General features: G+C 63.0%; 41 protein-coding genes (2 of these 41 only partly in view). 16 read left to right on the forward strand and 25 right to left on the reverse strand.

The window, feature by feature from the left end:
* The 5 genes from HRU71_14840 to HRU71_14860 form a co-directional block, all read left to right on the forward strand.
* Positions 1-1,598, forward strand: the 3' portion of a protein-coding gene (locus HRU71_14840; protein QOJ05034.1) for an FG-GAP repeat protein. Its footprint begins 472 nt before the window's first position; only the last 1,598 of its 2,070 coding nucleotides appear in the window; its start codon lies off the left edge, out of view; the stop codon is at positions 1,596-1,598.
* Positions 1,599-1,764: 166 nt separating this feature from the next.
* The gene (hflX, locus tag HRU71_14845; protein ID QOJ05035.1) at positions 1,765-3,129 is read left to right on the forward strand and encodes a GTPase HflX; all 1,365 of its coding nucleotides are present in this window, start codon (positions 1,765-1,767) and stop codon (positions 3,127-3,129) included.
* A gap of 177 nt (positions 3,130-3,306) precedes the next feature.
* Positions 3,307-4,023, forward strand: a complete 717-nt coding sequence (locus tag HRU71_14850) for a PilZ domain-containing protein (GenBank protein QOJ04685.1) — start codon at positions 3,307-3,309, stop codon at positions 4,021-4,023.
* Entirely contained in the window at positions 4,020-4,847 is an 828-nt protein-coding gene (locus HRU71_14855; protein QOJ04686.1) for a PilZ domain-containing protein, read from the forward strand. The genes HRU71_14850 and HRU71_14855 overlap by 4 nt, the downstream gene beginning before the upstream one ends.
* A 475-nt stretch (positions 4,848-5,322) precedes the next feature.
* Positions 5,323-5,781 (forward strand): hypothetical protein, encoded by a 459-nt coding sequence (locus HRU71_14860; protein ID QOJ04687.1) that lies wholly within the window; start codon positions 5,323-5,325, stop codon positions 5,779-5,781.
* Between the two features lie 6 nt (positions 5,782-5,787).
* On the opposite strand, the gene HRU71_14865 is transcribed toward HRU71_14860, so the two are convergent.
* Both HRU71_14865 and HRU71_14870 read right to left on the reverse strand, forming a co-directional pair.
* The gene (locus HRU71_14865) at positions 5,788-6,447 is read right to left on the reverse strand and encodes a cyclase family protein (protein ID QOJ04688.1); all 660 of its coding nucleotides are present in this window, start codon (positions 6,445-6,447) and stop codon (positions 5,788-5,790) included.
* 139 nt (positions 6,448-6,586) lie between these two features.
* The gene (locus HRU71_14870; protein ID QOJ04689.1) at positions 6,587-8,767 is read right to left on the reverse strand and encodes a fused MFS/spermidine synthase; all 2,181 of its coding nucleotides are present in this window, start codon (positions 8,765-8,767) and stop codon (positions 6,587-6,589) included.
* A 163-nt stretch (positions 8,768-8,930) separates the two neighbouring features.
* Here HRU71_14870 and HRU71_14875 point away from each other — a divergent pair, with 163 nt between their 5' ends.
* Complete coding sequence (locus tag HRU71_14875; protein ID QOJ04690.1) at positions 8,931-10,157, forward strand: HEAT repeat domain-containing protein; 1,227 nt, start codon at positions 8,931-8,933, stop codon at positions 10,155-10,157.
* A 3-nt stretch (positions 10,158-10,160) separates the two neighbouring features.
* Here HRU71_14875 and HRU71_14880 read toward each other — a convergent pair whose 3' ends face one another.
* Positions 10,161-10,847, reverse strand: coding sequence for a zinc metallopeptidase (locus tag HRU71_14880; protein QOJ04691.1), 687 nt, complete (start codon positions 10,845-10,847; stop codon positions 10,161-10,163).
* 297 nt (positions 10,848-11,144) lie between these two features.
* Between HRU71_14880 and HRU71_14885 the strand changes: the two genes are divergently transcribed.
* Positions 11,145-12,776 carry a DUF1573 domain-containing protein gene (locus tag HRU71_14885; GenBank protein QOJ04692.1) on the forward strand — a complete coding sequence of 544 codons (1,632 nt, stop codon included), beginning with the start codon at positions 11,145-11,147 and terminating at the stop codon, positions 12,774-12,776.
* 43 nt (positions 12,777-12,819) lie between these two features.
* Here the strand turns inward: HRU71_14885 and HRU71_14890 are convergent, their stop codons facing one another.
* The gene (locus HRU71_14890) at positions 12,820-13,533 is read right to left on the reverse strand and encodes a radical SAM protein (GenBank protein QOJ04693.1); all 714 of its coding nucleotides are present in this window, start codon (positions 13,531-13,533) and stop codon (positions 12,820-12,822) included.
* A 155-nt stretch (positions 13,534-13,688) separates the two neighbouring features.
* On the opposite strand from HRU71_14890, the gene HRU71_14895 reads away from it, so the two are divergent.
* A complete protein-coding gene (locus HRU71_14895) occupies positions 13,689-15,332 on the forward strand; it encodes a SpoIIE family protein phosphatase (GenBank protein ID QOJ04694.1) in 1,644 nt (547 codons plus the stop codon).
* Between the two features lie 19 nt (positions 15,333-15,351).
* Here the strand turns inward: HRU71_14895 and HRU71_14900 are convergent, their stop codons facing one another.
* The 3 genes from HRU71_14900 to HRU71_14910 all read right to left on the reverse strand — a co-directional run bounded on the left by HRU71_14900 (position 15,352) and on the right by HRU71_14910 (position 20,099).
* Positions 15,352-16,974 (reverse strand): SPASM domain-containing protein, encoded by a 1,623-nt coding sequence (locus tag HRU71_14900; GenBank protein ID QOJ04695.1) that lies wholly within the window; start codon positions 16,972-16,974, stop codon positions 15,352-15,354.
* Entirely contained in the window at positions 16,971-18,938 is a 1,968-nt protein-coding gene (locus HRU71_14905; GenBank protein QOJ04696.1) for a motility associated factor glycosyltransferase family protein, read from the reverse strand. Before HRU71_14905 ends, HRU71_14900 begins: the two co-directional genes overlap by 4 nt.
* 420 nt (positions 18,939-19,358) lie before the next feature.
* Positions 19,359-20,099, reverse strand: coding sequence for a sulfite exporter TauE/SafE family protein (locus HRU71_14910; GenBank protein QOJ04697.1), 741 nt, complete (start codon positions 20,097-20,099; stop codon positions 19,359-19,361).
* Positions 20,100-20,212: 113 nt separating this feature from the next.
* On the opposite strand from HRU71_14910, the gene HRU71_14915 reads away from it, so the two are divergent.
* A complete protein-coding gene (locus HRU71_14915; protein QOJ04698.1) occupies positions 20,213-21,583 on the forward strand; it encodes a 2-oxo acid dehydrogenase subunit E2 in 1,371 nt (456 codons plus the stop codon).
* A 100-nt stretch (positions 21,584-21,683) separates the two neighbouring features.
* On the opposite strand, the gene HRU71_14920 is transcribed toward HRU71_14915, so the two are convergent.
* The 3 genes from HRU71_14920 to HRU71_14930 all read right to left on the reverse strand — a co-directional run bounded on the left by HRU71_14920 (position 21,684) and on the right by HRU71_14930 (position 25,435).
* Positions 21,684-23,240, reverse strand: a complete 1,557-nt coding sequence (locus tag HRU71_14920) for an enterochelin esterase (protein QOJ04699.1) — start codon at positions 23,238-23,240, stop codon at positions 21,684-21,686.
* Positions 23,241-23,586: 346 nt separating this feature from the next.
* Positions 23,587-24,327, reverse strand: coding sequence for an outer membrane lipoprotein-sorting protein (locus HRU71_14925; GenBank protein ID QOJ04700.1), 741 nt, complete (start codon positions 24,325-24,327; stop codon positions 23,587-23,589).
* Between the two features lie 145 nt (positions 24,328-24,472).
* A complete protein-coding gene (locus HRU71_14930) occupies positions 24,473-25,435 on the reverse strand; it encodes a thrombospondin type 3 repeat-containing protein (GenBank protein QOJ04701.1) in 963 nt (320 codons plus the stop codon).
* 798 nt (positions 25,436-26,233) lie between these two features.
* On the opposite strand from HRU71_14930, the gene HRU71_14935 reads away from it, so the two are divergent.
* Both HRU71_14935 and HRU71_14940 read left to right on the forward strand, forming a co-directional pair.
* The gene (locus HRU71_14935; GenBank protein QOJ04702.1) at positions 26,234-31,804 is read left to right on the forward strand and encodes a thrombospondin type 3 repeat-containing protein; all 5,571 of its coding nucleotides are present in this window, start codon (positions 26,234-26,236) and stop codon (positions 31,802-31,804) included.
* A gap of 153 nt (positions 31,805-31,957) precedes the next feature.
* Positions 31,958-32,740, forward strand: a complete 783-nt coding sequence (locus HRU71_14940; protein QOJ04703.1) for a hypothetical protein — start codon at positions 31,958-31,960, stop codon at positions 32,738-32,740.
* A gap of 96 nt (positions 32,741-32,836) precedes the next feature.
* Here the strand turns inward: HRU71_14940 and HRU71_14945 are convergent, their stop codons facing one another.
* The 3 genes from HRU71_14945 to HRU71_14955 all read right to left on the reverse strand — a co-directional run bounded on the left by HRU71_14945 (position 32,837) and on the right by HRU71_14955 (position 37,633).
* Positions 32,837-35,683 carry a hypothetical protein gene (locus HRU71_14945; GenBank protein QOJ04704.1) on the reverse strand — a complete coding sequence of 949 codons (2,847 nt, stop codon included), beginning with the start codon at positions 35,681-35,683 and terminating at the stop codon, positions 32,837-32,839.
* 334 nt (positions 35,684-36,017) lie between these two features.
* Positions 36,018-37,043, reverse strand: coding sequence for an HD domain-containing protein (locus HRU71_14950; GenBank protein QOJ04705.1), 1,026 nt, complete (start codon positions 37,041-37,043; stop codon positions 36,018-36,020).
* Positions 37,044-37,171: 128 nt separating this feature from the next.
* Positions 37,172-37,633 (reverse strand): PilZ domain-containing protein, encoded by a 462-nt coding sequence (locus HRU71_14955; GenBank protein QOJ04706.1) that lies wholly within the window; start codon positions 37,631-37,633, stop codon positions 37,172-37,174.
* A 273-nt stretch (positions 37,634-37,906) separates the two neighbouring features.
* Here HRU71_14955 and HRU71_14960 point away from each other — a divergent pair, with 273 nt between their 5' ends.
* Positions 37,907-39,760 (forward strand): proline--tRNA ligase, encoded by a 1,854-nt coding sequence (locus HRU71_14960; GenBank protein QOJ04707.1) that lies wholly within the window; start codon positions 37,907-37,909, stop codon positions 39,758-39,760.
* Positions 39,761-40,389: 629 nt separating this feature from the next.
* Here HRU71_14960 and HRU71_14965 read toward each other — a convergent pair.
* Positions 40,390-40,956: an elongation factor P gene (locus HRU71_14965; protein ID QOJ04708.1), complete on the reverse strand. Its 567-nt coding sequence runs from the start codon at positions 40,954-40,956 to the stop codon at positions 40,390-40,392.
* Positions 40,957-41,084: 128 nt separating this feature from the next.
* On the opposite strand from HRU71_14965, the gene alr reads away from it, so the two are divergent.
* On the forward strand, positions 41,085-42,239 hold the full coding sequence (alr, locus tag HRU71_14970) for an alanine racemase (protein ID QOJ04709.1): 1,155 nt from the start codon (positions 41,085-41,087) through the stop codon (positions 42,237-42,239).
* A gap of 54 nt (positions 42,240-42,293) precedes the next feature.
* On the opposite strand, the gene HRU71_14975 is transcribed toward alr, so the two are convergent.
* Positions 42,294-43,574: an AAA family ATPase gene (locus HRU71_14975; protein QOJ05036.1), complete on the reverse strand. Its 1,281-nt coding sequence runs from the start codon at positions 43,572-43,574 to the stop codon at positions 42,294-42,296.
* 255 nt (positions 43,575-43,829) lie between these two features.
* Here HRU71_14975 and aroC point away from each other — a divergent pair, with 255 nt between their 5' ends.
* The 3 genes from aroC to HRU71_14990 all read left to right on the forward strand — a co-directional run bounded on the left by aroC (position 43,830) and on the right by HRU71_14990 (position 47,026).
* Entirely contained in the window at positions 43,830-45,005 is a 1,176-nt protein-coding gene (aroC, locus tag HRU71_14980; protein ID QOJ04710.1) for a chorismate synthase, read from the forward strand.
* 39 nt (positions 45,006-45,044) lie between these two features.
* Entirely contained in the window at positions 45,045-46,586 is a 1,542-nt protein-coding gene (locus HRU71_14985; GenBank protein QOJ04711.1) for a hypothetical protein, read from the forward strand.
* Positions 46,587-46,840: 254 nt separating this feature from the next.
* Positions 46,841-47,026 carry an HTH domain-containing protein gene (locus HRU71_14990; protein ID QOJ04712.1) on the forward strand — a complete coding sequence of 62 codons (186 nt, stop codon included), beginning with the start codon at positions 46,841-46,843 and terminating at the stop codon, positions 47,024-47,026.
* A 242-nt stretch (positions 47,027-47,268) separates the two neighbouring features.
* Here the strand turns inward: HRU71_14990 and HRU71_14995 are convergent, their stop codons facing one another.
* The 10 genes from HRU71_14995 to HRU71_15040 form a co-directional block, all read right to left on the reverse strand.
* The gene (locus HRU71_14995; protein QOJ04713.1) at positions 47,269-48,141 is read right to left on the reverse strand and encodes a hypothetical protein; all 873 of its coding nucleotides are present in this window, start codon (positions 48,139-48,141) and stop codon (positions 47,269-47,271) included.
* Positions 48,138-49,133: a serine/threonine protein kinase gene (locus HRU71_15000; GenBank protein ID QOJ04714.1), complete on the reverse strand. Its 996-nt coding sequence runs from the start codon at positions 49,131-49,133 to the stop codon at positions 48,138-48,140. The genes HRU71_14995 and HRU71_15000 overlap by 4 nt, the downstream gene beginning before the upstream one ends.
* A gap of 187 nt (positions 49,134-49,320) precedes the next feature.
* Entirely contained in the window at positions 49,321-50,022 is a 702-nt protein-coding gene (locus HRU71_15005; GenBank protein QOJ04715.1) for a PTS sugar transporter subunit IIA, read from the reverse strand.
* Positions 50,023-50,134: 112 nt separating this feature from the next.
* Positions 50,135-51,310, reverse strand: coding sequence for an HRDC domain-containing protein (locus HRU71_15010; GenBank protein ID QOJ04716.1), 1,176 nt, complete (start codon positions 51,308-51,310; stop codon positions 50,135-50,137).
* A gap of 105 nt (positions 51,311-51,415) precedes the next feature.
* A complete protein-coding gene (locus HRU71_15015; GenBank protein QOJ04717.1) occupies positions 51,416-52,099 on the reverse strand; it encodes a PEP-CTERM sorting domain-containing protein in 684 nt (227 codons plus the stop codon).
* Between the two features lie 391 nt (positions 52,100-52,490).
* Positions 52,491-53,276: a hypothetical protein gene (locus HRU71_15020; protein QOJ04718.1), complete on the reverse strand. Its 786-nt coding sequence runs from the start codon at positions 53,274-53,276 to the stop codon at positions 52,491-52,493.
* Positions 53,277-53,454: 178 nt separating this feature from the next.
* Positions 53,455-54,111 carry an RNA polymerase sigma factor gene (locus tag HRU71_15025; protein ID QOJ04719.1) on the reverse strand — a complete coding sequence of 219 codons (657 nt, stop codon included), beginning with the start codon at positions 54,109-54,111 and terminating at the stop codon, positions 53,455-53,457.
* 230 nt (positions 54,112-54,341) lie between these two features.
* On the reverse strand, positions 54,342-55,265 hold the full coding sequence (locus tag HRU71_15030) for a class I SAM-dependent methyltransferase (GenBank protein QOJ04720.1): 924 nt from the start codon (positions 55,263-55,265) through the stop codon (positions 54,342-54,344).
* A 169-nt stretch (positions 55,266-55,434) separates the two neighbouring features.
* Positions 55,435-56,355, reverse strand: coding sequence for a DUF4198 domain-containing protein (locus HRU71_15035; GenBank protein QOJ04721.1), 921 nt, complete (start codon positions 56,353-56,355; stop codon positions 55,435-55,437).
* A gap of 189 nt (positions 56,356-56,544) precedes the next feature.
* Positions 56,545-57,671, reverse strand: the end of a protein-coding gene (locus HRU71_15040; GenBank protein QOJ04722.1) for a hypothetical protein. Its footprint extends 5,485 nt past the window's final position; the window shows 1,127 of its 6,612 coding nt (coding positions 5,486-6,612); its start codon lies beyond the right edge, outside the window; the stop codon is at positions 56,545-56,547.

The raw sequence follows: 57,671 nt of genomic DNA on the forward strand, positions 1-57,671 counted from the left end.
ACTCCGGCGCGGCCTACGTCTTCGTCCGCGACGGCAACGGCGTCTGGAGCCAGCAGGCCTATCTGAAGGCCTCCAATACCGGGGCGAACGACTGGTTCGGCCTCTCGGTGGCCGTCGACGGCGACACGGTGGTAGTCGGGGCGCTATTCGAGGCCAGCAGCGCAACCGGCGTGAACGGCAACGGAGCCGACAACAGCGCCACCGCTGCCGGCGCGGCCTACGTCTTCGTCCGCGACGGCAACGGCGTCTGGAGCCAGCAGGCCTATCTGAAGGCCTCCAACACCGGGGGTGACGGGTTCGGCAACTCGGTGGCTGTCAGCGGCGGCACCGTGGTGGTCGGGGCGCCTTTCGAGGACAGCAGCGCCACCGGCGTGAACGGCAACGGAGCCGACAACAGCGCGATCGACTCCGGCGCGGCCTACGTCTTCGTCCGCGACGGCAACGGCGTCTGGAGCCAGCAGGCCTATCTGAAGGCCTCCAACACCGGGGCGAACGACCAGTTCGGCTGGTCGGTGGCGGTCAGCGGCGACAACGTGGTAGTCGGGGCACCGGGCGAGGACAGCAGCGCTACGGGCGTGAACGGCAACGGAGCCGACAACAGCGCCGCGGATTCCGGCGCGGCCTACGTCTTCGTGCGCGACGGCAACGGCGTCTGGAGCCAGCAGGCGTATCTGAAGGCCTCCAACACCGAAGTGGGCGACGGGTTCGGGTTCTCGGTGGCGGTCAGCGGCGGCACCGTGGTGGTCGGGGCACAGGGCGACGACAGCAGCGCTACGGGCGTGAACGGCAACGGAGCCGACAACAGCGCCGCCGACTCCGGCGCGGCCTACGTCTTCGTGCGCGACGGCAACGGCGTCTGGAGCCAGCAGGCCTATCTGAAGGCCTCCAACACTGGGGCGAGCGACAGGTTCGGCTGGTCCGTGGCCGTCAGCGGGGACACGGTGGTGGTCGGGGCGCGGCTCGAGGACAGCAGCGCCACGGGCGTGAACGGCAGCGAGGTCGACAACAGCGCCGCGGATTCGGGGGCGGCCTACGTCTTCACCGGCTTGGGGCCGGACAGCGACGGCGACGGCACGCCCGACTTGCTCGACGACTGCCCGAATGATCCTGCCAAGATTGCCCCGGGCCAGTGCGGCTGCGGCAATCCCGATACCGACAGCGACGGCGATGGCACGGCGGATTGCGACGACCTCTGTCCGAACGATCCCGACAAGACCAACCCCGGTGCCTGTGGTTGCGGCATTCCTGACACCGACGCCAACAACGACGGTGTCCCCGACTGCTTCAGCATCGATCTCTGTCCGAACGATCCCGACAAGATCGCGCCGGGCACTTGCGGCTGCGGTACGCCCGACACCGACACGGACGGCGATGGCACGCCGGATTGTCTGGACGATGATGACGGCAACACCAACGGGAACGAGAATCAGAACAACAACGGCAATTCGAACTGCAACGACAACGAGCCGGCACTCGCTTCCAGTCCAGAGGCCTGTGGCGTGACCTGCGGCCCGGGAATGGGCACGATGATGCCGCTCGTGGGCTTGTTTCTGGTCGGCATGCGTCGTCGTCGGCGCGCTCGTCCATTACCGCGATGATACGCTGATCGCCTGTCCCGCTCTGTTACGCCCTGCTCGGCCTGACTGCTGATAGTCTGGTGAATTGACACGCCGCCAGAGGAGAACCACCTGGGGCGGCGTGCTCTTTTTGAGCGAGGGCTGTCCAATCGTATAATGAAGGCTGACTCGCAAACAGAGGTGCCACCTGAAGGAACGAAAAAGAATCGATCTGGGCGTCGTCGCGGAACGGGCCGTGCTTGTCGGCCTGATCCTTCCGGGCGACGCGCCGCGCGGAACGCGTTACGACCCGTTGGCCGAGCTTGCCTCTCTGGCAGAAGCGGCCGGGGCACAGGTCGTCGGCCGGACGATTCAGAAGCGCGGCCGAATCGACCCGGCGACGTACATCGGCAGCGGCAAGGTAGAAGAATTGGCGGCCTACGCCGATGAGAAGGGCGCGGACGTCATTATCTTTGACAATGAGCTGACGCCGTCGCAGATTCGCGAATTGGACAAGGCTTGCAAGCGGCGGGTGATCGATCGCACCGAGTTGATTCTCGACATCTTCGCCAGCCGGGCGCGCACCGCCACGGCCCGGTTGCAGGTGGAACTGGCGCAGCTCGAGTACACGTCTCCGCGTCTGCGTGGCATGTGGACGCACCTGGAACGCATCGCCGGCGCGGGCGGCGGCACGACGGCCGGGGCGGTCGGGGCGATCGGCACGCGCGGGCCTGGCGAGCGCCAGATCGAGATCGACCGGCGCATCGTACAGAAACGCGTCACGTTTCTGCGCAACCAGCTGGCCCACATAGACCAGCGCCGGGTGCGCGAGGTCAGGGCTCGCGGGGATTATTTCACTGTCAGCCTCGTCGGCTACACCAATGCGGGCAAAAGCACGCTGATGAACGCCCTCACCGGCGCCGAGACGTATGTTGCTGACAAACTTTTCGCCACGCTCGATACGCGCACGCGGCGATGGAACCTCGGCGGCGGGCAACTCGCGCTTCTTTCGGACACGGTCGGTTTTGTTCGCGATCTGCCTCACCAGCTCGTCGCGTCCTTCCGCGCGACGCTCGAAGAGACGATCCACTCCGATCTCCTGCTCCACGTCGTCGACGCGTCGGCCCATGACGCAATCCAGCAATACGAGGCGGTTCGATCGGTCCTTGGCGAGCTGGAATGTGACACGATTCCGGCGATCATCGTGTTGAACAAGATCGACGCCCTGGATGATGCCGGTGAACTGGCACTTTTGCGAGCGCAACTGCCTGATGCCGCGGAGATTTCGGCTCGATCCGGTGCGGGACTGCCCGAGTTGTCTGGCCGCGTCCTGGCCGTGATGCGAGACCGATTCGTTCGATTGTGGCTCGAAAGCAGCAGCGCCAACGGTCGGCTCATCTCTTACCTAAGCCAGCACGGCCACGTTCTCGGACGCGAGTACGTCGACGGCCGCGTCCGCCTGGACGTCCGATTGCCGCGCGGGGAGGTGGCTCGCGTTGTCAAAATGGGGGCGTCAGTGGTTGATTCTTCCTCGGCCGGCCCCGCTGGAACCGATTCGGCGGTCGACGCCTAATCTGCTGCGAGTAACGTGGCATCATTCTGAAAACGATTCGTTATTTCCGGTACCACGCACGCCTTAAACATGGAGTCTCCATCCAGATCGACCGATCTGGAAGCGTATTGGCGCGCGACCCGTCGGGCGGGCGGCCCGGTGGGGCCGGCACTCGCGGCTGGCGGATGGAGACTCGTCATGATGAAGCAGACTATTCGACTGGACGCCCAGGCCAGTCAGCATGCACTGGAGCAAGCCGTTCTCTATCACGCCCAGGCGGTGATCAACGTCCCCGAGCGGTCTGATGTCACGGTGAATGGCTTTTTGCTGACTGCGGATGCGTCAACGGTGCTGATGGAAATCACCGGCAAGCCGGCGATCAAGTCGGCGGAGCTGATCGGCAAGTCAATCCACGTCGAGCTGTTCAGCGACCAGCGCTATCACTTCACGACGACGGTGCAATCGGCCCCGATCTGGGGGGCGAGCCAGGCGCTGGCACTCGTGCGGCCGGCGGAATTGACCGTGATCGACCGGCGGCGCTTCTGGCGCGCGAAGCTGGCGCCATCGGCGCGGGTGGCCTTGGAGTGGACGCACTGCGGATCACGCGAGCGGCACAGCGCGGCGCTGTTGAACATTTCGGTGGATGGATTGGCCTGTCGCGTGGACAAACTGGCGGCGTCCGCGATCGAAGTTCAAGGCGCTGTGAAGGCTCGCTTTCGAATGCGAGACAGCACACGGGAATTCGAACTCGACTCCATTGTGATGAACAAAACGCCCGCCAGTGACGGGGGATTCATCCTCGGTCTGCAATTCGCGCGGGTGTTCGACTCCGTGGCTCAACTGGCGGATTTGCGAAAAATCCTCAACCCGGGGCCAGCGGTCCGGGCTTCAAGCGAGGCAGAGGCACTGACATGAATCACGCTCCGCAAACAATCCCGGACGCCGCGCAAACCGGTCCTTCGGATGGCTCTCCGATCGAGTCGGTTCTGGTCTGGGCTGCGTCGAAGCGCGTTCCGGTCACGGTCTCGCTCGAGCAGGACGGCTGCTGGCAGAATATCCGGACGCATCTGGTGGAGTTTGATGCGAACGAAAAGCTGCTGAAGCTCGAACTGACGCCGGCGACCGGCGACGGCCGCGACGCGATCGTGGTGGCCCCCCCGGGTTTGCAGGTCTCGGCCGGCCAGCTCGTGGGCATGACGTTCCGCCGCGGCCATAAGAAGTGCGTGTTTGTGACACGTGTCGTCGTGCTTCAGGAGACCGAGGGAAGTGAGGATGGCCGCGCGGCGAAGATGCTCGTGCTCCGAGCGCCGCGGGATGTGAAGGAACTGCAACGCCGTTCGTATCAGCGCATCACGCTGCCGCCGGATCAGTTCGTGGCGGTGCGATTGTGGCAGGGCGGGTTGCCGTCGAAAGAGCATTCGGTGGGGCCGAGCTGCTCCGGTCGCGTGGGGAACATTTCGCTCGGCGGAATCCTGATTGATATTCGCAAGGAACACAACCCGCGTTTGACGGTCGGTGAGAACGTCGGGGTCGAAATCACGCCAAGGCCCGGTAGCGCCCCGTTGCTGATCGAAGGGCAATATCGACATTGCGTGATCACCGGCGACGACCGGCTGGGTCTCGGCGTTCAGTTTCTCGGGCTGGAGCGGGAGCGGCCCGGCTGCTCGACGCTCGCGGACGTCAACGCGTTTATAGGAGACATTCGTCGGTTTGCGACGCGGGGCAACTGGTTCGCCTGATCCGCGCGGCGCGCAAAACGTCGGCGCGCAAAAAAAGAGGATCCGAGCTCGCCGTTACTCGGATCCTCCAAGCCAGGCTGTCCCGCCTAACAGCGGAAGACCCACAGCCTCGCGATATATATCGGCACCGGATTCGTCGAATTCCATGCAAGCTTTCAGTGCGTCTGCATCGCGCAACATTTGCGTCGGCGCGAGCAATCGCTGCGCCGAACGAGCGCAGTTATCGCTCCCGCCTCGTCACTCAAGTTGCGCAGAGTTGCGTTGTTCAAGGTTCGTGCCGGGTGGCTGCAACGCCGTTGACTTGCGATGGACAGAAATATGAACCGCGGTTCGAGCTGCTCGCGCCGGCCGTTGTAACGTGTTCATTTTCATGGGGTTATCGGCAACCAGGCACGCGCCAGGCGTCTTTGGCCTGGACGAATTGCTGCAAATACAATCTCTCCGGGCGATCCGATCGGGATCGGGGAGGCAAACCTTGAATCGAACCAACCAGTGCCGAGCGTTGTACGTGCTCGCGGCAAGTGTCATATTGGCCGCACCATTCGGCTGCGATCCCGCGACGCGCGAGGACGCGAAAAAGAAGGCCGACGCCGCGCGGGCCGCGGCGACGCAGAAGGCCGAGGCGGCGCGCATCGCTGCCACGCAGGCGGCACACGATGCGGCCCGGCGCGTGGAGCCGCTGATCGAGACCGGCCGCGAGAAGATGCAGGAAGCCGCGCAGTCGGTTCGCGATGAAGCAGCCGAGCTGCGCGACGAGGCCCGGCCCTATGTTGAGCAAGCGAAAGTCGCGGCGACCCAGGCCGCCGAGCGTGTCCGGACGGCCACCACGCAGGCGGCGGAGAAGGTCAAGGCGGCCGCCACGCAAGCCATTGAAAAGGTCAAAACCGCGACGACGCAGGCGGTCGAGCGCGTGACGGGCTCATCGGGCAATTAGTTCGCTTCAATCCAGCGTTCGCAGAATGGCCCGCACCGGGCTGGCGTCGAATCCCATCAGCGGCAGAGGCAGCGCGATCAGTTCATAATCGCCCTCCGGGACCGCATGCAGGTCCAGTCCTTCCAGAATCGCCATGTCGTTTCGATGGAACGCCTGGTGCGCGGGAAGGTCTTTCGATTCAAACAGATCGACGCTCGGAGTGTCGATGCCGATCGTGATGACGCCGCGCGCGGCCAGCGCGTCGACGAGATCGGGGTCCAGCCCGGCAAAATCCTCACAGAAGTGAATCGGATCCGGCGAGGTGCCGGTCGCGATCAGCACGCGCGGTGGCAACGGCCGACGATCACCGGCACCGGATTCATCCGTCGGATCAAGTTGCGAGGCGATGTCAGCCAGTTCCACGCGTGAACGCTTCGCCGCCAGCGTTCGCACGACCCGGCAAGGCCCCAGATAAAATCCGAGAGAACGCGACGCGATGTCCGATCCATTGACGGCGTAATGGTTGGGGCCGTCGGCGTGTGCGCCCAGATGCACCGTGGCGTGCAGTGTGGAGAGCGTCACGCTGTCGCCCCGCGCCAAGTCCAGCAGCACTTCTCGCCGCGGCGGCGTATCGCCCGGCCAGACAGCCAATTGAGCCGAGATCGGCGGCGTGAGGTCGTAGAGCATGAGGGTTCCTACAAGCTGTTTCAAAACCCCCTCTCCCGTTCAGGGAGAGGGTCGGGGTGAGGGTGAATCCTTTCGGTTGAACTACTTTTTCCCCGCACCCGACCTCTCCCCCTAGGGGGAGAGGATTTTTGAAACCAGTCTAATCACCGGCCGGCCTTGTCGCCGGGGCATGCCCATCCGAGGGTGACGCCATCGCGGCATCGAGCTGCGCGAGATTGCGTACGGCAGCGGGATAATCCGGTTTCAGCTCGATCGCGCGTTGAATCGCCGTGCGTGCCTCGTGCAGTCGTCCAAGATTCGCCAGCGCCATGCCCAGGCCGTTGTACGCCGCGGCGAATTGCGGATCAAGTTGTATCGCTTTTTCGTATGCTCTGCGGGCGGCCTCGTACTCGTGGAGCAGCATGTAGATGCCCGCGAGGTTCATGGCGGGGCCGGGCAGATCGGGCCGCGCCGCCGCGGCGGCCAGAAACGCTTCCACCGCCTTGTCCAGCCGACCGCTGTCCTTGTAAGCAAGGCCGAGATTCAAGTGAGCAATATGCATGGCGGGTTCAAGTTCGATGGCCCGTCGGTAACTTTCAATGGCGCGATCATAACGCTTCAACGCGTATTCTGTATTGCCGCGATTGTAGAAACGCATCGCCGCTTCGTTCCATGCGGCGCGGCCGGTCCGTTCCACGACGTGCATCAGGAGGAACTCCACCGGGGCGTGGTCGTCGGTCAGGACGGTCGTGAGCGGAGCCTTCATGACCGCCTCGATCTGCTCACGGGTCAACTGCTGTTGCGCGATGGCACGATGGCGCGGGTCCGCCTCCAGATCCCCAAGCTTCAGATCACGCTGCGAGGCCACAACGATGAACGTGTAGCGCTCGCCGGGCTGAAAGGCCTCGCTCTCGTACCCGGCGTAGAAACACGTCACATGGGAGAACGAGTTCTTCATCGTGCGCAGCGTGGACCCAAGAAACCCGCCGACCTCGTAAATATCAATCAACGTCATGAGGAAGACGCCTTCGTCCCCCAGCAGCTTCGCCACCGAGGACTGGAACTCCGCGGTCGTCAGGTGGAACGGCACGTTGAAATCGTTGACTGCATCGAGAAACACAAAATCAAATGGCGCGAGCGCCTCGCCAGCCGTTTGCCGTCGAACCAGATCCGCCACGTGCTGACGGGCATCAAGATGGACGATCGTCAACCCGGGTTGCGGCGACAGGTCGAATGCCGCCATCGCCGCACGAGTGACAACCGGGTCGATCTCCACGACTTCGACGGTGCTCCGCGGCCGCACGCGGAGAATGTGCCGGGGATGCGTGTAGCCGCCGCCGCCCAGGACGAGCGCGCGAATCGCGTCGCGCCCGGCGGCGACGTGATCGGTCACCGCTGCATACACGTTTTCGTAGCCGTACTGAAGCACGTCGGGCCGCGCCGTGTCGAGGTAGCTGTGTTCCAGTTTGTCGAGAACCATGATGCGACGCGTCGGATGATCCGGGTTGACCTCGACGCGTACATGGCCGTATTCACTGTCGGCATCGAACATGACAAACGGCGTGATGCGCTCGCGCAATCCGAGGTCGGACCCGATTTCCTTCGCCCAGGCCCAGGGTCCTGCGCCGACCAGCACGAGGACGGCCGCCGCGGCGGTCCAGACGTGCGTCGCCCAATACGTGCGAGCGCAAACAATGGCCATGACGGAAAGCCCCGCGCCGACCGCCTGAATGACGGCGTAATTCCCGAAGTATGGGATCAGATAGAATCCGCAAGCAAAAGTGCCGATGATGCTGCCCAGCGCCCCGCACGCATAGACCGCGCCGACCGTTCGACCGACCCGGTCGCTCCGGAGCAGCGCCATCCGCGCCACGACCGGGCCGATGGTTCCGAGCAGGATCGCGGGCAGCGAGAATACCAATGTCACGTGCGTGGCGATCCGCCGCGGCCAGCTCAAGAACCACAGCGCCGACCAATCGCCCACCAGTTTGTTCAGCACCGGCACGGCGAAGCAACCGGCCGACGACAACACGAACAGCAGCGCGAGCATGCGCCCGTCGCGAAAGCGGTCGGCCAGGCCACCGCCGATGAAATTGCCGATGGCCAAGCCTCCCAACACGACCCCGATGATGGCCGTGGTCGTGTAGTTGGAACTGCCGAGGTAGCGCGCGATGAGTCGAAAGGCGAGCAATTCGACGATCATGACGGCGGCGCTGGCGATGAAGGCGATGGCGCAGGGGCCGATGATGGAGCCGGACGGCACGCCGGCATCGGTTTGCAGCGCATTCGGCTGCGAATTCGGCGTCGTGCCGGGCGAAGGCTGCGAAGCGGGGGCGTTCATGGTTTCAGGTCTGCTCCGGCGGGATGACAAAGGGGGCGCGCGACTTGGCGCCACGGCCCTATTAGACCTTCCCCGTGGCGTTCGGGCAATTGCTTGGGTTCCGACGGGCGGCGGTGATCGCGGGTGTATAATTCCGTGGCGAGGCCGGGTCGGGAGCAGGATCGTGATTCCCTTAAAGAAAATGGCATGGGTGATTGCGGCGTATCTCGGTGCCGCCGCGGCGGCGCGGGGGGACGTGTTCCATTTGCGCGAGGGCGGCAAGCTGGACGGAACCGTGGTCGAAGACCTCGGCGAGACGCTGCGCATTCGCACCGTGAGCGGCGTCAGCGACATTGAGAAGGACCGCGTCGTTCGAATCGAGAAGGGCGACCCGCCCTGGGTGCGGTACGAAAAGCGCGCAAAAAAATGCGAGGAAACCGTCAAAGACCAGCTTGCGCTGGCCAATTGGTGCCGCGAGATCGGCCTTCGAGCGGAAGAGCGGCGCCATTTGGAGCGCGTGATCGCGCTCGAGGTCAATCATGCCGACGCGCGACGGCGACTGGGGTTTGTTCAGGAAGGCGGCAACTGGATCAAACCGAAATCAAGCGGAGCCCGGTCGGAAGCGGAACGAACTGAACGACGCCGGGCGCAATCCGATGAGCGACGCATTCAGGAGAAAGTCACCGAATACACCGTAAAGGTGAAGGCGATTTATCGCGGGCGGCTCTCGGAAAAGGCCGGCGGCGAACGGAGCAAGGCGTTTGCTGACGGGCGGCGTCAGATTCTGGAGATCCGCGACCCGCTGGCGATTCCGGGGATCACGTCGGTGTTAAGCGGCGGGCACCTCGCGGCCCGGCGGCTCCTGGTTGAGGCCCTGGCGCAGTTCGACGTGGATGAGGCGACGATGAATCTCGTCGCGATCGCGCTGCTGGACCCGTCGAAAGAGGTGCGCGGCGCAGCGGCTCGCGCGCTGAAACCGCGGAAGGATGATCGCATTGTCGTGGAACTTCGATCTGCGCTGCGCAGCGATGAAGAGGCGATTCTCCGTAACGCCGCCAGCGCCCTGGGCATCTTGAAAGCGAAATCAGCGGTGCGTGATCTCACCCCGGTGTTGTCGACGGAGACGGTCGGGCTGGTGCGCGTATCACGCTGGGTCTCGCTGGACAGCCTCTACGGAGCGTACTCGAACTGGCAGCGCTATCGCCTCGGCGGTTTCCCGGTTTTGTATAAACCATCGTGCATTTGGGCAATGGGTCCGGGGTCGATCATCGGCACCGTTTCGGAATACGAGTACCAGGTGATCTCGATTCACCGCACCGAAGTGCAGGAAGCGCTCATCGAGATCACCGGGCAGAACCTGGGCTTCGACGCGGCGGCGTGGTTGAAATGGGCCGATGATCATGGCGCGTAAGGATCAGTTACGGCGGCCGAACACGATCAGTGCCCAGTACGCCAGTTGCAGCAGGGCGCCGATGGCTGCGGCGACGTACGTCAGCGCGGCGGCGTTCAGCACCTTCCCGACCACGCGATCTTCATCCGTAGTGACCATGCCGTTGTTCAGGAGAATCGCGCGGGCGCGCTTGGATGCGTCGTACTCCACCGGCAGCGTGATGATCGAAAACAGCACGCCGGCCGCGAACAGCGCCAGGCCGACAATCGCCAGTGCCCGGAACGGTGCCAGCGCCAGACCCGCGATGATGAAAATCCACGCGAGATTCGTCCCGACGGCCGCGACCGGAACGAGGCTGTTCCGCACGGCAAGCGGCCCGTAGGAATGGGCATGCTGGATCGCATGGCCTACTTCGTGCGCGGCGATGCCCAGGGCGGACAACGTGCGACCGTTGTAAACATCCGGGCTTAGCCGCAGCACCTTGTTTCGCGGGTCGTAATGATCGCCGAGAAAGGAGTTCACCGGCTCGATCGTGACATCGTGAAGCTGATACGTATCGAGGATGCGCTGGGCCGTCTCGGCGCCGGACAGGCCGCTTCGTGGCTGATACTGGTTGCCGTGATGAAAGGCGGACTTGACGCGGACCTGCGCCCAGAGGGCCAGCAGGATGGCCGGGGCCATGAAGATCAGGTACATCGGGTCAAAGAACATGGTCAATACCTCGCAAACACCAAATCCGGGTCACATCAATTAATCTCAATTCGGCGGATTCTAGCGTGGATACGCCAGGGCGGGAGTTGAAGTTTCAGGCGATTTTATAATCCCGTTACGAAGCGAATGTTGCGAGAAGCGAGCTGGATTCGGACAATGCGGGATGGGCAAGGGACCGGGGCGAGTATGGGTGAGGTAACGATGATCGGCTTCTACCGGGCGAACGTGTTGCGCCGTATTCCATTCAATCGTCGGAATCTCTCTTGGCCCGGTTCCTGCATCCGGATAGCAGGTCTTGTGGTCGGGCTTGCATCGCCCGTTTATTCGCAATCGAATGAGCCGGTCAAGGCCGGCCCGGAGATTCCACCGGCGACCGCCGGGAAAGGGTCTCCACAGGTTCGTGTGATTGCGGCGCGCCACGATTTCGGAGAAATCTGGGCCGGGGCCACGCTGGAGCACGCTTTCGACATCGCCAATGACGGCAATGCGGACCTGGAGATTCTCCAGGTATCGCCCACCTGCGGCTGCACGACGGCTGGGGATTACCCGCGGCGCATCGCGCCGGGCAAGACGGGTTCAATCCCGTTTCGCCTGGACTCGAACAAGGTCCACGGGCAATTCGCCAAGTCGATCCACGTCACGACGAATGATCCCGCTTCGCCCTCGATCACGCTGACCCTTGCGGGCAACTGCCGCCGCAAGGTGGAAGCCAAGCCACCCAACGCGGGCTTTGGGCGCATCCTCGACCAGCAGCCGCACGAGCGCGTGATCGTGCTGACCAATTCGATGCCGTCGCCGATCAAACCGGAGTTGATTCGTGGATCGGGACCGGAGAAGTTCAAGTGCAAACTGGACGAAGTGAAACCCGGACGGGAGTACCGGCTCACCGTGCGCGTGGAACCGCCCTATGCCCCCGGCACGATCTCCGAGACGTTGAAGATTCGCACTGGCGATGCGGCCACGGACGTTCTGACGATCTCGGCGTATGCGGTGATCCCGAGTCGCGTGGAGGTGTTCCCGTCGGTGGTGTTGCTGCCAACTGCCACCGCAATGGCACAAACGTCCGCGCCGATTGCCCGCCAACTGCAATTGCTGAATCATGGCAACGCGCCCGTGAAGCTGGTCAGCGCGACCGCGACGGACGCCGCCGTGAAGGTTTCGAATGAGACGGTCACGGCGGGCAAGGAATACCGCCTGACGGTGACCGTGCCCAAGACCTTCCAGCCCGCGAAGGACGGCACGTTTGTCACGGTAAGGACCGACGACAAGGACTACGGCGAGTTCCGAATTCCAATCCGAATCACCGGTCAGGCCTCGACGCCGGGAGCGATGGCCGGCGCGAATGCCGCCAGAGCGGGGTCCGGCGCGGTCCAGAGTTCGGCGGACGGTGCGAGCCGGATTGACGAGAAGATCACACCGAAAGCGACGGGCACACGACCGGCCCTGACGATGCTGAATCAGCCGTCACCGCGGTTCGAGTTGGAGACGCTCGGCGGGCAGCCCGTTTCGCCCGTGGCCTACGCGGCGCATCCGGCGACGGTCTTGAATTTCGTCGCGCCCAATTGCGGGTTCTGCAAGCGGCAGTTGCCGGAGGTGGAGCGCGTGCGCGAGGCGTTTGAATCGCGCGGCGTGCGCTTCGTCAACGTCATGCAGACAATGAAGCAGACGTTCACGACCGAGCAGATCATGGAAGCGCTGGCGAACGTCGGATCGCGCAGCGAAGTCGCCCTGGACAGCGGCAACAAAGTAGGGGCGATGTTCAAAGCCACGAGCTTCCCGTCGCTCTACGTCGTCGATGCAAAGGGCCAGATACGAGAAGTCGTATCGGGCGCCAAAGCGAACCTTCGCGAGACCCTCACGCGACGGCTGGAAGATCTGCTCGACCAGGAATTGCCCGATCCGACGGCGGCGAAATCGCCGGGCGGTTGAATTAGCCGCGATGCTTGGCGACCGGACGAAAGCCGGCGCCCAATTATCCCACACCGAAATCCGTGTTCTGCCACAACACATTCACGCCCGCGTGCGTCGCCAGCCACGCGAACTCCTCGCGGAACCACTGTTTGATCTCGTCGTCCATCAGCCCGGCGGACAGCCGATTCTCCGTGAACACGTTCACGATCCCATAGCGGAACTTGCTAAGCAGCAAGTCGATATCTCGGCGAACGATGTCCCGCGTCTGGCCGCGGAATCCGATCAGGAGGCAGATCGAGTCCGTCGCGGCGGCCACGTCTTCGGGCGAGTCCCATCGCATGGATTTTTTCAGGACGCCGTTACGAAGTTCGTCGTCAAATGTTTCAACGCCGAGGAACAAATGTGTGGGAACCCGAAAAAATCGGCGGTCTTCATCGTAGCGCTTGCGATACGCCCAGTAGGATTCCGTCCAGAATTCGGTGATGCCTTTGGCCGTCATCAAATCGCGAATCTGCTCGCGCACGCGCAACGGCAGCTCCTGGATCGAACCGCTGTTGATGACTTGCAAGCGGCCGAATTCTCCGGTCACGCGGGCGAGGGTGTCGTCGGCCACCTGCTGAATCAGCGCCTCGTCGGTCGTGTTGTCGTCGATGTAATCACAGAAGCTGCACCGACTCCATACGCAGGGCAGCCCCTTGAGAAGCACAACTTCGCGCGGAAGCGGCCCGGTCCAGCGGCCATAGCGTTTCAGCGACTTGACGACGGGCAATTCCATGTTTGGAAGGATACCGTCACGGGCGAAACCGGTCATCCGGCCACGGCGGAAATGAAGGGTGAAAGCCGCCTACAATGGCAATCCCGGCTCGGGGTGTCCCAGTCGTTCGAGTCGGATCGGCTGCGGTGTGCGTCGCGTCGGGATATGAGATGGGAATGTCGGATCAGAACCAGCCAACGCTGACGGAGTTTGTGGATCGCGCGACGCTGGAAGCGCTGGCGGAGTCGTTCCGCGCCCTGACCGGTTGCGAGGCGCGGTTCTGCGATTCGGAAGGCCGCTGCATCACCGGCTCGGCGGCGCACCGAGGGTCTTCCTCCACACGGAGCGGGGCCGGCCGGCAGCGATCGAATTCTGCGACCGTCGCCATCGCCGAAATCCCGGAAGCGAAGGCGCTCGACGTCGCGCCGTTCGAGGCGGGCATCGAGGTGCACGGCGTGTGCGTGGGCAAGGTGCAGGTATTGGGGGTGTCCGAATCGAGCGACGCGGCGCGCTTTGTGCGTGATCTGGCCGCGACGATTGCACAGCTCTGTCATCACGCGCAGCAATTGCGCCGTCGCGTCGACGAGCTGGCGGCGTTGTACGAAGTATCGGCGATGTTGTCGGGCAACGCGGCGCTTCAGGACGTGCTGGACATGGCGACGCGCCAACTGGTCGATGCGATGGAGCTGAAGGCGTGCAGTCTGCGCCTGCTTGATCCGGACACGGGCGAGTTGAAGGTGGCGTCCGTCGCGAACCTGTCGGAGCGATACCTGTCCAAGGGGCCGGTTCGGGTGCGCGGCAGTTCGATCGATCAGGCGGCGCTGTCGGGCGAGACGGTGTACGTCGAGGACATGCGCACCGATCCGCGCACGGTGTACAAGAAGAATGCAAAAGAAGAAGGGTTGATCAGCGCGCTGGTGACGCGCGTGGCAAGCCGCGGCAAGGCGATCGGTGTTTTGCGGGCGTACAAGGGGGAACGGCATCGCTTCAGCCCGTTCGAGGTGTCCCTGCTGGAGGCCATCGCGGCGCAGGTGGGGGCGGTGATCGCCAATGCGCGGCTGATGCTGGACGCGCGAAAGAAAGAGCACCTCGCGCGACAGGTGAAGCTTGCGGCGGAAGTGCAGCGGCGCATGATCCCGGCGCGCCCGCCGCAGTCCGAGCACTATCAATTCGGCTGCGACTACCAGCCGAGTCAGGAGCTGGGCGGGGATTTCTACGATTTCATTCGATTCGACAACGGCGATATCGGCGCGGTCGTGGCCGATGTGGTCGGCAAGGGCGTGCCGGCGTCGCTGATGATGGCCAGCGCGCGATCGACGCTGCGCAGCAACGCGCGGCGCGTCACCGACATGGGTGAGATCATTCAATCGGTGAATCGCCGGCTGTACCACGACACGCTGCCAGGCGAGTTCGCAACGGCGTTCTATGTGGAGTTGGCGGCCGACGGGCGACTGCTCAAGTATTGCAACGCGGGCCACGAGCCGATGCTGCTGCTGCGCCGCGGTCGAATTCGTGAACTGGACGCGGGCGGGCTGGCGCTGGGCATCGATCCGAATGAGACCTACGCGACGGCCGAAGAAGCGCTGGAGCCGGGCGACTTGATGCTGATGTTCACCGACGGATTGCTGGAGGCGCGCAACTTTGACGGCGAAGCGTACGGTCGGGCGCGCATTCACGAGTCCTTTCTGCGACAGGCGTCTGCGGGCGACGCCCCGCCGGTCGATGTCATCGCCAAGCAGATCTTCTGGGACATGCGGCGATTCGTCGGGTTCGCGCCGGTCGAGGACGACGTGACGCTGGTTGTCGTACGCGTGATTTAGCCGGCGAGCCTGCTCGCCGCTACGGCCGATGCCATTCGGTGCAGGCCGGGCACAACGGCAGGTCGGCGATGCATTTCGATCGCGCCGCACTCAATGCCGCGGCGCTTCGCCACAATTCCAGGAGAGGCGTTTCGAGCACGCTTCCGAGAACCTGCCTGCCAGCGAAATCCTGATCGCAGGTCGTTACGCGGCCGTCGGCGAGGATCATCGCGCGGGTTCGCGTGCGTCGACAGGGTCGGCGCGGCGATGGCGCGGTTTGGGTGACGCTTCGATCCGGGCGTTGCCCCGCGCAGGATGAGTAGCCGGTGATCAGCGCGCAGCCCAATCGCCGCTGCCAGTGATCGAAGAACGCTTCCATCTCGTCGAGGTTTTCGGTGCTCTTCACGAAAGAGGGGACAATGAGGGGCCGCACACGGCGCTCGTGTTCGCGGCGCGCGATCCATGCATCCACGCGCGCGATGACCGCCTCGAATGCATCGGCGCCGTGCATCCGCGCGTACGTTTGCGGCGTCGCGGCGTCCAGCATGACCTCCACGACATCGATCGGCGCGGCGAAGAGCGATTCTTCCGCCTCGCGCGGCAGATCGCGACCGGTTGTACGAACGGCGACGGCCGCTGCGCCGGATTCACGAACGAGGCGGCAAATCGCCGGGAACTCGGGATGAAGGCAGGGATCGCCGAATCCGGCAAGTACGACCCGCACGTCGTCGAAGTCGCCCAATGAGTGCAAGGTGCTACGAAGGGCGTCCACCGAGATCGGCCCGCGCGGCGCGAACTCCGGCGGGCGCGGCCGAAGAACACTCGCCTCAAGGTCGGGCATCTTCGTGGTCAGCTCGATCTCGATTTCCTCGGGCGCGTCCTCGATCCGCTGCGCGGCGTCCCTGCTCAACCATGCGCCGATCCGGCGCGCGGGCCAATCTGCTGCGCCGGCGGCCAGTAATTCTTCCACGCGCCGCCAGGACCGATGCGTATCAGCGAGCAGGCGGCCGCGCGCTTCGACCAACTCCACCGGCGCGCGCCAGCAGGATTCCTTGGCGGTCAGGTCCGCGAAGGGGCGATCGGGCTGGTAGGTGAGCGCCGCGCCGGGCGGCTGGCCGGTTGGGGCGAGTTCTTCGAGCATGTCGCGCGCGATGATCAGGCCGGCAATCCCCGGCGGCGCGCAGGCGAAGGTTAACCGCAAGGCCTGGGCCTCCCCGATGTAATGCTCGATCATGGCGTCAAGAATCGATGCATCCAACAACGGTGCAGCAGCGGGGATGGATGCGACGAGCGCGGCTCCGTGTTGCCGAGCCACCTGCGCGGCACTGATCACGTCAAGGTCTTCGTCGAAGCAGCACAGGCTGCCGATGCCTCCGCGCCAGCCATCCAGTCCCCAGATGCGCCCGGCGCGAACGAGCGCGTGATAGGGTGGCGGTGCCGCTTGCGCGCAGTAGCTCACGTCAAGCCCGGCGAGCAAGTCGCCCAGCGCCGCGTGCTGATCGGCCGGCGCGATGAGACACACCCCGTCGATGCGCTGGGAATGCAGGACGCGCTCGACGGTTCGGCGAATCAGCGGAACGCCGTCCAGCGCATCGGCCAATCGGCTGCGCATGCCCAGTGGCGACGTGCGAAGGTCTGCAACAATGGTGGCGAGGCATTTCACGATGCATCGCCCCCTTGAGAATTGGCCGTCGTGGCGGTGCTGGTGCGAGCCAGCTCGGCCTCAAAGCGCGCCAATGCCTGATCGAAGATCGACGCGAGCGTGTCGCAGCCCTCCAGCAGCGACGCGATGAACTGCCCGTCGCGGCGGAGTTGTTGCATGGCCCGATCCCGGCCGCGATCGTCGGACTCGGCCAGCCGGCGATCCGCCGCGAAGCGTTGCAACTCGCCAAGCTGGGAGACCTCGCGGACCATCGCAAAGATTAATTCATGCTCCTGCACCAGCGTGCGAAGTTCGTCGACCTCGGCGATCCGGCGGTTGAATGCGGTCGGATTCGTCGTCAGCGTTTCCAATGTGCCCAGCAGGTCGCGCGTTTGCTGGCAAAGGGAGCGAAACTCTCGTAACTCCTCCCGCCGGCGAGCGAGCGCTTCCTGCGCAGCCGAGAGGCGCGAGGGATCCTGCCAGCGGACATCGGCAAAATCGAACCGATCGGGGTGGATCACGGCCGTCAGAAACTTCGAAGCGGCTTCAGCAAGCGACATCGCCTGCGCGCCCTGCTTTTTCGCGCCGCCTTCGGTCGCATCGATCACGCGCGCCGGGCAACGCGCGAAATCGCGCTCGAATTGCTCCAGGTACGTGAACATCTGTTCGTCGGTGTAGATCGCGTGCCCGTCCTGCCCCGGCACCTTTCGCAGAATCGGCCGATGGCGCACGATCCGCTCCCATTCTTTCATCTCGAGCGTGCAGAATCGGCCCAGTTCGCTGTCCCACGCGCGGTGAATGGCCACGCCCGGTGCGTAATAGACCTGCCCGCCAAAGGCGAGATCCTGCCCGATGAAGACAATCGGGTCGCATCCGAGCCATTGCGCGAGATAGAAAGCCAGGTGCATGACCGTCGCGCCGGCGTCCATCGGCGATCGCGGCGGGAGCACCTCGCCGACGCACCGCTGGGCGAACGGATTGTGCAGGAGAATGACGCGCTTGGCGTTGGCTGGCGATTCGCCGCGAAACGCATCGACCACATGCCACGACGCTTTCGGTTCGGCCACGAGAATGACCTCGCCAGGGATCGCGACGCCTTCGAAGAACTGGCGCGAGAGGTCGCTCCAGTCGAGCGATGTGACGAAGTGCGGAGTGATTCCGCGTTCCAGCAGCGGCTTGAGCGTCGTCTGCGCCGCGATGATGACCGCGCGGTCGCGCAGCGCCTTGAGTTGATCAATGTTTTTCGCGAGCGACGGGCCGGCCGCGACGAGGATCGCCGGGCAGCCGGCGAATCGGCCGCGGAGAACATCGGGCGGTGGCGTTGACGCATACACCGGAAGGTTGTTGGCGACATTTCTCGCCGTGATGCCGGCGTTTTTCACAAGCGTCACCAGCGACATCTTGGCGAAGGCCGCGAAATCCAGCACGGCCTGACGGATGATCGCGTGCGCCGGCGCCTGGTGATCGCGCGCGACCGGCGGCACGGCGATGACCGCGCCGAGCATGAGCATGGTGGAGTGGCGAACGAGTCGCTCGTGCAGCGCGGCCTTGGCCGGCGACGTGAGAAACTCGATGCGCCCCGCGGCGATTCCGGCGGACAGATCGGTGTGCTCCAGCGCGGTTTTGATCGTCACGAGGTCCGGCTCGGAAACGAGGACCACCAGCTCCTCGCCGAGAATATCGAAAATTGCCTGAATGTGATACCCCAGTCCGAGGCCGCACAGGATCACGCACCGCGCCTCGGAGCGATCCAGCCCCTTGATGAAATCGACGGCTTCGCGGATCGGGTCGTAGCGGCTGTGCAGAAAGAGCGTTCGGCCGTCGGCCGTCGTCACGGCGGCGGTGGGGTACTCCGTGCGCGTGGGATGCAGGGTCAGCGACGCGTCGATCGGCAGTTCATCGATGCGCTGGGCCAGGCGCGGGTCGGTGCGCCAGAGGGCGCGCATGTTGGCGAGAAACGTCGGATTGACGGTCGCATCGATCACGGCGGCATTCTATCGCGTGATGCCGAATCAGCTATCAGCGCGAGGAGTTTTTCGCCTGCTATTGCGCGACGCCGTTGGGCGACAAAACGCTGTACACCAGGGCGGCCAGCGCCGCGACGTTGAGCAGAAACGCTGCCCACGTGCTGACGGGGTGCGAAGCGCGGTTGGGGCCGCTCAATGAGGCGGGGACGGAGAAGACGATTCCTGAAAGAAAGGCGATCGAACCGATCGTCGCGCGGGGATCGCCTCAACAGTAGAACAATCGCAGGCTGGCCCCTCCGCAGGCAACCGCTGCAAGCACCAGTGCGATCGGACCGGAAAGCGTTTTCATGGCGTACCTTTCCTGTCAAGGTAGGCGGCGAATGCCGCACGGAAGATCATAGGTCGCGTTGAACGCAATGCCAATCGCCCTTGTTCAGGTCACGTCAGCATTAGTTTCGCGCCGGCGATGATGAGCACGACCGCCAGAAATCGCCGTAGTGTCGGTATGGGAAGTCGACGACTGCCCCAATAAGAGCCAAGGACTCCGCCAAGCAGCGCGGCCGGGAGCCAGAAAATGATTTCTCCTGGAACGCGCCAGACCTTGCTGCCCAAACCCAGTAGTCCCGCAGCCGAGTTCATGAAAATAAACACCGCTGCCACGCCCGAGGCGGTTTGAATTGAAGCCCATCCGGCAAGGATCAACAAGGGGCTAAGGAAAATGCCTCCGCCAACACCGGTCAGGCCCGACAGCAATCCGATGAGGGCGCCGACGGGCAGAGCGACCAGCACAGGAGGTGGGCGCGGGTCGTGTCGAGGTGCGCCGCCGGGTATTGCCAGCATCCTCATTGCGGTGAAGAACAATACGGCGCCGACAATGAGGCGATAGGCTGCCGGGGGCGCCGTGATCGCGCCGCCAAGGTACGCACACGGAATCGACGCGATTGCAAGGGGCCAGAAGTGCCGCCAGGAGAAATGACCCGCGCGGGCGAAGTTGTACGACGCGATGATGGCGACCAGAAGGTTCATCGTCAGGGCCGTCGGCTTCATCACCGCCGGCTCCATGGAAGCCAGCGCCATCACGGCGAGATAGGCCGATGCACCGGCGTGGCCAACCGACGAATAGAGCAGGGCGGCGACGAAGAAAGCGGAAGGCAACAGGATGGCGGTGGTCGTATTCAAATGCCCTCGACCGGCTCAAAATCACGGGAATCGCGGGGCGTTTTGAATTGTCCCGCGTCGGGTGTTACCATCCTACTACCACAAAACGCAATCCATCAACAGGTGTGAGGGACATGGCCAAAGATTTCAAGCTGCCGGACTTGGGCGAAGGCATTCACGAGGCGCAAATCATCAAGGTGATGGTCAAGGAGGGCGACACGGTTCAGCCCGATCAGGCCATCATGGAAGTCGAAACGGACAAGGCCGCCGTGGAGCTGCCGGTCCCATTCGGCGGCACGATCAGCAAGTTGAATGTGAAAGTCGGCGACACGGTCAAGGTCGGTTCGGTGCTCTTGAGCGTCGGCGAGGCCGGCGAGGCGGCCGGTTCCGCGCCCGCCAAGGCGGAAGCGTCCAAGGCCGCGCCCGCGAAGTCGGTCGCCATGGCGGCTGCTCCAGCCATGCCTGCACGAACATCGGAGCCGACGGCCGTGGTTTCCGAAGCGCCACGTCGCGGTGAAGGACCGATTCCGGCAGCGCCGGCGGTTCGGCGCTATGCGCGCGAGCAGGGCGTTGACTTGGCGGTGGTTCACGGCACCGGTCCGGGCGGGCGGATCGTCCGCGAGGATGTGGAGCGCTATCTCGTGTCTGGTGGATCGCCGACCAGCGCGGCGCAACCGAGCAGCGGGTCGCGCGGGACCTCCGTCGCGGAACCGAGTCGCGCCGCGGCGGCTCCGATGAGCTACGGCGGAGACGGCGCCGCGCCGCGATCGATGCCGGCCGAGCCGATGCCGGACTTCTCGCAGTGGGGCCCCGTGCGCCGCGAGGCGCTGCCGCAGATTCGCAAGACGATATCACGCCAAATGGTGAGATCGTATCTGACAATCCCGCATGTGATGCACGCCGACGAAGTGGACGTGACGGACCTGGAAGATTTCCGCAAGCGCCAGGGCGAAGCGCTGGCGAGCACCGGTGCGAAGCTGACGCTGACGGCGTTCGTTGTGAAGGCCGTGGCGGGCGCGCTGCGACAGTTCCCGACGTTCAATGCGTCGTACGACGAGGCGGCCTCGGAGATGGTGTTCAAGGATTACGTACACATCGGCGTGGCGGTGGATTCACCGAAGGGCCTGATGGTCCCCGTGGTGCGCGATGCGGATCGCAAGGGGTTGGTGAGCATCTCGAAGGAGATGAAGGAACTGGCCGACAAGGCGCGGGAGTTCAAGCTGGATGTGGCGGCGATGCGCGGCGGCACGTTTACCGTGACGAATGTCGGCGCGCTGGGCGGCACGATGGCCACGCCGATCATCAACTACCCCGAAGTGGCGATCCTCGGCATGGGCAAGCTGGAATGGAAGCCGGTCGTGCGCGACATGCAGATCGTCCCGCGAAAGATCCTGCCGCTGTTTCTGTCGTTCGACCATCGCGTGATCGACGGGGCCGACGGCGCGCGGTTCATCCGTGCGGTGATCGGGTACCTTGAGAACCCGCTGAATTTGCTGCTGGTCTGACCCGCGGGGCAAGCAAGTGCTTCGGCGCGCCGGTTTTCGGTCCGCAAGGAGCCGGTCGCGTGCGCCGTGTGTTCCTTCGATTGTTCGCGCAATCGTCACTTTAAGGATGGTCGTCGTTCTCGCTCGCCTGCGGATGGGCCGCAAGGAACTTCTCGCACATTTCTGACATGATCGCCTGGAACGGCTTGGTCATCATGATCGATCCGTGGTCCTTGCCCGGCTCGATGATGACGCGGGCGTCGCTGCCCAGTTCAGCGAGCGCATCCTTGAGCCGATGCGCCGCGCCGGCGAGGTAGAAATTATCCTCCTCGCCCATGATGACCGTGATTTTCCCCTTCAACTTCGGCCCCAGCGTCGGCCACTCGCGCCGTAGCTTCTCGACAATGTCATATTTTTTCCGCCACGCCTGCACCGTCTCGGCATCAATCGCGCCGGTCTGGCGGTCAAACAGCGGCCTGGGGCGGCCGTTCGGACCACGCGGGCTGAACACGGCTTCGAACGAATGCATCTGCCCGCCGGGGCCGATGGCGTCTTCCATCCGCACAAAGTCGCGAAGCAGCAGGATGACGCGGCCGTTCTGCCGCATGATCGGGCGCGGCTCGCCTTCGGCATCGGTGTAGAAGTTGGTGTTGGGGTCATACAGATTGACACCGGTGAAATCGGCAAAGGTGACCGGGTCGGGCGAGGTGGACCAGGTGCCGCCGAAGGTGTCAGGGTAACTGATCTGCAACCAGAGCGTGGACCAGCCGCCGGAGGAATGGCCGGTGAGCAGCCGGGCCGATGCCTCGGAGATAAGACGGTATTCTTTTTCCAACCAGGGGATCAGTTCTTCCACCAGCGCGGTCCCATACGGCCCGTTGTTGGCGGAATCCGCGAAGGTGTGATGCCCCAGCGGGCAGGTCGCATCGAGGCTCACGCGGACAAACGGCGTCTTCGGATTGCGAAGCATCATGCCGGCTAACACGGCGGTCTGCAAATGGTCACCGCCGAACCCGGGAATGACATAGACAGCCGGGAAACGCCGTTCCGCCTGCTCTGCATACTCCTTTGGCAACTCGACGACCGCGCGGAGAAAAATATCACGCCCGTGAAACGTCGAGAGCAGGGGGCTGCGATACTTGATTGACTTCATCGTCGGCGTGTCGAGTGATTTCTCCTCCTTCTTGACACGCCGGCGGATCTTCAGCGCGACGGTTGTCGGCTCCGCTGCATCGGTATCGGCCAACTCGAACTCGACCGGTTTGGAATACAAGTTTCCCGGCGCATCGCCGCTGTGAGGCACGTCCGGATTGGTATGCATGACGGCCTGTGCGACGTATCGTCCGGGCGGCAGATCGGCCAAGTCATGCGGGTAACCGGTTGCCGGTTGGATTGTGATCGGTTCGCCGGGCTTCCAGTTCGTCACGTCGTGTCCGAAGACGGGGCGGCGCGTCGTCCACGAGTAACCAAGCCGCGGTTCGGATTTCAGATCGGTGTCGAGATAGACGATGACGCGACCGGTGAACGGGTCCGGATGGAGTTTGCGATCGAACGTCAGCGCGAACTGCACGCGGGCTGACTTCGCGCGTTGCGATGCGGGAGGCGGCTCGCCGCGCACACCACTGACGATCGCCAGGGACAGCAGCATCAGGGCGGTCGCCCCGGCGCCGCGCTTCAAGCGTGCGTTTAAGGGATGAGGCAGCGTCATCCTGTGCGGGGTTTGTGTACAGAGCGTGGATGTCATATGCGTGTCCGAGGCTCGTCGGGGTGACAAACGGCTCGCGGCTTGCGCGCCAGAGGATAGTGGAGGACGGCCGATCGGGCGAGTTGATGGCAATGGTTGCCGGGGCTGAAGGGTCGCGCCACCGCGGTCATCGCGGATTTGGGGTCGTTGAACCGGCCGGCGCAGAATGTACGCGTGAACTGGCGGAGGGTGGCTCCCACACGCGAGACGGCGCAACATGAAATGAGCATGTCGACCACGTACTGCGATTCAAGTTTGGGCGGTTCGCATGACGGCAGGATCAGCCGCCCGAGGAGTTGAACCCGGCGTTCTGGGTCATGTCCATGACCGGGACACCAGCCGGCGGCGTGAACGTGAAGCGGCCCTTGTCGAGCTTGGGATTGATTTTGATGTCCGAATACGTCGTCGTGGAGACGGGCTTGCGGTCCGCGCCGTAGCTGACGGCCTTGACGACGACGCCCGTGTCTTTCTGATAGTACTGCACCGTTCGGTATTCGGCCGCGGCGGCGGGAGCTTTCTTCGGTGTCATCTCGATGACGTAACACGGCTTGCCGTCGACGGTTTCGTCGGGGAGCAGCTTCAGATTGTACCACTCCTTCATGTCCTCGCGCCAGTTGGTCATCTGCTTTTCGTCCGCCTTCATCTTCGAGACCATTTTCTGGCCGCTCTGCTCGGATAGCATCCACATGACCTCGCCGTCGCTGATGGTGAGGGACTTGGCGTCGATGTTCTGCCGGGTCCCACCCAGTTCCATTTGAGTCTTGGTTGACACGTCGATGCGCGTCAGCGTCTTCTTGCCGTCCGTCATGTACTCATACGTCCCGTCGATGGTGGTTATCGACTTGAAGCCCTCGCCGCTGACATCGGAAACGGTCTTCATTTTCATGGACAGGGAGGTCGTCTTGCGGGACTGCTCCGCGAGCTTCTTCTCGACGGCTTCGAGCGTGTCGGCATGAACCGGCGCGGCAAGTAATAATCCGAGGATTGCAAGAGCCGGGACACTTCGCAGGCGATTCGACATGGGGATGACTCCGATCAAAGGAAAGTGAATCGAGACCGCAGCGCCGGCTTCGGCGTGCGGCCCCGATGTACGATGGTTTGCCGACTGCTGGGCGAGGTCCTGCTGCACTCGCAGACTGAAACCGCGCCGCTTATTTCGCTTCCGATCAGGAAACCGTGCGCCGAGGACGTCCACGGCGTCGCATGCCGATCAGGAAGATGCCCACGAGCGGCATCATCGTGCCCATGCCGGGGCCGCAGGTCACACCGCAGGCCTCTGGACTGGGATTGGGCGTCGGCACGTTGTCGTTGCCATTCGAATTGCCGTTGTTGTTTTGGTTCTGGTTCTCGTTCCCGTTGGTGTTGCCGTTGTCATCGTCCAGACAATCAGGCGTGCCATTGCCGTCGGCGTCGGCATCCGAATTGCCGCACCCGCACGCGCCGGCCGCCGTCTTGTTGTCGTCATCGGGGCAGCCGTCGTTGCAGTCGGCCGTGCCGTCGCCGTCCGTGTCGGTATCGGGATTGCCGCAACCGCACTGGCCGGGGGCTATTTTGGCGGCATCGTTGGGGCAGCCGTCGTTGCAGTCCGGTGTACCGTCGCTGTCGCTGTCGGTATCAGCCACGCCACAACCGCAAGCGCCGGGCACGGTTTTGTTCGGATCAGTAGGGCATCCGTCGCAATCATCGCCGAGGCCGTCACCGTCCGCATCGGCCTGGGGAGCGGGGTTGGACGTACCGGGGCAATTGTCGCAGGCGTCGCCGACGCCGTCGGTGTCGAGATCCTCCTGGCCGGGATCGAATTCCACGGGGCAGAGATCGCAGGCGTCGCCGACGCCGTCGGTGTCGAGATCCTCCTGGCCGGGATTGGGATCAAATAGACAATTATCACAATCATCGCCGAGGTTGTCGCCGTCCGCGTCAAATTGATCGGGATTGGCGACGTCTGGGCAATTGTCGACGACATCGTCGATGCCGTCTCCGTCCATATCGCCCCCGAAGAAGGCGCGCGACTCGGTGGTCGCGCCCAGCAGCAGGAACATCGCGATGACCGCCGCGGCTCCGAACTTTCTAAACCGTTCCACGATGCCGAACTGGAAGAATGAACAATTGTTGACGATGCCGTTCTTCATGATCCGTGTGCTCCCAAACGACGTTAGCGATCCTGACGAGCCGGGAACCCGGTCTGCCGCACCGACTTGTTGGGCGGCAGGCGATCACCGGGTGCGCGTGCACGTCTGTTTTTCAGCGAGGTTGTTGTGACAAGCTCCGGAAGATTACCCACATCCTGCAATCGGGGGCCCAATCTTCGACAGACTCGGGCGATTATGTTAAGGCAACGACACCCCTGCACGCAAGTCGTTAACCGTCAATGATTTTGGTCGAGTTTCCCGGCAAGGACCAGGCCAGTCGGAATAGGGGTGCGTGATTTTCCGTTGGTCTCCGGTTGGGATTTCATAGCCCGGCCAAACCATACGGGCAAAACGCGCGCCGAACGCAACGGACCGCTCCGATTTCCACACCCCCTGGAAGGGAACGAATTTCGACGCTGAAACGAACGAACCGCTGCAATTTTAGAAGACGAAATTCTTGATGTGATGCCCGGTTTGGGGGTTGACATTTCATCGGGGTTGTGACATATTCGCTCCCCCGGCGGGGAGTACGTTTGGTAAGGATGCCATGGGGAGGAAGCGCGATTTCAACATCTTGGCTTCAATCCGCGCGCTGCCATTCAGGGGTGGGGTGGCGGTCCGCGCCCTTCGAACTTCGGATTATGTCACCGATCAAAATCTCCGACTCCGCACAAGAGGTTTGGATGACCTCGGACCGATGCGGGTCGTACGAGTTGGTTATTTCTGAAACATTGAGAAAGAAAAGAGTGGTGACTCGGCAGGGGATCCGAGCATCGGCATCATCAGGAGAGGACTGAAATGTTGAGTTTTTCGACGTCACGACGTGCGGCGATTTTCGGCCTGATCTGTGCTTGTTGTTCGCTGGCGGCCGGCCAGAGCACGGAGGCGGCTTCACCCTGCGTGGTGATCAGCCAGGTCTATGGCGGCGGCGGCAATGCCGGCGCGTCCAGGCAGAATGACTTCATCGAGCTGTTTAATCGCGGCTCGGCCACAGTCAACATCACCGGCTGGTCGGTTCAGTACACCTCCGCCACCGGTTCCACCTGGATCAAGACCGATCTGTCAGGAAGCATTCCGCCCGGCGGGTACTACCTGATTCAGCAAGGTTCAAGCGGCGCGAACGGTGCTCCGCTGCCAACCCCCGATGCCACGGGAACGATCGGCATGTCCACCACGACCGGCAAGGTTGCGCTGGTGAACAACACGACGCTGTTGTCGGGTACATGCCCCAGCGGTTCGCAGATTATCGACTTTGTGGGTTATGGTTCGTCGGCCAATTGTTTCGAAGGCGCTGCGGCCACCGCGACGTTGAGCGTGACGACGGCCGCCATTCGCGGCTCCAGCGGATGCACCGAGACCGATCAGAACGGCACTGACTTTGCCGCAGGCACTCCCAATCCTCGAAACAGCGCGAGCCCGGCGCACTCGTGCGGCTTGCCCGCCGACGGTGATTGCGACGGCGTTCCCGATTCCAGCGACAACTGCCCCAGCATCGCGAATCCCGGTCAGGCGAATGCCGACGGCGATTCAGCCGGCGACGCGTGCGATGGCTGTCCGGCGGATCCAAACAAGATTGCTCCGGGGATCTGCGGCTGCGGCGTGGCGGATACCGACACGGACATGGACGGCGTTCCCGATTGCGCCGACGGCTGCCCCAATGACCCCGCGAAGATTACGCCCGGCGTATGCGGCTGTGGCGTTGCGGACACCGATACGGATATGGACGGCACGCCGGACTGCAACGACGGCTGTCCGGAGGATCCCGACAAGGTCGCCCCGGGTGTTTGCGGCTGCGGCGTGGCGGATACCGACACGGACATGGACGGCACGGCGGACTGCAACGACGGCTGTCCGGAGGATCCCGACAAGATTGCTCCCGGCATCTGCGGTTGCGGCGTTGCGGACACCGATACGGACATGGACGGCACGGCGGACTGCAACGACGGCTGTCCGGAGGATCCCGACAAGATTGCTCCCGGCATCTGCGGTTGCGGCGTTGCGGACACCGACACGGACATGGACGGCACGGCGGACTGCAACGACGGCTGTCCGGAGGATCCCGACAAGGTCGCCCCGGGTGTTTGCGGTTGCGGCGAGCCGGAAACCGACACGGACAATGACGGCACGCCGGATTGCAATGACGGCTGTCCGAATGACCCCGCCAAGACTGCGCCGGGTCAGTGCGGTTGTGGCGTTGCCGATACCGACACGGACAAGGACGGTACGGCCGATTGCAATGACGGCTGTCCGAATGACCCCGCGAAGATCACTCCGGGTCAGTGCGGTTGTGGCGTTGCCGATACCGACACGGACAAGGACGGCGTAGCGGACTGTAACGACAATTGTCCGGGTACGCCGAATCCGATGCAGGAGGACCCGGACAAGGACGGCTTGGGCGATGCGTGCGACAACTGTCCGACCGTGGCCAATCCCGGACAGGAAAACACGGACATGGACAGCGCGGGCGATGCCTGCGATGAGTGCCCGAATGATCCGGCCAAGGTTCTTGCGGGTCAGTGCGGTTGCGGAAACCCCGAGACCGATACGGACAAGGACGGCGTCGCGGACTGCGTCGACAATTGTGTCGATACACCGAACTCGATGCAGGAAGACGCTGACTGGGACGTCGTTGGCGATGCGTGCGACAACTGCCCGTCGGTCGCCAATCCGACCCAGGCCGACAACGATTTGGACGGGCTGGGTGATGCCTGCGATCGCGTACCGTTCAACAACTCGCTGGTTCTGGAAGTTCCATCGGGCTGTCTCGGCAACGGCGGTCAATTCGCCGTCCAGCTCTGGATGCGCCAGTTGACGCAGAATGCCAACGGCTTCCAGGCGTTCTTGAGTTTTGACGACACGAAGCTCAACTACCGCGGCGATTTGAGTTCGTACAGCACGTTCCCGCTGCACATCTTCCCGATCACGCTTGCGCAGACGGGCGTCGGCCAGCTTCAGTTGGACGGTTCCACGCTTGCGAATGATCCGTGCACGAACCAGGACGCGCTGCTCGCGACGCTGGTATTCGACGTCGAGCCGGGCAACGACTGCATGGAGACGAGCATCGATTTCCGAACGCAAGGCTCGTTTGTTTCCGAGCTAAGTTGCAACGGCACACCGATCACGCCGACGAACACGGTGAACACGCGCCTGTTCACGATCGACGCGACGGGGCCGATGTTCACGGTTTGCCCGAAGGACTTCACCGTCGAGTGCAATCCGTCGATCCCGCTTGAGGAACTCATCGCTCCGAAGACGACCGGCCAGGCCGAGGCCATTGATGCGTGCAGCGGCGAAGTGCCGATTGAGAGCATCGCATACAGCGACAATGTTCAAAACGGCAAGTGCGGCGAAGAGAAGCACATCGTCCGCACCTGGACAGCCACCGACGCTTGTGGAAATCAGGCGACCTGCGTTCAGAACATCTACGTGGCGGATACGACCGCACCGGTGATCACCGCCTGCGTCGCCGAGGATGCGAGCCTGGGCGAGGGCTGCGAAGGCCAGATTAACTTCACCGCCACCGTCGAAGACAACTGCTGCATCAGCTCGAAGGGCATCTCGGTCAGCGCCCAGCTTGACCCCAAGAGCCTGCACAGCACGACGGTCGGAACGCCGCTGTGGAAAGTCGTGCCGGATACGAAGAATCCCAGAGTTCTCCATGTGTCCGGCTACGTTCCGGTCTCCGGCCTGTCCGGCTGCCCGGCGACGGTTCTGGTGACCATCAATGCGTTGGATTGCTGCTCGAATGAGGCCACGTCCTGCACCGACAGCGCCAGCGTGGTCGATGAGATGGCTCCCATCATTCTCTGCCCTCCGGATGTTCAGGTCGATTGCGATGAGTCCATTGATCCGGATGAGAACCCCAGTGTGGGTTACCCGAAGGTCGGCGACAACTGCACCAGCCAGCCCGTGGTCGACTACACGGACGAGCCCGGTCCGGGATTGGGCGGCAGCGAATGCCCGTTCCAGACGGTTGTTCGCACCTGGACAGCGACGGATGCCTGCGGCAACACCGCGTCCTGTCAGCAGACGATCACGCAGCAGGACGTGACGCCGCCGGTGGTTCTGTTCTGTGAGGGCGACCAGTCGGTGACGATGGGCGAGGATTGCACGGCGTCCATCTCCTTCACGGTTGCCATCGCGGACATTTGCTGCATCGATCTCAAGGGACTTCAGATCGCGGTAGAAAACGTTTCGGGTGTGACGGTGGGCACGCCGACTTACAGCATCTGCGATGCGCTGGGAAGCGGTAAGCAATCGGGCAACACGCTCTACATTTGCGGCGAAGTCCCAGTCAGCGAACTGACGAGCTGCCCGGCCTCCGTGAAGCTGCGATTCTCGGCGGTGGACTGCTGCGGCAATGCATCCGTTGAGAGCTGCTGCCTGACCACGACGATTACCGACGATACGGCACCGACCATCCAGTGCCCGAAGGATGTCCTCTTGCAGTGCGGCGATCCGTCGTCTCCGAAGGACACGGGCTTCGCCACGGCGACGGACAACTGCACGACGCAGCCGAGCGTGGATTACTGGGACGAGTGCCTGACGAATCCGAAGCGGATCGTCCGGCACTGGTCGGCCACGGATGCGTGCGAGAACTACGCGACGTGCGACCAGGTCATCACCTTTGAGGATGACGAGCCTCCGGTCCTGACCTGTCCGCCGACGATTTATCTGGAGTGCATCGATAATCTGCCGGGCATCTGCGGGCTGGGGTGCCCGGGAGCGCTCCAGCAGGGCTGCCTCCAGGGCCAGCCCTCGAAGGCGGAAAACTGCAAGGAGTACTTCGAGGAAGTGCTGGGCGGTTCCGTTACCGACAATTGCGGAGATGACAAGGTTCAGGTGCATTTGCTGAACTATTTCATCGCGGGCAACCCGTTCATTCCGCAATGCGCGCCGAGTTCGGCGATCATTGTTCTGATCTATCAAGCCGTTGATGGCTCGGGGAACGTCTCGTTGCCCTGCAAGGTGGTCATCATCATCCAGGACAACATGCCGCCGCGAATCAACGCTGGCAAGTTGCCGAAGCAAGTGGACATCGACACGGCGTGCTCGGCCACGATCCCGGTGAACATCACGGTGGAGGATTGCAACCTCTACGACGTGGATTACTGGTACAACGTGAACGGGAATGCCAACGTATCGGATGATTTGGAGATCAACTACTGCTCCGGATCCGCGACGATCAGCGGCAACATCTACGTTCAAGAAGTGTATTCGTGCCAGGTCTCGGTCGATCTATGCGTGAGTGCCCAGGATGCGTGTTCCGTGTGCCAGGGGCCGAAGCAGGGCGGACAAGGTCCGGGCAAATCGACGGAGTGTTTCACGATCAACGTGAATAATCACATTCCGCCGAACGTCGGTTGCCTTGTGCCGACGTCGCAACCGAGTCTGACCTCGTCGGATCAGTGCGATCTGCTGACGGTGTACTCCGATGCCGGCGTCTGCGGTGCGACCGTGTACTACTCGGTCACGGCCGATTCCAAGTGCGGCGGCGGAAAGGTCAGCGTCGAATGCATGCCGCCTTCGGGCAGCTTCTTCCCGGTCGGCGATACGGCGGTCACTTGTACGGTGACCGATGAGTGCGGAAATACGACCGTGACCGAGGGCACGATCCGCGTACTGGACGTGACCCGGGCAACGGCGACCGTCCGGCTGAACCTCGTAAACGCCGGTGCGGGGTATGTCCGCCCGATCAAGTTTGTCGCGCGCAACGCCGACGGATGTTCGGACCCGATCTGTGCCAATGTGTTCTTCAGTGGCGCCGCGCCGGCAACCGGGACGGCGGTCATTGAGCTTCCGTGCGGCCAGTGGGACAGCCTGTGCGCCAAAGATGAGCAACACACCATCTGGGCGTCACAGTCTCTTTCGATCGTCAACAACGAATACGTGGCGTCGGCGCCGCACCTGCTCCGCGGCGGCGATACCGACAACGACGGCGACGTGGACATCAACGACATCACGCAGTGGGTGTTGACGGTGGCCACCGGTCCGGGCCCGGGTCCGGCCTGTCCGTTCGTGGTCAGTCCGGCGACGCGCAGCGCCAACTTCAACAATGACGCCAACGTGAATGCGCTGGATTACAGCTTCTTCACGAACCTGGCGGCAGCGCCCGGCTTCGGGTTCCCGTTCGCATCCAGTTGCAGTTGTGTCCCCTCGGTCCTGGGCGGCGGCGTGGAATTGTCGATTTCGGCGAAGCGCCTGCCGGCTGGGGATGCCTTGCGGCTCGACCTCAACCGGGACGGCGTCGTGGACTATCGCGATATCGCCGTCTTCGAGCAGCGGAACCAGTTGCCGAACACGGTATCGACGAAGCTGCGGCAGGCGGCCTCCCAGGCGGTCGCCGTGCCGCCCGTGAGCGGCAAGTAGGTGTGTGATTGATCTCGAGGAGTCCCGGCGGAGTGTTCGTCTCGCGCCGGGACTCTTCTTGACTTTTGCATCGAGCTTGGAGTTTGATTCGTGCTTGATTGGGGGATCGGAGCCGGGTATTGGTCCGTCGGTGCGGACGTCTGGAGGAAAGTCGTGAACCATCGCTCCATTTTCACAGCAAGAACTTTTGGCCGGGTATTTGTGATTCTTGCGGCGCTGTTTGGCGCCGTGATCGCCTCTCCGGTCACAGCGAATGTCGATTTGTTCTTTCAGCCATCGCTTGTCTTCAGCCCGGCGCCGGGCTGTACGGTCAATCAGATTCTCACGGTTCAGCTTCGAGCGCGGTCGTCGACGGCTTCTCCCCAGCAATTCAGCGCGCTAAGCGTGATTCTGGAATGGGATCCGGCCGTTCTGGAGTTCATGGAGAACATCCCGAACTCGAATCCGAACTATCTTTGGACGAGTGAGTTCTATCCCGCGGGCGGCCTGAATCCCGATTACTCGGACGGCGATGCGTCGTATTACGCGCTGCCGCAGACGTTCAATTTGCCCGTGGCACCCGCCAATAATACAAACGGCATGTTGGTGACGACGTTCCGATTCAAGGTGCTGGCGCCCACGAATGGAACCCTCGTGCGCATGATCGCCGATCGAGCCGGAGAGCTGACCCAAGTCTCCGACAATGACGCCAACGACGTAACGGGCGATATCTCCAGCACGTCGACCTTCAAAGTCGCCAATGCCTGCGATTGCGCCCTGGGCGACGTCAACCTCGACTCGGCCTACGATTTGCTGGATATCGCCGCGGCCGTGGAGGTGCTCCTGGGGAACGACACCGACCCGTCACACGTCAACGCGGTTGACGCCGATTGCGACGGCGACGCCGACGGCAACGACATTCAGGGCTTCACGGATTTCATGCTGCTGGCCTTGTAGCGCGGTGCGACGGCATTCGCCCCAGAGTTCATTCAGCCATGCAGGTCGAGTGTCCGGCGCATGGGGGATGTCTCTGCGCGGCATGAAGGGATCGCGCTACAACACACCCTGCACGAACAGTGCGATGTCCCCGCCGTCGGCGGTGCCATTGCCGGTCATGTCCGCCGCCCAGATGCGAGCCGACGCCGGGTCGATGCCGAGCAGGACATTCACGAACAGCGGCACGTCGTCGAGGTTGATGCGCCAATCGGCGTTCACGTCGCCCTTGCGTCGCGTCGGCACGCAGACGTACTCGGCCGCGTCGATGTTTCCATTGCCATTGACGCTTGCGGGCACCTGAATCGCCGGCACAAGCGCGCCGCCGTCGTTTGTCTGATACGCCCCGAAAGCAAGGCAAATCTGTTCGGGAACCGTGCCGAATTCTCCGGCCAGATCGAGCGTGCCCTCCAGAACGCCGCCGTTGGGTCCGGTCATCGCCTGCGTCGCACCGGTTGCGTCAAACCAGCCCTCGTAATCATTATTGTTCTCATCGGCGAGAAACGCGTCCCAATCGGCGACCTGGCCGGCCTTGGCCCAGGGAGCCGCGCGGAGCGCGCCGGGTGCATCGGCCACGAAAATGAAATGATCGTTGCCCTCGCCGGCGTCGGGCGCGGCGACGTAGAGCAGGCCGTTGCGCACACCGTACCAGAGGGTCATGCTCGCGTTCTGTGCCGCAAGTGTGGCATCCGCGTCGAGCGTCCCGTTCATGACCCACGCCGGGCCGGTCGGCGCGCCGCCTTGAACGGGGTAGTGCCAATCGGCCCCGCCGTTGTTGTCCCACGTGCCCGCGCCGTTGTTGAAGACGAAGTCCAGTTGGGTCGCATTGGACGGCACGTTGACCGTGATCTCCCAGCGATTGTTCGCGGCGTTCCAGGTCATGGCGGGGTCGGGCGCGATGACGGGGTTCCAGTTGTCGAAGCCGTAGTGGAGATTGATCTGGGCCGCGCCGGCCAGCGGCGGCGCGCCGTTCGCATAGGTGATCATGACCGGCTGACCTGCCTGTGCGGGATCAGGTGTTATCGTGACGATGTTTCCGCCGCCGCCTGGGCTGCCCGCACCGACCCAGACGTGCTGGATGTCGGTCCGCTTGATGTTGCCTTGGCCATCGACCGCCTCGACGTAGTAATCGATAAGCACGTTCTGCTGGCCGGCGATCGTGGCGACGTAACGATTGGCGCGATAGGTCGCGGGGAGGATATTCCCTGGTGGGGCGGGCATCGGCGCGATGGTCATGATCTCGCTGTTCCACGGACCGACTTCCGATCCGCCGGCGTAGGTTTCATTCTGGATGGACGCGATAGGATTCTCGCCGTCGCCATCGACCCGCCAGTTGAGCGTCACCGCGTTTAACCCGCTTACGTCGTAGGCGAAGGTCCACACGGTGAAATCCGAGGGCTGCGGCTGCGTGCCCCATTCCATGCCGCCGGGGTTGTACGGCTCGCGCTGCGGTACGAAGACCGTCGGCGGCGTCGCATCGGTCTGCCCGGCGATGACGGCATCGGCAAACGCGACTGCCTGGTTGCAGCCTCGTGTCACGTTGCTGTCCCAGATTTCGGTGCCGTCCCAGTACCAGTAATCGCTCGCCTCGGCGCAGAGCAGGAAGTGCCAGGCCTTCTCGGTGTTGCTGGCCGCGGGGCCGCCCGCGAGGACGTTCTGCATGCTCGCGACCGGCGTGATCGTTTCGGCCATGAACACGCGGTTTTTCGCCGCCGTCAGGACAGCCCAACTGTTCCAGTCGGGGCTCCAGCCGCTGCCGTTCGGGTCGCCGAGCCATTTTTTGAATTCGGCGTCGCCGTTGTCGGCTCCGGCCCAGGAGCCGTCCTCGACGTGGATGACATCGTTGGCATCCGGCGGGAACCGTTCGAGATAGTCCTGCACGGTAGATACGTCGTAGTCCGCATCGCCGCTGACCCAGTTCACCATATTCTGAAAGTTGTTGTGATAGTAGGCGTGTGTGCCGCCGCCGAAGTTGTCGCCGTCGTGATGAAGCACGACAAACATCGGATGCGCCGGGTCGGTGTTGTATTGCAGATATTGATCCATCACCACGTCGTAGAGAAACGCGCCGTAGCCGCCGCGACCGTCCTCGTTGCCCTCATAGCGCGCCGCGGGTACGGCGACCACACGGGATACCGCGCCGGTCTGCGGATTGACGTGTTGCACGTGATGCGGCTGATAGCCGAAGGGGGCGCTGACGCGGCTGGGCGCCCAAAGGTTGCTTAATTGCACCCACGCGCCGCCGGACAGGGCCGGGTCGGGGTTGACCTGGTCGGCTTTATTCGGAGCGAAGAGATTGGAGGCGTTGGTGTGCGGGTAGCCCTTGCAGGCGCGGTCGAAGTGGATGTTGTCCACGAGCACCCAGTCGATGCCCTCGTCGACGAGGGCGGGGATCATGCGCCGGCTGAAGGCCGTTTCGGCGGGGAACATGCCGCGGGTGTAGCCGCCGGTGGACCAGGTGTTGCTGAAGACCTGCTTGTGCAGGCGGATTTGCATACGGATGTCTTCATAGTCGAGCAGGGGCATCAGCGGGTGGTGGTAGCCGAAGGCGACCATGTCCAGTCGCGGGTTGCCGAGGGTTGTCAGGGTGGCGACGCCGGCCTGGTAGTTGGCGTTCCAGTTGTTCCACATGCCGCCGTTGATGCCGGCGTCGCGCAGGGCGTTAAGGTTCTCAATGAGTGAGCCGCTGAAGCTGATCTGTGCGCCGAGATGCGGCAGGGCGCCCCCGATGGTGATGGCGTCGCGCGGCCAAGTCGTGTACGGCCCGAAGCGCTGGTTATGAACATCGATCACGTTGAAGGAGAAGCGATTGGCGGCTTGGGTTTGAATGATGGATTCGTAGGGGTAATAGATCGGCTGGTGCATGTGCCAGAGGAAGCCGACGTGAATCGGCTCGACGGCTTGCAAGGGTGCTGTCAATGCAATGAGGGCGACGAGACCTGCCCAACAGGTTCGGCAGGATGTGTAAGCAATCGACCGGGTCATAACCGAACCCTCACTATCCAGAATCACCAGGAGGCGATGGTAAAACATTTTACCCGGATTGAGTGGTGGATTCCAGCCCCGCGGTAGTCGTTCCGCGAGGTAAAAAAGTTCCGCGGCCACATGGCAGGGCGGTATTCGCTGCGCACGAGACATTCACATGGAAATTGCAGGATTACCGTCTTCACCGGAATGACGGCTCGGCGACATGCGAGTGCCCACGACCGAGATGGGTGCGAAGAGAATGGTGTGGACCGGGCTACTTTTTCGGTAGCCCCATCACGTTTTTCTTGAAGACTTTTGTCTCCAACGGCCGGGCGAATTCGGTCCAGTCGCTGTCGGCGTTGCGGGCATCCTCGATGGCCGAAAGCGCCATGTTCAGCCGCGCGTCGAGATTGTCCAGATAGTGTACCGCGATGGCCTCGAGGCACGCCGGCAGGCGCGGGCTGCCGAACTCGTACGACCCGTGGTGCGACAGCACGATGTGCGTCAGGACATTCTGCAAATCTTCGGGGAACGGCTGGCCTGTTGCGTCAGCGACATCGGCGGCTTTCCGGTCGATCCAGATTGCCGCCTGCGTGATATGGCCTACCAGTTGCCCCGCGCTGGTATACGTGAAATTCGTGTCGTAGGTCAACTCGGCGGTCTTGCCGATGTCGTGCAGGAAGACGCCGGCCAGGACGAGGTCGCGGCTGACATCGGGATATTGGCTGTCGCTATCGTCGTTTTTGCCGAAGACGCGCGTAGCAAGCGTCAGCACGCTTAGCGTGTGCTCCAGGAGTCCGCCGACGTACGCATGATGATTGGTCACGGCAGCCGGGGCGCGTTTGAATCCCTCGACAATGCCCTCGTCCTTGACGAACTCCTTGATCAGCGCGAGCAATAGCGGGTGCTTGATCGTGCGCAGAATCGCCAGCACGTCGTTCCACATCTTGTCGATGTCGTGTTTGGTTCGCGGGATGTAGTCGCCGATGTCAAAGGTGCCCTTTTCGGCCGCCCGCAGGCCGTCGACGATGAATTGCAGGGCGCCCTTGTAGCTTTCGGTCCGCCCTCGCACGCAGAGGAAGCCGCCATCGGGAATCATTTCGTACTGCTGCTGGGTGGCGTTCCAGATACGTCCGAGCAACTGTCCGGTGCGGTCGCCCAGGACAAGGTGAATGTAGAGCCCGCCGTTGGTGGTGGTGCGGAGGTCTTTCTTGCAGACGAGAAAGACCTGGTCGGCAAGCTGCTCACCGGGTTGGAGTTGATCGATGAAGCGATGCGTGGGGGCTTTGGAGGTGGCCATGCCCGGATCATAGCGGTAGCGCGCCGGGTTGAAAAACAAATCCGACGGATTGCAATTCGTCGGATTCTGATGAATTCACAGCGGCGCATCGCCGCCATCGGAAGCGTGCCAGCAGGAAGCGGTACGAATCAATTCGCGGCGACGGCGGCTTCTTCGATCCGATCGAACGCGTTGAAACCGCGAGCCGTCTGCCAGCGCCGGTTGAACCGCTGGGCCGGAGGCGTTTTCCTGCCATCCTCGAGCGGGTCGATCGGATCGGTGAGGTGGCACTCGTCTTCGCGGCGGTGCAGGAATCGGATGCCGCATCGGGTGATGCCGCGCTGTGGGGCACGCAGGTTGACGACGACACCTGTCTCACGCCGGCGGCGGGGCGTCTCGGTCGGTTCGTCGCTGAAGGTCTGAAATTCGAGGTCGATGCGCTGGCCGAGCATCGGGGCGTTCATGGCGGTGGTCATGACCCCCGCGCCGCCGGCGGAGAGATCGACGAGATGGCCGGGCAGGGCCTGCGGAGAATCGTCGAGGCGAAGTTCAATCGGCAGGTAGGCGGCCCGCCGGGTGTCCATTCGTCGTTCGAGGTACGAAAAGTTCATTTCTGCTCTCCGCGAGGTTCGATGGTGCGGGGTCGGGTTCGTCGCCGCCGCCGCATTCCCGGGTATCCGCACCCCCCATCGTGCGAAACGGACGGTATGTTTAGTAAGAAATGGCCGGCACCTTCGAAGCGACGGTCCGTCGCGGCGCGTTCACAGGCCTCGCATTGGTCGGCGGCGCCGCGCTGCTTGAAAGATGGGCGTACTTTCGCGTTAATGCCCAGCTTTGAACCGATTTGAGACATCCGGGCGTTGACCGGGGAAAGGCCCATAAAAATGCGTTGGACCAAGTTCCTGATCCCCACGACCAAGGAAGTGCCGAAAGATGCCGTCGTGCCGTCGCATCAGTTGATGCTTCGCGCGGGGCTGATCCGCCAACTCGCAGCGGGCGTTTACAGCTACCTGCCGCTGGGCTATCGCACCTTGCGGAAGATCGAGGCCATCGTTCGCGAGGAGATGGACCGTGCGGGGGCGATCGAGCTGCACATGCCGGTGCTGCACCCGAAGGAACTGTGGCAGCAGACGGGACGCACGGCGGCGATGGGCGACGTGCTGCTGGGTCTGCGTCCGGTGAAGGACGGCGACGAGAGCGACTGGCGGGCGCAGACGGTGCTCGGCCCGACGCACGAGGAGCCGGTGACGGAGATCGCGCGGGCTTATCTGAACAGCTACAAGATGCTGCCCGTCAATTTGTATCAGATTCAGGTGAAGTTCCGCGGTGAGGCCCGGCCCAAGAGCGGCGTTTTGCGCACGCGCGAATTTCTGATGAAGGATGCGTACAGTTTCCATCGCGACAAGGAGAGCCTCGACGAGGGTTACCAGCGGATGTACGACGCCTACTGCCGCATCTTCACGCGGTGCGGCCTGCCGTACATCGCCTGCGAGGCCGAAAGCGGACCGATCGGCGGCGACGCCTCGCACGAGTTCATGGTTCTGACCGAAGCGGGGGAGGACGTGGTGGCGCTCACTGAAAACGGCGACTACGCGGCGAACACCGAGCGGGCCGTCTGCGCGCCGTTGCCCGCTAACGAGCCGCGGGCTGGTAACGAGCCGCGGGCTATTCACGAGCCGCGGGCTTCAGCCCGCGCGGCGTCGGACGACGAGTTGCTGCCAATGCAAGACGTACACACGCCGAACCAGCGGACGATCGACGAGGTTTGCGCATTTTTGAACGTGCCGGCGTCGAGGATGATTAAGACACTGATCTACGTCGAAACGCTCAAGCATGAAAACGCTAAAACGCCAAAACAAGGCCCGCCGATGCCGTGCGTCGTGTTGGTGCGCGGGGATCATGAAGTCAACGAGAACAAGCTGAATCGCATTGCGGGCGCGAAGCTCGAACTCGCCGACGACAAGACGATCACGTCGCTCACCGGCGCGGCCGTTGGTTTCGCCGGGCCGCACACGCTGGGCAAGACCGGCGTGCCCTATCGGCTGATCGTCGACCAGGCGGTGTCGGTGATGCGCAACGCGGCGACGGGCGCGAACAAGACCGACTATCACACGATCAACGTGAACCCCGGGCGTGATTTTCCGTTGCAGGGAGAAAACGTCGTCGTCGCCGACGTGCGGAACGTGGTCGATGGCGATCTGTCGCCGACGGGCAGCGGCTCGCCGATTCGCCTGAAGAAAGCCATCGAGATCGGCCACGTCTTCAAGCTCGGCACCAAGTACAGCGACGCAATGAAGGCGACGTTCCTCGACAACGACGGCAAGCCCAAATCGCTCATCATGGGCTGCTACGGCATCGGCTTGAACCGCATCATGGCGGCGGCCATCGAGGCCCATCACGATGAGAACGGCATCATCTGGCCCGCGTCGATCGCGCCATTCAGCGTGCTGATCGTCGCGCTGGACCCGCGCGAGGCGGACGTGATGAACACGGCCCAGACGCTGCACGACGAATTGGAGGCGGCGGGGGTCGATGTGTTGTTCGACGACCGCGACGAGCGCGCGGGATTCAAGTTCAAGGACGCCGATCTGATCGGCATTCCCGTGCGCATTACCGTTGGCCGCAAGAGCCTGGCCGAGGGCGTGGTGGAATTGAAACGGCGGGACTCGACGGAGGTGGAGAAGATTCCGCCGGCCGAGGCGGCCAGTCGGGCGAAAGCTGCCATCAGCCAGGTTTGATCGTGCGTTATCTCGACGTATACTATTGTGTCAACGATTTACACGACAACGTGAACACCCTTCAAGGCCATCGAAAGAGTGGAAAGGCTCCTTCGATTGACCACCCGGGCACTCGATTCGGCTGGCGTGGAGTACGCCATCGTCGGGGGCAATGCCGTCGCGGAATGGGTTTCGACGGTTGACGAGGACATGGTTCGCTTTAGCAAGGATGTTGACATTCTCGTGCGGCGCACCGAGAGTCCCACGGTAACGACCGCGCTGGCCAGGTTCGCGCTGATACCAGCAGAGGTGTTGAGGCCACGGTGTTTGTTGATCAGGATGACCCCAAACCAAATCGCGGTGTTCATCTCCTAATGGCTGGAGAGCACATTCGTGCGCATCATGCATATCCAGCGCCGGACCCCGCACGATTTATGCGGCTCAAGTCGGGATATCGGGTCGTTGATCAACTCGCTCTGGTCGAAATGAAACTGCAATCCGGACGACCCATCGATATTGCTCGTATCGTGGATCTATAATCTGTAGGGCTGATAACGCCCGAACTCGCGGCGAAACAGCCGCCCGACCTCCAGTTGAAGCTGGCGCAGGTGCCGGAGCCGGACACGCAGTGAATCGCCGGAACTCACCTGTCAGCTTCCGTGGTCTTTGCCGGCGTAGGACTTGTCGCGCGTGTCCACCTTGATCGCGTCGCCGGTCTTGATGAACAGGGGCACGCGGATTTCCAAACCGTTCTCGAGCGTTGCCTCCTTGGTGATGTTCGCGGCGCTGCCGACGCTGTGGCCCGGCGGGGCGGTGTTGGCCACTTTCAGCACCACGATATCGTCCATCTCGACGCGCATTGGTTTGCCTTCCAGGAACGTGACGCGATACTCGCTGCCCTCTGATAGAAACGCCTCGCGCCCGCCGAGCTGCGGACGGCTAAGCGTGTATTCTTCGAAGGTCTCGCTGTCCATGAACACCATGTCGTCTCCTGACGCGTAGAGGAATTGCATCGGACGGTACGCGTGCTCGACCTCGGTGATCGGCAGCAGGTCGTCCAGCGTGCGATCGACCGGGCGGCCGTCACGCACATCGGCGAGGCTGACATGCACCGTGGGCCGCTGCTTACCGGTGTGACGTTCGTTGAAATCGACGACGACGTAAACGTGGTTTTCGTGGCGAATCCACATGCCGCGCCGGAGAGGGATGTTGGCCATGGGCAGCCTCCAAGAAAGTGTGTCGTGCGCGCCGGTTCATCGTAGTGTTGGATCTGCGCGTGCGAAATGGGCGAGCGTTGCGAAGGCACCGGGCCGACGTTACCATGCGAACGTCACGGACGACGTCCATGCGCAGCGACCTCATCGCACAGATCAATCCCGACGCGTTGCGACATAATTATCGCGAGCTGCGTGCGGCTTCGCCAGGGGCGAAACTCTGCGCGGCGCTGAAGGCCGATGCGTATGGCCACGGCATGCGGATCGTCGCGCCGGTGTTGCACGAGGCCGGGGCCGACATGGCGGCGGTGGCTACGGTGCCGGAGGCGGTCGAACTGCGCAGGACCGGGTGGTCGCGGCCGATTCTGTTGCTGGGCAACGTGTTGGCGACGGTGGATGGGGCCGAGCGAGGTGAGCGGCTGGCGGCGATTGTAGAGCATGGGTTGACGATCACGATCACGGACGAGGACACGGTGCGCGTCGTGGGGGAATGGGGCGGCGGCGCGGTCATCGGCGCACACGTCAAGGTTGATAGCGGCATGGGGCGGATGGGCGTCATGCCCGATGGTCTGCTTCCGCTGATTCAGCGTGTGCGGGGGTGTCGGTTGTTGCGGTTGGTGGGCATTTATTCGCATTTTGCCACGGCCGATTTCGACCCGTCGCAGCGCGATCTGGTGCAGCATCAACAAGCGGTCTTCGTCGAGGCGCTTTTGCGCGTTGGCGATTTTCTGCCGCCGGGCGTTATTAGACATTTAGCGAATTCAGCCGCGACGATCACGCTGCCCGAAGCCCACTACGACATGGTGCGGCCCGGTCTGGCGCTGTACGGCTACTGGCCGGCGCTGCACCTGCGCGAGCGCATCGAACTGCGACCGTGCCTGCGGCTGGTGTCGCACCTGACGGCGGTGAAGGAGCTGCCGGTCGGTCACTGCGTCGGCTACGGTCGGACGTTTGTGACGAAGCGGCCGACCAAGCTGGGCATCGTCCCGATGGGGTATTTTGACGGATTTCTAAGGTGTCTGTCGAACCGGGCGATGGTGACGATCCGCGGCGCGGCCGCGCCGGTGGTGGGGCGGGTAAGCATGGACCAGATGGCGGTGGATCTGACGGACGTGGCGAGTGGAGCGAGCGCGCTCACACCCGGTACGGAAGTGACGATCATCAGCGACGACCCCGCCGCGCCGAACTCGGTGCAGGCGATCGCGACGGCGCTGGGTACGATCCCGTATGAGGTGACGTGCCTGCTGGGGCAGCGGGTGGAGCGAACGAGTTCGCAGCAAACCTGACCCGCGCGCCGGCGTGTTGCATACGTTGCTGCGCCGGGGGCTGGGCCTGGTCCATCACATGATCGTGAAGTAGACGCTTGCCGCATAGTCGTACAGGTCCGGCGTCACGTTCAGCGGCTCGCCGAGGTACAGGCAGCGGTTGCGTACCTGGAGGAGCAGATCGCGCGGCTGGCAGCAGCGAAACGGCCGGCCCTTGGCCTTGTAGTGCGTGGCGACGAGGTAATCGAGTGCGGCGTAGAAGTCCTTGTTCAGGTCGAATCCCATTTTCGGCGCGACGAAATCGAACAACTTGCGGAACTGTTCCTCCGTCGGGTCCGGGACGTTGATCTTGTACGGAATGCGCCGCAGGAACGCGTCGTCGCAAAGATCCTTCGGCTCCAGGTTCGTGGAGAAGACAATTAATTGATCGAACGGCACGCGCAGCTTCTTGCCGTTGGGCAGCGCCAGGAAGTCATACCGCTTTTCCAGGGGAACGATCCAGCGATTGAGCAGCTCGATCGGCTTCATTCGCTGGCGGCCGAAGTCGTCGATGACCAGGGTGCCGCAATTGCTCTTGAGCTGCACCGGGGCTTCGCACGTTTTGTTCGTGCTGTTGAACTGCACCTCCAGCGCATCCATCGTCAGCTCGCCACCGACCACGATGGTCGGCCGCTTGATCCGCACCCAGCGTTCGTCAAGCATTTCGTGCTTGTAGATCGTGTTCTTGCGCACCGAGACCTGCTCGTGCGCGGCCGGGTCGAACAACTTGATGATCAACCCGTCCACGATCAGGCATCGCGGGATGTAAATCTCGTCGCCGAAGCAGCGCGTGATGCGCTCGGCAATGCTCGTCTTGCCGTTGCCGGGGTAGCCGTAGAGGAACATGCCGCGGCCGGAGTTGATGGCCGGACCGAGCACCTGAAACATTTCGGGTGACACAAGGAGGTCATTGAAGGCGCGTTGCAGATCGGCCGCCTGGGGCGTAACCGTGGTGATCGTTTGCGCCGTGACGCCGGCGATGTAGGCCTCGATCGGGACGGGCGCCGGGCCGACGTAGAGCGACTCGAGCATGAATCGCCGGGCGCGGTCCTTGCCCGCGTCGGTCAGGGTGTAACAGAAATCATCGAGGTGAGCCGTGCCCGTGTAGACGACGATCTGCTGCTGCTTCAGCCCGGCGAGGTATTCGATGACCGGCGCGGTTGGCAGGCAAAGTTCCTCGGCGATCTGGCTGCCGACCGCGGATCCGACGCCCGCCAGGTACTTGAGGATGAGCGATTCGACGACGGCGGTATCCAGTCCGGCCTCTCGGAAGTCCTTCGGCGGCTTGGGAACAAAGCCGGAGGTGGATTTGGGCAGCGGGGTGGAAGCGGCGCTGGGAGCACTTTGCTCCGGTGAAAGTTCGGGTTTGGCCGGTGCGGCGACGCTCATGGGGCCTTCTCCTGTCTCATCGACCTACGAAGGTAAAGGTACGAATCAAACGGCGCGGTCGCGCGTCCGAAGGTCTAGTTCGGCGGGGAGAAAGCGGGGCTTGATGGGCGATGGATCGACGGGGTCGGCGTCCTGTAATGGCGGTGCCGGTGCGATGCGTCGGCACGTGTATAATCCCGGTCTATGACGCGACTTGATTATCGCACCGCGGGGGAATCGCACGGTCCGGCGCTGATTGCCATGGTGGAGGGCGTCCCGGCGGGCCTCAAACTGGATGAAGACGCGATCAACGATGCGCTGCGCCGACGGCAGGGCGGCTATGGTCGCGGCGGAAGGATGAAGATTGAGCAGGATCGTGTCACGGTGCTATCGGGTGTGCGCAGGGGTGTCACGATTGGTTCACCGATCGCGCTTCAAATCGCGAACAAGGACTGGCGGATTGACGAGGCGCCGGAGATCAACCGGCCCCGGCCTGGTCATGCGGATTTCGCCGGCGCGATGAAATGGCTGACACCGGATTGTCGTGCGACGCTCGAGCGCGCCAGCGCGCGCGAGACGGCAGCGCGCGTGGCGGCCGGCGCGGTGGCGGCATTGTTGTTGCGCGAATTCGGCATCGAAGCAGCCGGCTATGTGACGCGAATCGGTGAAGTGGAAGTGGCGTCCGGCGGGGGCGGGGAAGCGGTCGGATCGGTCGCGGAGATTCGTAGACGTCGTGATTCGAATGAGGTGTACTGCGTGGATCCGACGATCGCGCCGGCCATGATCGATGCCATCAAAGCCGCCAAGGCGGCGAAAGACACGCTGGGAGGAATCGTTGAAGTGTTGGTCACCGGGCTGCCCCCGGGTCTGGGGAGTTGCACCCAGTGGCAGGATCGCCTTGATGGCCGGCTCATGGGTGCGGTGGGTGCGATTCAGGCGATCAAAGGCGTGGAGATCGGCATGGGGTTCGGCTGTGCCTCACGTCCGGGTAGCGCCGTGCATGACGCTCTGTACTTCGATGCGATGCAGCGCGACACGTCCAATTTAGGATTCACCCGGCGTACGAATCATGCTGGCGGGCTGGAAGGCGGCATGACCAACGGCATGCCGATCGTGGTGCGTGCCGCAATGAAGCCGATCAGCACGCTGTTGCAGGGCATGGACAGCGTGAACCTGCGCACGCTCGGGGCGGAGCGCAGCGATTACGAACGGAGCGACATCTGCGCGGTTCCTGCGGCGAGCGTCGTTGTTGAACAGGTTGTTGCCTTCGAGGTGGCAAGGGCTTTCCTTGAGAAGTTCGCCGGTGATACCCTGGACGAGGTGCGGGCAGCCGTTTCCCATTTCCTTCAGGCGGCCCGTCGCCTGTCGAGCGCGTTGTAACGGGCGCCTTCAGGGCCGCGGCAGCCAGGAGATGATCGCATGATCCTGACCGGACGAAGCCGAGTCGGTCTCGCAGTCCTGGCGACTCTGATAACGGGCGGATCCATATCCTTCACGTCGGCGTACGGCCTGCGGATCGGGAGCGAATCGTCCCGTCGCGAGGTGGAAGCGGATCTCACCGAGTTTTTCGAGATGCCCTGCGACGTGGGCAAGATTCGCGGAAGCACCTTCAGCAGCCGGGTTTTTGAAGACGTAAGTATTTTTCTGCCCGACCGGCGCGATCGCATCTTTCACTGCAAAGCGGCTGTTTGGGAAGAAGAAGGCCGCGGCGCGCATCGGCGTCACACCTTGCGCCTGCACGATGGCGTCCTGCTGCTCGGAAGCGACCGGTGGGAGCGCGGGGATTATCGCCAGGTGTTTGAATCCGGCCTGGGCCACGACTTTGAAGACCTGCGGCTGGATCGTGTGGAGATGGACCGGTTCGAGGTCGCTTTCGCGCGCGGCGGTGTGTCGATTCGTTGTCGCCAGACTTCCGGCATGATCGACATGTCCGATCCGCAGGACGGCATCGCCCGCCTGCACGCCTATGAACTGAATGGGCATTCCATCAGCCAAGGCGTGCAGATTCATTCGCGTTTCTCGCCGCGCCGGGGGGTCCAGGTGCGAGAAGTCCTGCTGACGGTGCCAGAAGTTCCACTTTCGATCATCGGCCTGGACGGCGTGATGGGGGTGCCGGTTCATAGCGGTCGCTTCGCGGGAAGTGTGCAGTTTGCGAACGTCTCGGATCGTCCGGAGCTTTGGCTGCGCGGCGATCTGCGCGACGCGAACCTGGCCGAATTGACCCAGCGAATGCCGTTCGGGCCGCTGGCGGGCACCTTGAGCGTGACCGTTTACGGAGCGCGCATCGCCGATTCGACCGTGACCGACCTGCGCGGCGAAGGCAGAATTCGGGATCTTGTCCTGGCGCCGTTGGGGCGCGTGCTGGGCGGTGAGCCGCTGGAAGGTCAAGCGACCCTGGCGGTGGATGACGTCGATCTCTCGATGGGAAGCGTCCATCGTCTGCGTGTCAACGGTTGGGCAACCGATTTGTCCGTCGAGCAATGCCTGAAACCCTGGGGCCGAGGCCGCGCGACCGGCAAACTTTCGATTCGCATCAACAACCTCGATGTGGTCGAGAATTCGATCCAGTCGGCGGACATTGTGGTGTCCATCGTTCCGCTCGAGGGGGTAGCCGGAACGATCGATCGGGCACTTGTGCTGTCTTTGGCGCAGTCGGCTTTGGACTTTACATGGCCTTCGATGCTGCCGCAGGACATGCTCCCGGAATCGATCGAGTATCGACAGTTCGGCGTCCGGCTGCTGGTTCAGGACAACCAATTGCAGGTGTTGGGGACGCACGGCCGGGGGGGCAACGCAATCCTGACGGTTGCGGTGGGAGGGGTGCCGTTTGAAGTGTTGAAGGGCCAGTCGAAGCGGTACGATTTGGGGCCGTGGATCCAGTTGCTGCTGGAGCGGCTGCGCGGCATGGATGAAACCCGAGTACGCGAGTGGCTCCAACGGGGCACAGATCGGGTTCCGTGACCCGTGTTTGGCAGTCTGAACCCGGGCGATTCCGGGGTAGATTGCCTCGGGCCTCACGGACGTAAGTTTCGCAGGCAAATATGGTTACGAGACAAAGTTCCGGGGGGAGTAATTCGACGGACAATGATTTTTTGCTTCGATGAGCGCATTTTCGTGAATTTCGGCAGTTTTAATTGCTAGCGCCCGAGACTGTAGCAATAATGCGCGAATCGTCCGGTTCGCCGAGCGTGACACGGACGACAAAGGAGTGATTTATGGCAGATATCTTTTCGGTCGAGAAATCGCAGCTCCGTCGTTTGATGACGCTTTGTCGTCATCTTCAGCCGAAAACGGGTACGCCCATGTCGCAACTGATGGCGAAAGGAAAGGCCTCGCGACGGACGATCTACCGCGATTTCGTGAGTCTGAAGGAATTCGGCATCAAGGTCGAATTGTGCTAGGGCGGGTATTACATCCGCCAGTCGACCGCCAAGTGCAAGCAGATGTTTGTCGACAGCTTGCGGAAGTCCCTCGATAAGCTGATCGCCAGTTGCATGTAGTTGGTACGCAGCCATGGTCGTCTGGGCGAGGCGTCGAGATTGAACCGGAACCGTCCCGCCGTGGCAGGTTCGTGGTTCGTGGCTCGTAGCATGCCCGGGATGCATGTGCCGACGAGCAAGGCCGTTGTGCATCTGCCGTGCCGTCAGAGGATTGCAACAAACTTTCGAATGTTGCGAATCAGGTCGTCCGCCGAGAGTGGTCTCGACAGGTCGAACGGCAGAAAGCTGCCGTGGTTGTGTTCGCTGGCGAGGATGATCAGCCGGTCGAACAGCAGCACGTAGCCCATCTCCTGCGGTTGATGGCCCGTCATGAATACGTCGACCTGGAGCCTGGCCGCCATGGCGTCCAATTGCTCGCGCGAGTGTCGCCGCCCCCAGACGAGATTGAAGATGCTTCGATCGGAGGCGAGTGCTTCCCGCGTGGGCGCGCGCTCAAAGATTGAATAATCAAATTCGGCCATGTCGTGCGCGTTGGGCAGCGAGTGCGTCATCCAGACGCGGTTCTCTGTTCGCACAGCCAATGGAAACGATGCGATAAACTCATTCAGCGCCGACAGCACGTCTGCGGCGCGGGATTCTCCATAGGCTGCGGCCACGGATCGATTGAATTCATCGATCACCAAGCGGCCGTTCTTCGCGATGGGGTAGCCGGTGAGCTGCGCCAGCTCGTGATTGGACTGGAGAAAATGCACCTGTTCCGGGAACTGGCATTTGTATCGCGCCGCGGCGAGGGCCAGTTCGTGCGAACGATCCAGTTCGCGCGTGTTTAACTCCGCGTGCACCAGTTCATGCAGGATGACGTGCCGCGCGCTGGCGCGGTCCAGCATCGCGTAGTGCGTGAGCTTGTCGAAGTTCTTGCGATTACCGTGCAGGTCGCCCGTCATCACGCACTGGCCGTACCCCGGGAGGACGATGATGCCGCCCTGGCGAAACGGGTCGTCGCGATTCAGAGCCGCGGCCTGAAGGAAGGCGTCGATGGCGGAGGGAGCGTCGATTTGGGGGGCGAACATGCTCACGATGGGGTCTCCGGACCGCTGCGACGCTCGGGCGAATGATGAGGATTGATGATTTCCGAAATCGCGGAGTAGTCAAGGGAGTCGTCGCTCGTCGGCGGTAATGCGGTAGTCGGTGTGCTTACGTCTGGCACGGCTGCCGGTTCGGATTTTTGCCGAGACGCCTGATCGGCCAGGCGCTGCGCGACCGGGAGCAGCGCCGAAAGCCTTCCCCGCACCTCCGCCATGTCGCGCGGTCGAACCTCCCGGTCGTAGGCGCAGCAGGCCATGACCAGCCGGGAGAGCGCCGGCGGCAGGGTCGGGTCCAGATCGAGCGGGGCGGGTGGAGGTTTCGCGGAGCTGGCCACGGTGCCTCGGGTCCGGCCGTGTCGTGTGATCAGCGTCGGGTACGTCTGGCCGGTCAAAGCCCAATACAGGGTCGCGCCGAGATTGAACACATCGGTCTGCTGGGAGAGCGAACGCCGCTCGACCTGTTCAGGAGCGATGTAGTCGGGTGTGCCCTGGATGCGCGGCTTGCGATGGCCGATCGGGCAGCTCTGGCCGAAATCGATGATCTTGATGGCGCCGTCGGCGGCGACAATGACGTTGGTCGGCTTGATGTCCGTGTGCAGAAATCCTGCCTGATGCATGGCGCCGAGGCCTTCGGCGATTTGGATGAACAAGGTGAGCAACTCGTCAAGCCGGTCGGGACGACGGCGATCCAGGCTTAACCCGTCGACGAATTCCATCAGCACCCGCACCTGCACGAGTTTGAAAAGGCGGCGCGTCTTGAACAGCTCGATCGAGCGGCGCAGGGTCGGATGATTCAGCCGCTGCGAAACGTTGAACTCGTTGATCGCCTGTTGTAGGAATCGGTCGTCTTCGTTCGCTTCGCGCGTGACGCGTTTCAGCGTATAAAGTTTGCCTGTGGCGACGTGAATTACTTCGTACACCGCCGAGCGCGCGCCGTCGCCCAGCTTGGTGACGACGTTGTAACCGGGCAGAAGGTCGGCCACCGGGGTTCCTCATGGGGAGATGCGTCTGAATCGTCGGGTCGATCACGCTCGGTTTGTTCAATGCAGCCAAGTTTCGCAATCAATGCATATTAGGAACGCCCCAGAGGTCGGTCAACCGCGAGGAGGCAGCGGGGATCTGCGTTGCCCCCTGGTATGCCCGATCACGAATCGCGCTCACGATCGGTGCCTAGCGCTGGATATCGGCCGTCCGGCAGAGACGATGTTCCGCGGAGGTGAGCAGGGCGATGAAATCGTCCGCGTCCTCCGCGGCGCGCAGGTCTTTAATAAGACTATCGTCTATAAAAAGCCTGCACAACCGGCCCAGGAAGAGCAGGTGACTGACATGGTCCGGGGCACAGATGAGAAAGAAGAGGTCGGTCAGCCCGCCGGCGCGCTCGCCGAATGCGAGGCCGTTCGACGTGCGCATCGCGGCCAGCACCGGCTGCTCCAGGTAGATCGGCTTGCGGGGATGGGGCACGGCAACGCCGCGCTCCAGCGCCGTGGAGGAGACTTGCTCACGCTGCGCCAGCTCGCTGGCCAGGTGCACGGCGTCGATGGTCGGGTCGCACTCCGCGGCGAGATCGGCCAAGGCGCGCAAGAGGGCGGATTTGGTCTTCGGCGCCGTGTTCAGCCGCACCGCGCGGGGTGTTAAGACATGGGTCAGCAACAGATCCGAAGGCACGGCGGGATGCGGATCGCGCTCACGCCGCTTTGGAAGCGATTCGATGTTCTTTTCAATCCAGTTCCAGATTTCGCCGGCGCGGAACTCCCACCGGTCCTTGACGCGAAGACCGGGCAGGATGCGCTGTTCGGCCATGCGCACGACTTCACGGGTTGAGACGTGCAACGCCTGGGCAACCTGCTGTACCGTCATGATGGAACGGGGCACGTGATTCAACTCCCGTGGTTCGGCGATCGGGTGACCCCGAATCGCCTCGTTCATCCATTCTACTCTTTCATCGGTGCTTTTCGGCGGGAAACGGCGGTTCGAATGATGCGATTCACTCGATGTGCACATGAAATTGGCCGTTTTCCTGGCGAATCCGCACTGCGGAGCGGCCCGACAGCACGGCATCCAGTAGTTTGCCTACCGCTTGATGCCGCCACCCGCTACGCAGGACCACCGGATCGGAGCCGGACCCATTGATCACCGAGCGGGCGTAGTCCTTCAGGTCGTTTCGGGTCGCGAGGAGGCTGTAGGCGAGGGCGTTTTGTCGACAATGATCGCGCAGAATGCCGGTGAGGAGCGAGAGGATGATTTCCTCCTCCTCGGAGTGTTCGCGCGACGGCAGCGCCGGCGGATGACTCTCCGGCGGGGCGCTGCGCGCTCGTTCGATCGCGCTTCCAAGACGACGCAGAAGGGCTTGCGGGAGGCTCATGCCCCGAAGCGTCGCCAGCTTGGACGGCTCGGTCCAGCCACGGCGAGCCAGTTCGATGACGAGGAAATCCTTAAGAACCGTTCGAGGCGGACGATTGCGTTCGCGCGCGATCGCGTCACGCTCGGCGAGCAGGGCATCCACCACCGCCAGCTCCCGCCGGCTAAGCGAACCGGCGCCTTTGAGCCGTCGGCGCTGATCGTCCGGCTCGACGATGCGGACAGCGTTGGCGCACATGCGCTGCGATTCTTCGACTGCCCATTCCTCCCGCTTTCGGCTCCGCAGTCGCTGGCGAATCGTCGCATGCATACGAGGAAGATAGGCCACGTCCACCGCTGCATAGTCCAGTTGCTCCGCGGTAAGCGGGCGCTTGCGCCAGTTGGTCAGCGTCTGTGATTTGTGCATGGTGACGCCGACAACGGCCTTGGCCAGCTTGGCAAGGCTGGCGGGGTAACCCAGGCCGACCATGCCGGCGGCGATCTGAAGATCAAACACGTTGCGCGGATCGCAACGTCCCAGCCTCCGACAAATGGCGATGTCTTCCGAGCCGGCGTGGACGATTTTGCAGAGTTCGGCATCGCCGATGAGCTGCCAGAAGTCGGTGAGATCCACGCCGCTCTGCGGGTCGATCAGCGCGCACTCGTCGTCCGTGGCGACTTGGACAAGGCAGATTTCCGGCTCGTACTGGTCTTCGCCGACGAACTCCGTGTCAAAGGCGAACGCTTCGGAGGTCGCGAGACGCGCGCAGAGATCGTTTAGTTCTTTGTCCCGCGTAATCAGGGTGTAGGGGATATTCGACACGCCATGCCCATGCGTCTTGCCAGCCCCACGGCACCATCGCGGGTGCTGCGCGCAGCATAATCGGGGTCCGATCAAAATACTACATTTTATTGGTGAGTCCCGGTTCTATCGCCGGCGGCGTCGCGCCATGACACCCAGGCCGAGCGTCAGGAAGGCAAGGGTGGTGGGTTCGGGAATGTAATGGTAGGTGACGTCCACTTGCATGCCGGCTTTGCTCTGGCCTTGAGAGTGAACGTTGCCCGAATCGCTGGTGACGCTGACGAAGCCGGTTCCCGTGGCGTTCACGGACCAGTTGTCCCCGATGAAGCCGGCCGTGAAATGGCCGAGGTCGCCCGGATTGCTGAAACTCCGCGTGACCATCAACGTGCCACTGGTGCCGAAGCTTGCTGTATCCGTGCCGGTGAAATCCAGCGTGCCGTCGTTCGCGGTGACGAAAGCGCCCGAGGCCAGCCCTCCCGCCATTGGTCCGAGGCTCCAGACGACCGGCGGACTCGGGCTGGGCGTGACCGTGACCGTCGCCACGGCGTTGATGTTCGAAGGGCTAGGACCCGTGTTTTCGACGAGGATGCTGGCCTCGAAATTGGCGCTGATCTTGACGGTTACAAGTGTCAACGTTCCGAGCGTGGGATCAAATTTCGGGATCGTGATAAACTGGTTCCAATTGGTGAGTTGCAGCGGAACGATGGCGGGCGGCAGCACCTGCTGGAAGTCAGCGCGAACCGGCCCGGCGGCGATCGCGAGTAGCGATAACCCCGTCACTATTAGCAACTTGTAGCAATTCCGCCGCATTCGCCTCTTTCCAAAGCGAGGTCACTCACCGTGCGCGCAGCACGCGCGCGGTTGCTTCCACTCCAACGTCCGCCTGATTCTAACTTGGGACGCGATTGCGATCAAGTGTTGAATTGGCAAAAGGTTATGAGCATCGAGACTGTGTCTCTTGCCACAACGCACTGCCGCGATTTCGCATAACATGCTGGGAATAAAGGAGTTAAGCATGGATCGGGTGTGGCGCTCCGCACAGAGGGCTATCTTTGAGTCGCTCTGGCGGCCCTCTCCCTATGGAAGAAAAGAGTGTTGAAACCGGTCTTGGTCAATCAGTCGGTGGAAACAGAAATCCCCCTCGCCGAGCAGGTCGAACGAGGGGGATTCGAGCCGAAAAACTCTTGCCCGATTGAGCGAATCAGTTCTGATCGTCGTCGGAGCTGTTCGCCTCGACGTCAACCTGAATGCGGCCGTCCTCGGTGCGAATCCGGATGTTGTTGGGGTTCTCCAGGTTCTCGCCGTCGGCGACCGTCGTCATGCGCGTCTTGAGCACGCGCTTCTCACCATTGCCGTTGTCGAAGACGAGCGTCGTTACGCCGTGGTCATCCGTCGAGACTTGCGGCGTGATGCCCTCGAAGCCCTCCAGCGACGGGACCTGCGCCAGCTTCTGCACGCTGGTCGAGCCGCTGTCGTCCGTGGTCACGCGGAAGACGCGAATCCACTCGCCGTCTTCCGACGGAACCACGTAAAGGCTGTTCGTCAGACCGGCTTTGTCGGTCCAGGTCTGCGTGGCCCGTGCATCGCCGATGTCGTCCATCGTGTAGGACGCATTGGCTTCCTCGGGAGCCGGACCCTGGCGGCGGACCATCTTGACGACCTGCTCGTCCTCCGTCCCGGGGCCGGTCGCGTTGATGGTGACGTGGGTCTTGTCACCTTGCGCGGCGTCCGACGCTTTCAGGACGGAGATGGTCGTCGTCTTGCCGTCGTCGCCCTGGATGGTCATCGTCGCCGGCTCGCCGTCGTTGGCGATCAGCTTGGCCTGCTGGCCGTTGATACTTACCGAGAAGACCCAGCTGCGGATCTTCTCGATGCCGCCGGTCGCGGCGAAGGCACCGCCGCCGACCAGGACGATCGACAGGGCGACCAGGGCTGCCACACGCATGGGCGTGCGGCGGGGTTGATTCTGGGTGTTGAATTCCTGCATCAGTCTCTCCTCGAGTTGGGGGTCAAATGGCTCACCGGTCCAGGAACGATTCTTCAAGCTTTCAAGCGCGCTTTGGATGGGGTCTTGTTCGTTTGTCATGGCTCCACATTTCCTTCAGCAGGGCGGGTCCCGCCCGGCACATTTCGCCATCCGCGCTGATGGGTGGGCAGTGCCCACCTTACGGTCTGCTCCGAGCGCGGTTCTGCTTCGTCAAACGCTCCCGCAGTGCGTCGCGTCCGCGGGACAATCTCGATTTCACCGTGCCGAGCCGGCAGCCCAACGCCGTCGCGACGTCATCCAGGCTCAACCCTTCAAGATAGTGCAGCGTCAGCACGGCCTGATACTTCGGAGGCAGCGTCAGCAGCGCCAGCCGGGCGTGTTCGCCGTCGCTGCGACCGTTGTCGTGCCGCGATCCAGGCACTCCCGCGGCTCGATCCGGCGATTCAGCCGCTTCCAGCTCCGCGAGCGATCGGGCGATTCGCTTTCGTTCGCGACGCACCCAGCGATTCACCGTGTTCGCCGCGATCCGGTACAGCCACGCCCGAATCGGTAATCCGCGATCGCGATACCGCGGCAGGTATTTCAATACGGCCAGAAACGTTTCGGCCGTGAGGTCTTCGGTCAGGTGCACGTCGCCGACGCGCCGCAGAATGTAACTCGCCATCACCGCGTAGTGCCGTCGATAGAGCATCGCGAAGGCCTGTCGATCGGTTTGGGCGCGCCGGACCAGCTCGGCGTCGTCGTGGACCGATTTAGCGCAGGAAGGCGTATCGCCGGCGGCGAGGTCGCGGCCCTGCGGAATCTCTGTGCCTGTCAAGCGGAGTTGCAACTCCATTCTCACTGCCTCGTCAGACGGCCGCCCGCGCCGTTAACCAACCCATGCGATGCCTGCCTGAAGACAGACCTGCCACGGGGCGGTTCACCGGTCATTACTTCGATGCCGGCCGCCCCACGAGAGCGGTCATGAGCAGGCAATGGATAAAAGCCCGGAACCGATCCGGTGGTTCCAGGATTTTGAATAAAAAAATGGCATTCAGCAAAACACAACGGGACTGACGTCGCGTCTCATGGCTCCCAGACGGCTGCTGGGGAGGCGCGGACGATCAAATTGTCCCCGGAGAGATTCGACAAGGCTCGGAGCGCGGCGCCGGCGGAGGGCGTTGGAGTTGTGCCGGAATTTGGCGACTTTCGAGCGATCAGCCGATTCACGCGCCACGCCAACGCACGCGGCAGCCGGGCGATCAGGGCGGCGATTTCCGGCCGGGAGGTCCAACGAGTGTATTGGAGATTTGTGTAACTGCCGGTGTGGATGCGGCCGAAGCCGGCGGCGGTCAGCAGCTTGCCGAGGCTGGCGGCGTCGAAGAGGTTGATGTGAAAGCGATTGAGGCCGAGCCAGTGTCGCCCTCCCCGGCGCCGCCAGAATCCGCCCCAGTTCGGCGTGTCGACGCAGACGACGCCGTTCGGCGCGAGCACGCGGCGCACATCGCGGAGAAAGTGCAACGGGCGTGGCACGTGCTCGATGACATCGCCAAGGAAGACGACATCGAAGGAGGAGAGCGCGTTCGCGTGATCTTCAAGCGAGCCGATGAGGACATCCATTCCGAAGCGCTCCGCGGCGCGGCGCGCGGCATCGGCCGAGACATCCAGCCCGACGACCTGCCAGCCTCGCTCGCGCGCCAGCGCCGAGAAATGGCCCATTGCGCAGCCGACATCGAGCAGCCGCCGCGATGGGTGATGCTCGATTGGTGCGAGATGCAACGCATACTGCTGTGCGGCGCGCGCCGAGCGGAGTGCGTCGTCCTCGTCGAAGACGTAGTAGTCGCCGGCATAGAGCCGTGCGAGGTCGTCAGCGGTGTAGCGAGGTTGCTGCTGCACCATGCCGCAGTCGCGGCAGCGAAAGAGATCGAACGGGCACGTCGCACTGCGTCGCAGGATCGGGCGGTTCGGCGCGATTGACGCTTCGCAGGCGGCGCAGGCAAATGGGGACACCCCGACCCGATCGGGCGGAAGGGCGGCAGCAGGGGAAGACGCGCGGACTGAACGCGTTGCAGTGGCCATCGGCTTCTGCTGCTATCGGCGAATTCGGAGCAACTGCATTGACATAATGTCGCCGGGTGGCTCGAAGGGGCCTGCGCAGCGGGGGACGCGCACGGAACGGTCACTTTTGAGGAGGCAATTCAAACGTCAGGGATGACCAGGTGCTCTCCCATTCAACGTCGTCGCGGCCTTTGGCGCGCGTCATGCGCACGGCGTTGATGACGTACATGCCGGGCTGGGAAAGTTCGAACGACGCCTTGCCGTCGGAATCGGTGCGCGCGGTGCGGCGAATCGACTCGCCTTTTTCCAGCCAGATCGCGGCCATCAGCGCTCCGGCAGCGGGTTTTTCATTCTCAAGAAGCTGAAAGGTCAGTCGCGTGGGGACCGGCGGGTGTGATGGCGCGTTGGTTGTCGCGGGCTGCGTCGTCGCGGCTGGCTGGTGACGGGTTTCCAATGGCCGATAGGGGTTGTTCAACGGAATGATTTCCAGGGGAAGGCCGATTCGGACGTCCTGCGCGCCGCGGCCGTCGCCGTTCACCGCTACGAGCGCCTTGGCACATCGGGAATAGGCCTCGCGCCCGGGTTTGGTCGATTCGCCCAGTTTATTGCGCAGGTCGATGACGTGCTCCATTCCGTCTTCGCGGAGATAGGCCTCGAATTTGTCCGGCTCAAGCGTGATGGTTGTCGGGCGATTGCGGAAGGCGATGACGTGAAGCCCCGGTGACGTCAGTCGAACTTTACCGGCAGGTGTGTCACCTTGTTTGCCGGAAATCACCTGGGGACTTGACGGCGAACTGGAGTGGTCACTGACGCGAATCCAGTCAAAGCGAATCAGTCTGTCAGGATCGCGCTGGCGCGCTTCACCGGGAAGACCGTCGCCAACGAACAGGTTGATATCAATCTCCTGTCCTGCGGCGGGTCGAAACGTCGCGGGCTGAATCCAGTACTCATGTGCCGAGGCCCGCCCGCCCAGCGTCCAGGCCATGGCGGCCGACGCGGCGGCGCATGAGACGGCACGTCGAAGATGGAGTGTACGATTCATCGGTTCCCTCATACGGCCATCGCGGATCATCCGCATCGTAGGCCCCGCGTCATCAAGAACGCAAGTATGTGCGGGGCGCTGCGCGCAAGAGAAAGCCCCGAGCAAGTCTGCTCCGGGGCTTTCGAAAGGCCGGAAACCGAACGGATCCGCGGCAACCCGCCCGGCGGATCGCCCCGTGCCTGCGCCATGCTACGGACACTCCTCGGCGGCCAGCAGCTTGCCGACGAATTCCTCGATGGAAAGCGATGCGCACGTGCAGGCGGGGCTTTCGGCGTCCGACGCCTGTGTCACACAATTGACATACTGCTGGATGTCATCGCCGCCGATGGCGTGATTGCCGGACATGTCGCCGGCACAAGGGCATTCGGTGGCGGCCAGCGCAGCGGGCAAATAGATCACTGTATCGATGCCGATGTAGTTGCTTCTCGGTCCCAGCGGCCCGCCGTCTTCCACGAAGTAGCGGAACGCCAGGCGACCGCAGGTGGGCTGCGACAATCCGGTGATGACCACGTTGAACCTGGTCCACTCAAAGGGATAACCCGCCGGCGCATAAGTCGGATTGATATCGAGCAGGAGCGTCGTGAAATCGCCGACGCTCGTGGACGTCCCGCCGACTTCCGTACTGCAACAATTCAGGCTCATGCGCACCTGCAGGCGATCCGGCCGCGACGTGGCGATCGGACGCGATCGGGTGAAGAACGAGAACTGATCACCGTTCGAGAGCGTACGGGCAGGGAGGATCAGCCAGTTGCTGATGCGTGCCACGCCCGCGCCGTTGTTGAAGTTTGCGGCGATGTACGAATTCGGCGGTCCGGCGTGGGCCGGAAAGATCGCCGGCTGCCCCTGGAACCAACCGGTCGTGCCGAGCGGCTCGCTCAAGTTGAGCATCTGCCAATCCTGCGGAGGCAGGTTGGTAATGTCGTTGAAACCTTCAAAGGTCTTGCCGTCGACCACCGGGCACGGGTTTGCACACCCGCCGCAGTAGAACAGATCGCCTTCCTGAATCAGATTGCAGGCGGTGCCGTCGAGGCAGCCGCCGCCGCACGAGGGCCCGGTGACCGGATCGAGATTGATCCAGCAGGTGGCGTTGCACGAGCATTCCTCGATGGCCCATGACGGTGTGCAGTCGCTGCCGCAGGGGCAATCTTCCGAGCTTCCGCAGATCGCGCCGTTGCTGCATCGCGAGACGCGCCGCACGACGACCGGGCGGCACTCGGCACCGGGCTGGGCGCACGGTGCGCCGGTGCAGGACCAGCCATCCAGCGAGACGAAGCACCGCGGGCGATTCACGAAGTTCTTGTTGACGTGCAGATCGA

It is taken from the genome of Planctomycetia bacterium, from assembly GCA_015200345.1.
In the GTDB taxonomy this organism is placed as follows: domain Bacteria; phylum Planctomycetota; class Phycisphaerae; order UBA1845; family UTPLA1; genus PLA3.

Bases quoted from the DNA above. Each gene is read 5' to 3' on its own strand.
- HRU71_14850 (QOJ04685.1), top strand. From the start codon at position 3,307: ATGATGAAGCAGACTATTCGACTGGACGCCCAGGCCAGTCAGCATGCA.
- HRU71_14855 (QOJ04686.1), top strand. From the start codon at position 4,020: ATGAATCACGCTCCGCAAACAATCCCGGACGCCGCGCAAACCGGTCCT.
- HRU71_14865 (QOJ04688.1), bottom strand. From the start codon at position 6,447: ATGCTCTACGACCTCACGCCGCCGATCTCGGCTCAATTGGCTGTCTGG.
- HRU71_14870 (QOJ04689.1), bottom strand. From the start codon at position 8,767: ATGAACGCCCCCGCTTCGCAGCCTTCGCCCGGCACGACGCCGAATTCG.
- HRU71_14880 (QOJ04691.1), bottom strand. From the start codon at position 10,847: ATGTTCTTTGACCCGATGTACCTGATCTTCATGGCCCCGGCCATCCTG.
- HRU71_14890 (QOJ04693.1), bottom strand. From the start codon at position 13,533: ATGGAATTGCCCGTCGTCAAGTCGCTGAAACGCTATGGCCGCTGGACC.
- HRU71_14895 (QOJ04694.1), top strand. From the start codon at position 13,689: ATGTCGGATCAGAACCAGCCAACGCTGACGGAGTTTGTGGATCGCGCG.
- HRU71_14915 (QOJ04698.1), top strand. From the start codon at position 20,213: ATGGCCAAAGATTTCAAGCTGCCGGACTTGGGCGAAGGCATTCACGAG.
- HRU71_14925 (QOJ04700.1), bottom strand. From the start codon at position 24,327: ATGTCGAATCGCCTGCGAAGTGTCCCGGCTCTTGCAATCCTCGGATTA.
- HRU71_14930 (QOJ04701.1), bottom strand. From the start codon at position 25,435: ATGAAGAACGGCATCGTCAACAATTGTTCATTCTTCCAGTTCGGCATC.
- HRU71_14935 (QOJ04702.1), top strand. From the start codon at position 26,234: ATGTTGAGTTTTTCGACGTCACGACGTGCGGCGATTTTCGGCCTGATC.
- HRU71_14950 (QOJ04705.1), bottom strand. From the start codon at position 37,043: ATGGCCACCTCCAAAGCCCCCACGCATCGCTTCATCGATCAACTCCAA.
- HRU71_14955 (QOJ04706.1), bottom strand. From the start codon at position 37,633: ATGAACTTTTCGTACCTCGAACGACGAATGGACACCCGGCGGGCCGCC.
- HRU71_14960 (QOJ04707.1), top strand. From the start codon at position 37,907: ATGCGTTGGACCAAGTTCCTGATCCCCACGACCAAGGAAGTGCCGAAA.
- HRU71_14965 (QOJ04708.1), bottom strand. From the start codon at position 40,956: ATGGCCAACATCCCTCTCCGGCGCGGCATGTGGATTCGCCACGAAAAC.
- alr (QOJ04709.1), top strand. From the start codon at position 41,085: ATGCGCAGCGACCTCATCGCACAGATCAATCCCGACGCGTTGCGACAT.
- aroC (QOJ04710.1), top strand. From the start codon at position 43,830: ATGACGCGACTTGATTATCGCACCGCGGGGGAATCGCACGGTCCGGCG.
- HRU71_14985 (QOJ04711.1), top strand. From the start codon at position 45,045: ATGATCCTGACCGGACGAAGCCGAGTCGGTCTCGCAGTCCTGGCGACT.
- HRU71_14990 (QOJ04712.1), top strand. From the start codon at position 46,841: ATGGCAGATATCTTTTCGGTCGAGAAATCGCAGCTCCGTCGTTTGATG.
- HRU71_15015 (QOJ04717.1), bottom strand. From the start codon at position 52,099: ATGCGGCGGAATTGCTACAAGTTGCTAATAGTGACGGGGTTATCGCTA.
- HRU71_15020 (QOJ04718.1), bottom strand. From the start codon at position 53,276: ATGCAGGAATTCAACACCCAGAATCAACCCCGCCGCACGCCCATGCGT.
- HRU71_15025 (QOJ04719.1), bottom strand. From the start codon at position 54,111: ATGGAGTTGCAACTCCGCTTGACAGGCACAGAGATTCCGCAGGGCCGC.
- HRU71_15035 (QOJ04721.1), bottom strand. From the start codon at position 56,355: ATGAATCGTACACTCCATCTTCGACGTGCCGTCTCATGCGCCGCCGCG.